48 protein-coding genes (1 of these 48 only partly in view) are annotated in these 56,961 nt (G+C 65.3%); 21 read left to right on the top strand and 27 right to left on the bottom strand.

Annotation, left to right across the window (positions count from 1 at the left end; all coding sequences use genetic code 11):
- From HZR81_RS08810 to HZR81_RS08795, 4 genes are all read right to left on the bottom strand, one after another.
- A protein-coding gene (locus tag HZR81_RS08810) for a formate dehydrogenase subunit gamma (protein ID WP_102839300.1) crosses the window boundary here: on the bottom strand, positions 1-519 show its 5' portion. Its footprint begins 105 nt before the window's first position; the window shows 519 of its 624 coding nt (coding positions 1-519); it begins with the start codon at positions 517-519; its stop codon lies off the left edge, out of view.
- A gap of 57 nt (positions 520-576) precedes the next feature.
- Positions 577-1,515, bottom strand: a complete 939-nt coding sequence (fdxH, locus tag HZR81_RS08805) for a formate dehydrogenase subunit beta (RefSeq protein WP_500127900.1) — start codon at positions 1,513-1,515, stop codon at positions 577-579.
- Positions 1,515-4,589 carry a formate dehydrogenase-N subunit alpha gene (fdnG, locus tag HZR81_RS08800; protein ID WP_500127869.1) on the bottom strand — a complete coding sequence of 1,025 codons (3,075 nt, stop codon included), beginning with the start codon at positions 4,587-4,589 and terminating at the stop codon, positions 1,515-1,517. Before fdnG ends, fdxH begins: the two co-directional genes overlap by 1 nt.
- A 145-nt stretch (positions 4,590-4,734) precedes the next feature.
- A complete protein-coding gene (locus tag HZR81_RS08795) occupies positions 4,735-5,571 on the bottom strand; it encodes an AraC family transcriptional regulator (RefSeq protein ID WP_500127868.1) in 837 nt (278 codons plus the stop codon).
- 119 nt (positions 5,572-5,690) lie between these two features.
- Between HZR81_RS08795 and HZR81_RS08790 the strand changes: the two genes are divergently transcribed.
- Positions 5,691-6,119 carry an organic hydroperoxide resistance protein gene (locus HZR81_RS08790; RefSeq protein ID WP_500127867.1) on the top strand — a complete coding sequence of 143 codons (429 nt, stop codon included), beginning with the start codon at positions 5,691-5,693 and terminating at the stop codon, positions 6,117-6,119.
- A gap of 37 nt (positions 6,120-6,156) precedes the next feature.
- On the top strand, positions 6,157-7,107 hold the full coding sequence (locus HZR81_RS08785) for an alpha/beta fold hydrolase (protein ID WP_500127866.1): 951 nt from the start codon (positions 6,157-6,159) through the stop codon (positions 7,105-7,107).
- A 119-nt stretch (positions 7,108-7,226) separates the two neighbouring features.
- Here the strand turns inward: HZR81_RS08785 and HZR81_RS08780 are convergent, their stop codons facing one another.
- From HZR81_RS08780 to uvrD, 3 genes are all read right to left on the bottom strand, one after another.
- On the bottom strand, positions 7,227-8,069 hold the full coding sequence (locus HZR81_RS08780) for a Tim44 domain-containing protein (protein ID WP_013981370.1): 843 nt from the start codon (positions 8,067-8,069) through the stop codon (positions 7,227-7,229).
- Between the two features lie 185 nt (positions 8,070-8,254).
- Positions 8,255-9,358 (bottom strand): TRAP transporter substrate-binding protein, encoded by a 1,104-nt coding sequence (locus HZR81_RS08775; RefSeq protein ID WP_500127865.1) that lies wholly within the window; start codon positions 9,356-9,358, stop codon positions 8,255-8,257.
- A gap of 73 nt (positions 9,359-9,431) precedes the next feature.
- Complete coding sequence (uvrD, locus tag HZR81_RS08770) at positions 9,432-11,621, bottom strand: DNA helicase II (protein ID WP_500127864.1); 2,190 nt, start codon at positions 11,619-11,621, stop codon at positions 9,432-9,434.
- A gap of 249 nt (positions 11,622-11,870) precedes the next feature.
- On the opposite strand from uvrD, the gene HZR81_RS08765 reads away from it, so the two are divergent.
- A complete protein-coding gene (locus HZR81_RS08765) occupies positions 11,871-14,723 on the top strand; it encodes a putative bifunctional diguanylate cyclase/phosphodiesterase (RefSeq protein ID WP_500127863.1) in 2,853 nt (950 codons plus the stop codon).
- Between the two features lie 34 nt (positions 14,724-14,757).
- On the opposite strand, the gene trhP is transcribed toward HZR81_RS08765, so the two are convergent.
- The 8 genes from trhP to zwf form a co-directional block, all read right to left on the bottom strand.
- Positions 14,758-16,128, bottom strand: coding sequence for a prephenate-dependent tRNA uridine(34) hydroxylase TrhP (trhP, locus tag HZR81_RS08760; protein WP_500127861.1), 1,371 nt, complete (start codon positions 16,126-16,128; stop codon positions 14,758-14,760).
- A gap of 120 nt (positions 16,129-16,248) precedes the next feature.
- Positions 16,249-16,467, bottom strand: a complete 219-nt coding sequence (locus HZR81_RS08755; RefSeq protein WP_095461209.1) for an HP1242/YdcH family protein — start codon at positions 16,465-16,467, stop codon at positions 16,249-16,251.
- 166 nt (positions 16,468-16,633) lie between these two features.
- Positions 16,634-18,064: an aspartate kinase gene (locus tag HZR81_RS08750; RefSeq protein WP_110778447.1), complete on the bottom strand. Its 1,431-nt coding sequence runs from the start codon at positions 18,062-18,064 to the stop codon at positions 16,634-16,636.
- A gap of 154 nt (positions 18,065-18,218) precedes the next feature.
- Positions 18,219-19,127, bottom strand: a complete 909-nt coding sequence (gene thpD, locus HZR81_RS08745) for an ectoine hydroxylase (protein ID WP_063541231.1) — start codon at positions 19,125-19,127, stop codon at positions 18,219-18,221.
- Positions 19,128-19,196: 69 nt separating this feature from the next.
- A complete protein-coding gene (locus tag HZR81_RS08740) occupies positions 19,197-19,598 on the bottom strand; it encodes an ectoine synthase (protein ID WP_063541230.1) in 402 nt (133 codons plus the stop codon).
- Positions 19,599-19,611: 13 nt separating this feature from the next.
- A complete protein-coding gene (ectB, locus tag HZR81_RS08735) occupies positions 19,612-20,889 on the bottom strand; it encodes a diaminobutyrate--2-oxoglutarate transaminase (protein WP_063541229.1) in 1,278 nt (425 codons plus the stop codon).
- The gene (gene ectA / locus HZR81_RS08730; protein WP_500127899.1) at positions 20,886-21,398 is read right to left on the bottom strand and encodes a diaminobutyrate acetyltransferase; all 513 of its coding nucleotides are present in this window, start codon (positions 21,396-21,398) and stop codon (positions 20,886-20,888) included. Before ectA ends, ectB begins: the two co-directional genes overlap by 4 nt.
- Before the next feature lie 627 nt (positions 21,399-22,025).
- On the bottom strand, positions 22,026-23,468 hold the full coding sequence (gene zwf / locus HZR81_RS08725; protein ID WP_500127860.1) for a glucose-6-phosphate dehydrogenase: 1,443 nt from the start codon (positions 23,466-23,468) through the stop codon (positions 22,026-22,028).
- A 141-nt stretch (positions 23,469-23,609) separates the two neighbouring features.
- Between zwf and hexR the strand changes: the two genes are divergently transcribed.
- Positions 23,610-24,476 carry a transcriptional regulator HexR gene (gene hexR / locus HZR81_RS08720; protein WP_270054461.1) on the top strand — a complete coding sequence of 289 codons (867 nt, stop codon included), beginning with the start codon at positions 23,610-23,612 and terminating at the stop codon, positions 24,474-24,476.
- A gap of 91 nt (positions 24,477-24,567) precedes the next feature.
- Positions 24,568-24,780, top strand: coding sequence for a PA3496 family putative envelope integrity protein (locus tag HZR81_RS08715; protein ID WP_003296781.1), 213 nt, complete (start codon positions 24,568-24,570; stop codon positions 24,778-24,780).
- Here the strand turns inward: HZR81_RS08715 and HZR81_RS08710 are convergent.
- Positions 24,725-25,669 (bottom strand): LysR family transcriptional regulator, encoded by a 945-nt coding sequence (locus HZR81_RS08710; protein WP_500127898.1) that lies wholly within the window; start codon positions 25,667-25,669, stop codon positions 24,725-24,727. The two genes, HZR81_RS08715 and HZR81_RS08710, sit on opposite strands and share 56 nt — an antisense overlap.
- Before the next feature lie 253 nt (positions 25,670-25,922).
- On the opposite strand from HZR81_RS08710, the gene HZR81_RS08705 reads away from it, so the two are divergent.
- The 6 genes from HZR81_RS08705 (at position 25,923) to HZR81_RS08680 (ending at position 32,312) form a co-directional block, all read left to right on the top strand.
- Positions 25,923-27,338: an acetyl-CoA carboxylase biotin carboxylase subunit gene (locus tag HZR81_RS08705; RefSeq protein ID WP_500127859.1), complete on the top strand. Its 1,416-nt coding sequence runs from the start codon at positions 25,923-25,925 to the stop codon at positions 27,336-27,338.
- Positions 27,339-27,348: 10 nt separating this feature from the next.
- A complete protein-coding gene (gene oadA, locus HZR81_RS08700) occupies positions 27,349-29,163 on the top strand; it encodes a sodium-extruding oxaloacetate decarboxylase subunit alpha (RefSeq protein ID WP_500127858.1) in 1,815 nt (604 codons plus the stop codon).
- Between the two features lie 190 nt (positions 29,164-29,353).
- Entirely contained in the window at positions 29,354-30,295 is a 942-nt protein-coding gene (locus HZR81_RS08695) for a sodium-dependent bicarbonate transport family permease (RefSeq protein WP_011911434.1), read from the top strand.
- A gap of 1 nt (position 30,296) precedes the next feature.
- The gene (locus tag HZR81_RS08690; protein ID WP_011911435.1) at positions 30,297-30,599 is read left to right on the top strand and encodes a P-II family nitrogen regulator; all 303 of its coding nucleotides are present in this window, start codon (positions 30,297-30,299) and stop codon (positions 30,597-30,599) included.
- A gap of 64 nt (positions 30,600-30,663) precedes the next feature.
- A complete protein-coding gene (gene glsB, locus HZR81_RS08685; protein ID WP_063541246.1) occupies positions 30,664-31,572 on the top strand; it encodes a glutaminase B in 909 nt (302 codons plus the stop codon).
- Between the two features lie 41 nt (positions 31,573-31,613).
- The gene (locus HZR81_RS08680) at positions 31,614-32,312 is read left to right on the top strand and encodes a carbonic anhydrase (protein WP_102839317.1); all 699 of its coding nucleotides are present in this window, start codon (positions 31,614-31,616) and stop codon (positions 32,310-32,312) included.
- 3 nt (positions 32,313-32,315) lie between these two features.
- On the opposite strand, the gene HZR81_RS08675 is transcribed toward HZR81_RS08680, so the two are convergent.
- From HZR81_RS08675 to HZR81_RS08665, 3 genes are all read right to left on the bottom strand, one after another.
- Complete coding sequence (locus HZR81_RS08675) at positions 32,316-33,125, bottom strand: substrate-binding periplasmic protein (RefSeq protein WP_152480665.1); 810 nt, start codon at positions 33,123-33,125, stop codon at positions 32,316-32,318.
- Positions 33,126-33,244: 119 nt separating this feature from the next.
- Positions 33,245-34,228, bottom strand: a complete 984-nt coding sequence (locus HZR81_RS08670; protein ID WP_500127857.1) for an asparaginase — start codon at positions 34,226-34,228, stop codon at positions 33,245-33,247.
- 110 nt (positions 34,229-34,338) lie between these two features.
- Entirely contained in the window at positions 34,339-35,760 is a 1,422-nt protein-coding gene (locus tag HZR81_RS08665) for an alanine/glycine:cation symporter family protein (RefSeq protein WP_110779051.1), read from the bottom strand.
- 171 nt (positions 35,761-35,931) lie between these two features.
- Between HZR81_RS08665 and HZR81_RS08660 the strand changes: the two genes are divergently transcribed.
- A complete protein-coding gene (locus tag HZR81_RS08660) occupies positions 35,932-36,750 on the top strand; it encodes a helix-turn-helix domain-containing protein (protein WP_500127856.1) in 819 nt (272 codons plus the stop codon).
- 11 nt (positions 36,751-36,761) lie between these two features.
- Here HZR81_RS08660 and HZR81_RS08655 read toward each other — a convergent pair whose 3' ends face one another.
- Complete coding sequence (locus HZR81_RS08655; protein ID WP_500127855.1) at positions 36,762-38,021, bottom strand: dicarboxylate/amino acid:cation symporter; 1,260 nt, start codon at positions 38,019-38,021, stop codon at positions 36,762-36,764.
- A gap of 90 nt (positions 38,022-38,111) precedes the next feature.
- Positions 38,112-39,536, bottom strand: coding sequence for an aspartate ammonia-lyase (locus HZR81_RS08650; RefSeq protein ID WP_500127854.1), 1,425 nt, complete (start codon positions 39,534-39,536; stop codon positions 38,112-38,114).
- Between the two features lie 162 nt (positions 39,537-39,698).
- Here HZR81_RS08650 and HZR81_RS08645 point away from each other — a divergent pair, with 162 nt between their 5' ends.
- From HZR81_RS08645 to HZR81_RS08605, 9 genes are all read left to right on the top strand, one after another.
- Positions 39,699-40,631: a LysR substrate-binding domain-containing protein gene (locus tag HZR81_RS08645; protein ID WP_482739260.1), complete on the top strand. Its 933-nt coding sequence runs from the start codon at positions 39,699-39,701 to the stop codon at positions 40,629-40,631.
- Positions 40,632-40,779: 148 nt separating this feature from the next.
- Entirely contained in the window at positions 40,780-43,515 is a 2,736-nt protein-coding gene (locus HZR81_RS08640) for an AMP-binding protein (RefSeq protein ID WP_500127853.1), read from the top strand.
- 67 nt (positions 43,516-43,582) lie between these two features.
- Positions 43,583-45,508, top strand: a complete 1,926-nt coding sequence (locus tag HZR81_RS08635) for a bifunctional sugar phosphate isomerase/epimerase/4-hydroxyphenylpyruvate dioxygenase family protein (RefSeq protein ID WP_200596531.1) — start codon at positions 43,583-43,585, stop codon at positions 45,506-45,508.
- Positions 45,509-45,625: 117 nt separating this feature from the next.
- On the top strand, positions 45,626-48,118 hold the full coding sequence (locus HZR81_RS08630; protein WP_500127852.1) for an ATP-binding protein: 2,493 nt from the start codon (positions 45,626-45,628) through the stop codon (positions 48,116-48,118).
- A gap of 161 nt (positions 48,119-48,279) precedes the next feature.
- Positions 48,280-48,768: a 5-(carboxyamino)imidazole ribonucleotide mutase gene (gene purE, locus HZR81_RS08625; protein WP_013981400.1), complete on the top strand. Its 489-nt coding sequence runs from the start codon at positions 48,280-48,282 to the stop codon at positions 48,766-48,768.
- 73 nt (positions 48,769-48,841) lie between these two features.
- Positions 48,842-49,927 (top strand): 5-(carboxyamino)imidazole ribonucleotide synthase, encoded by a 1,086-nt coding sequence (locus HZR81_RS08620; protein WP_500127851.1) that lies wholly within the window; start codon positions 48,842-48,844, stop codon positions 49,925-49,927.
- Positions 49,928-50,011: 84 nt separating this feature from the next.
- Positions 50,012-50,263, top strand: a complete 252-nt coding sequence (locus HZR81_RS08615) for a GlsB/YeaQ/YmgE family stress response membrane protein (RefSeq protein WP_003297756.1) — start codon at positions 50,012-50,014, stop codon at positions 50,261-50,263.
- A gap of 53 nt (positions 50,264-50,316) precedes the next feature.
- Entirely contained in the window at positions 50,317-50,853 is a 537-nt protein-coding gene (locus HZR81_RS08610) for a DUF3299 domain-containing protein (protein WP_500127850.1), read from the top strand.
- Positions 50,854-50,863: 10 nt separating this feature from the next.
- Complete coding sequence (locus HZR81_RS08605) at positions 50,864-51,541, top strand: uracil-DNA glycosylase family protein (RefSeq protein ID WP_125868609.1); 678 nt, start codon at positions 50,864-50,866, stop codon at positions 51,539-51,541.
- On the opposite strand, the gene HZR81_RS08600 is transcribed toward HZR81_RS08605, so the two are convergent.
- The 6 genes from HZR81_RS08600 to HZR81_RS08575 all read right to left on the bottom strand — a co-directional run.
- Complete coding sequence (locus HZR81_RS08600) at positions 51,531-52,520, bottom strand: 2-hydroxyacid dehydrogenase (protein WP_500127849.1); 990 nt, start codon at positions 52,518-52,520, stop codon at positions 51,531-51,533. The genes HZR81_RS08605 and HZR81_RS08600 overlap by 11 nt on opposite strands.
- Before the next feature lie 96 nt (positions 52,521-52,616).
- Entirely contained in the window at positions 52,617-53,603 is a 987-nt protein-coding gene (locus HZR81_RS08595; protein WP_200600754.1) for a sulfate/molybdate ABC transporter ATP-binding protein, read from the bottom strand.
- The gene (cysW, locus tag HZR81_RS08590; protein ID WP_045633779.1) at positions 53,600-54,475 is read right to left on the bottom strand and encodes a sulfate ABC transporter permease subunit CysW; all 876 of its coding nucleotides are present in this window, start codon (positions 54,473-54,475) and stop codon (positions 53,600-53,602) included. The genes HZR81_RS08595 and cysW overlap by 4 nt, the downstream gene beginning before the upstream one ends.
- A gap of 10 nt (positions 54,476-54,485) precedes the next feature.
- On the bottom strand, positions 54,486-55,304 hold the full coding sequence (cysT, locus tag HZR81_RS08585; protein WP_500127848.1) for a sulfate ABC transporter permease subunit CysT: 819 nt from the start codon (positions 55,302-55,304) through the stop codon (positions 54,486-54,488).
- A gap of 302 nt (positions 55,305-55,606) precedes the next feature.
- Positions 55,607-56,605 (bottom strand): sulfate ABC transporter substrate-binding protein, encoded by a 999-nt coding sequence (locus HZR81_RS08580; protein ID WP_500127847.1) that lies wholly within the window; start codon positions 56,603-56,605, stop codon positions 55,607-55,609.
- A gap of 271 nt (positions 56,606-56,876) precedes the next feature.
- The coding region (locus tag HZR81_RS08575) for a DUF2292 domain-containing protein (RefSeq protein WP_500127897.1) at positions 56,877-56,961 on the bottom strand (85 nt) is incomplete at its 5' end.

The raw sequence follows: 56,961 nt of genomic DNA, 5'->3' as shown, positions 1-56,961 counted from the left end.
GATGGCGGCGTAGATGTGCACGATGATGCTGACGATCAGCACGAAGGCGGCGGCCGCATGCAGCAGGCTGGCCCAGCGCAGCGAGACGATGCCGAAGAAGCTGCTGAAGTATTCGCGCCAGATGACGATGCCGCTGAGCAGCAGGACCAGCATGCTGAGGATCAACACCCAGAACAGCACCTTCTGCCCTGCGTTGTAACGGCCGACTTCCGGCAGCTTTTCCTCGCGGTTGTGCACCACGTCGTTGATCTGCCTGAGCCACTGACGGTCCCGTGCCTCGATGCGGTTGTGCCCGGCGAAACGGATCGCCAGCCAGAGGAAGAAGACGAACATCGCGACCCCGATGAAGGGGTGCAGGATGCGCGTCCAGGTGCCGCCGCCGAACAGCCCGGAGAGGCCGAACAGCGCCGGATGGAACAGTGCCAGGCCGGACAGCGCGGCGAGCACGAAGAGAATCGCGACGATCCAGTGGTTGGTCCGTTGCGAGGGGTTGTAGCGTTCGATCTCGTTGTTGTTCATCGTTGACTCCTTGAGCGAGCGGACACCGAAGGCAGCCCCGCGAACGGGGCCACGCCGTCAGGGTCGCGGCTCCTTGGGATCGACCACATGCACCGAAGGATCGACCTGATGCACTACGGGCTCGCTGAGCTCGGCCTTGTCGTCTTCTTCCTCGACGCGGATCGGGCCGACCCGCGTGTAGTGGAAGAAGCCGGCCAGCACCGCCGCGCCCATGCCCAGCAGCGCGAGGGGCTTGGTCACGCCCTTCCACAGTCCAACCAGCGGGCTGATGGTGGGCTCGTCCGGCAGGTTGTTGTACAACGAGGGCTGATCGGCATGGTGCAGCACGTACATCACGTGCGTACCGCCGACACCATCGGGGTCGTACAGGCCGGCCTGGTCGAAACCGCGCTCCTTGAGGTCGGCGATGCGCCCGGCGGCGTGATCCTTCATGTCCTCCTTGCTGCCGAAGACGATGGCGCCGGTGGGGCAGGTTTTTACGCAGGCGGGCTCCAGCCCGACCGACACGCGGTCGGAACAGAGCGTGCACTTGTAGGCCTTCTTGTCCTTCTCGGAGATGCGCGGGATATCGAACGGGCAGCCGGTGATGCAGTAGCCGCAGCCGATGCAGTGGTCCTGGTTGAAGTCGACGATGCCGTTGGCGTACTTCACGATCGCCCCCGGTGCCGGGCAGGCCTTGAGGCAGCCCGGGTCGGCGCAGTGCATGCAGCCGTCCTTGCGGATCAGCCATTCGAGGTTGCCGCTGCCAGGGTTCTCGTACTCGGCAAACTTCATCACCGTCCAGGATTCGGCGGTGAGGTCGATCGGGTTGTCGTAGGTCCCGTGGCTGGTGCCGACTTCGTCGCGCAGCTCGTTCCATTCCGAACAGGCGACCTGGCAGGCCTTGCAGCCGATGCACTTGGAGGTGTCGATCAGTTTCGCCACTTCGCCGACCTCGCGGATCGACGGCCGCTCGGTGGTCGTGGCGGAGCGGGCAAACACGTCTTGAGTAGCCATCATGCCTTCTCCACGTTGACCAGGAACGACTTGAACTCCGGCGTCTGGGTGTTGGCGTCACCGACGAACGGCGTCAGCGTGTTGGTCAGGTAACCGTTGCGCGCCACGCCAGCGAAGCCCCAGTGCAGCGGGATGCCGATCTGGTGCACGGTCTTGCCATCCACCGTCAGCGGCTTGATGCGCTTGGTCACCACCGCCACCGCCTTGATATAGCCGCGGTTGGACGACACCTTGACCCGCTCGCCGGCGGCGATGCCGAGCTCCTTGGCCAGCACCTCGCCGATCTCGACGAACTGCTCGGGCTGGGTGATCGCGTTGAGCCGGCAGTGCTTGGTCCAGAAGTGGAAGTGCTCGGTGAGCCGGTAGGTGGTCGCCGCATAGGGGAATTCCTCCGCCGTGCCGAACAACTCCATGTCGTTCTTGAACACCCGCGCGGCGGGATTACTGGTCGCCTGGCGGTTCTCCGGATGCAGCGGGTTGCGCCCGATCGGCGTCTCGAACGGCTCGTAGTGCTCGGGGAATGGTCCCTCGTTCATCTTGTCCACGGCGAACAGCCGGGCCACCCCCTCGGGGTTCATGATGAAGGGGTTCATGCCGGCTTCGGGCGGCGAGTCGACCTTGAAGTCCGGCACGTCGGTGCCGCCCCATTTGCTGCCATCCCACCAGACCAGGCGCTTCTTCTGCGGGTCCCACGGGTTGCCCGCAGGATCGGCCGAGGCACGGTTGTAGAGAATTCGCCGGTTGGCCGGCCAGGACCAGGCCCAACCAAGGGTCTGGCCCATGCCGTAGGGATCGGCGTTGTCACGCCGGGCCATCTGGTTGCCGGCCTGGGTCCAGGCGCCGCTGAAGATCCAGCAGCCACACGACGTGCTGCCATCGGCGCGCAGCAGACCGAAGCCGGGCAACTGTTCGCCGGCCTTGGCCAGCAGCGCGCCGCTCTGCGGATCGAGCACATCGCCCAGCGCCTTGCCGTTGTACTCCTGCGCAATTTCTTCAGCGGAGGGCTCCTCGGGCTGGCGGTAGGACCAGTCGATGTTCAGCAGTGGCTCGGCGTAGGCGCCGCCTTCCTTGCGATACAGCTCACGCAGCCGGTGGAACAGTCCGCCCATGATCACCACGTCGGTCTTCGCCTGGCCTGGCGGCTCGGCGGCCTTCCAGTGCCACTGCAGCCAGCGCCCGCTGTTCACCAGCGAGCCATCCTCCTCGGCGAAGCAGGTGGTCGGCAGGCGGAACACCGTGGTCTGGATGCTGGCGGTGTCGACGTCGTTGTATTCGCCGGCGTTGCGCCAGAACTCCGAGGTCTCGGTGGCCAGCGGGTCCATGACCACCAGGTACTTGAGCTTGGCCAGCGCCGCGCTGACCTTGGCCTTGTTGGGGAACGAGGCGATGGGGTTGAAGCCCTGGCAGAAATAGCCGTTGACCTGCCCCTGGTACATCATGTCGAACACCTTGAGCACGTCGTAGCCAGGAATATCCAGCTTCGGCAGCCAGTCGTAGCCCCAGTTGTTCTCCGCCGTGGCGCTCTTGCCATACCAGGCTTTCATCAGGCTGACGTGGAACTTCTCGTAGTGCTGCCAGTAGGACAGCTGTCCCGGGCGCAGCGGCTTGGCGGTGCGTTTGGCGATGTACGCGGTGTAGTCCTGCTCGGCCTCCAGCGGCAGGGTCAGATAGCCAGGCAACAGGTTGGACAGCAGGCCCAGGTCGGTCAGGCCCTGGATGTTGGAATGCCCACGCAGGGCGTTCATGCCGCCACCAGGCATGCCGATGTTGCCGAGCAGCAGTTGCACCATGGCGCCCGTACGGATCATCTGCGAGCCGACCGAGTGCTGGGTCCAGCCCAGGGCGTACATGATCGTCATGGCCTTGCCCGGTGCGGATGTCTCGGCGATGGTTTCCCAGACCTGGAGCATCCTGTCCTGCGGTGTACCACAGATGTTGCTGACCACCTCCGGGGTGTAGCGGCTGTAGTGCTGCTTGAGCAGGTTGTAGACACAGCGCGGGTGAGTGAGGCTCTTGTCGACGCGGGCGAAGCCGTCCTCATCCAGCTCGTAGCTCCAGGTGGATTTGTCCGGGTAGCTGCGCTTCTCGGCGTCATAGCCGTTGAACAGGCCGTCCTCGAAGCCGAAGCCTTCCTTCACGATGAACGCGACATCGGTGTAGTTGACCACGTACTCGTGCTGGATCTTGTCGTTCTCCAGCAGGTAGTTGATCAGCCCGCCGAGGAAGGCGATGTCGGTACCGGTACGGATCGGCGCATACAGGTCTGCGACCGAGGCCGAACGGGTGAAGCGTGGATCGACCACCACCAGCCGCGCCTTGTTGCGCGCCTTGGCCTCGGTGACCCATTTGAAGCCGCACGGGTGCGCTTCGGCGGCGTTACCGCCCATGATCAGGACCAGATCGGCGTTCTGGATATCGCTCCAGTGATTGGTCATGGCTCCACGGCCAAACGTCGGGGCAAGACTTGCCACCGTCGGGCCGTGTCAGACACGTGCCTGGTTATCGAATCCCAGCATGCCGAGCGAGCGCACCACCTTGTGGGTGATGTAGCCGGCCTCGTTGGATGATGCCGAGGCGGCGAGGAAACCGGTAGTCAGCCAGCGGTTGACCGTCTGGCCCTTGTCGTTGCGCTCGATGAAGTTGGCGTCGCGGTCGTCCTTCATCAGTCGGGCGATACGGTCGAGGGCTTCGCTCCACTCGATGCGCTTCCACTCGTTGCTGCCGGCTTCGCGGACTTCCGGATGGGTCAGGCGGTTGGGGCTGTGAACGAAGTCCAGCAGGCCGGCGCCCTTCGGGCAGAGCGTGCCGCGGTTGACCGGGTGATCGGAGTCGCCTTCGATGTGGATGATGTTCTGTGCGACGTTCTTGCCGCCGCTGCCCTGGCTGTAGAGGATCAGCCCGCAGCCGACGGAGCAGTAGGGGCAGGTGTTGCGGGTTTCACGGGTGTTGGTCAGTTTGAAATGCCGAATCGACTCGGCATACGCCGTCGGCGGGGCCATGCCCAATGCCGCCATGCTCGACGCCCCAAGGCCCACACCGCAGACCTTGAAGAACTGTCGACGGTTCATGTCCATCGGAGGTTCTCCTTCTTATCAGGCTGAAACGCCGATGCTTTGCCGGCGTCTGCTAAAGCAGCTTAGTCAAGCTTTCGGAAAGTGAAGGATTAATTCCGGGTGCCGCCGCTGCCCTTGCAGCCAGCCGATCGGTCACATGGCGGCTTCAGGCGCCGGTCGAGGCGGCAAGCTGGTTTTTCCATTCTCGCGGCGATTGTCCGGCTTGGGCCTTGAATGCGCGCGAAAGCGCTGCTTCGCTGCCGTAGCCGACCTCGGTGGCGATTACCTTCAGCGGCCGCCCGCGCTGCAGCGCCTTTTGCGCCAGGCGGACGCGCCAGCCCTGCAGATACTGGCCGGGCGTCTGCCCGAGCGTTTCGCGGAAGCTGGTGGCGAAGGCGCTACGCGACATCCCGGCGACGCGGGCGAGCTCTTCGAGCGTCCAGTCCTGCGCCGGCGCTTCGTGCATCGCCACCAGCGCGTTGCGCAAACGCGGATGGGCGAGGCCTGAGAGCAGTCCGCCGCTGACCTCGTCGCTTTCCATCAGCTGACGCAGGATCTGGATCATCACCACCTCCACCAGGCGCTCGATCAGCGCCATGCGCCCGCAGCGCTGTTTGAAGGCCTCCTCGAACAGCAGCGAGAGCACCGGCTCGGCACCCATGACACCATCCAGCGGCAGGCAGACCAGATCGGCCAGCGCCGAGGCGATCGGGTTGGCCCTGCCCCCCTCGAACGTCAGGTTCGCGCAGACCATGTCCACCTCGCAGTCCGGCGCGGTGATGAAGCGATGCGTCAGCGGTCGCGGGAACAGCAGCAGGCTCGGCTGCGTGACGTGCAGTGTCTCCCGGCCGTAGCGGACCTCCACCGCACCGCGGCGAATCAGGTGCAGTTGCCCGTGCACGCCATCGCTCTGCAACGTGTTGATGCCGCACAGCGGCCCGGTGTTGAACACCTGGGCGTGCATCGGGAAGTGCGTCATCAACGCAGCGAGGCGATCGGACATGTAAGTACTCCTGATCAAGTTTCCCGGACTTTACGTCACCAACATTTTTTTCTGGTGAGCAGAATAGCGCTTACCGGACAACACCGCTCCGGCAACTTCAGAAAACAGGAGTCACCGCCATGTCCATCGAGAAGATCCTCTACACCGCTACTGCTACCGCCACTGGCGGCCGCGAAGGTCGCGCCACATCGTCCGACCAGGCGCTCGACGTGCAGCTGTCCACGCCGCGTGAGCTGGGCGGCGCCGGTGGTGCCGGGACCAACCCCGAGCAGCTGTTCGCTGCCGGATATTCGGCCTGCTTTCTCGGGGCGCTGAAGTTCGTCGCCGGCAAGCAGAAGGTCACTCTGCCGGTGGATACGCGCATCACTGGGAAGGTCGGCATCGGCCAGATCCCCACCGGCTTCGGCATCGAGGCCGAGCTGACCATCAGTGCCCCCGGCGTTGCCCGCGACCTGCTGCAGAACCTGGTCGAGCAGGCCCACATCGTCTGCCCCTATTCCAACGCTACCCGCGGAAACATCGACGTCACGCTGGTCATCGCCGACTGAGCCGGACCGCCACCCTTTCGAACAGGAGACCCATGCCATGAACCCGATCACCCGTATCCTCGCCCTGCCGCTGCTGGCCATCGCGCTGCAGCCCGCCTTCGCCGCCCAGGCCGCACAACCGGCGAAGCCCGGCAGCGCCGCTGTTGCCGCACATACAGCCAGCACCATCACTACCGCCGATGGCGTGCAGCTCTACTACAAGGACTGGGGCCCGAAGGACGGCCCGGTGGTGACCTTCAGCCACGGCTGGCCGCTGAGTTCCGACAGCTGGGAATCGCAGATGCTGTTTCTCGCATCCGAGGGCTATCGCGTGGTCGCCCATGACCGCCGCGGCCATGGCCGGTCCAGCCAGCCCTGGGAAGGCAACGACATGGATCATTACGCCGACGACCTGGCGGCGGTGATCGACGCGCTCGACCTGCAGGACGTGACCCTGGTGGGTTTCTCCACCGGTGGTGGTGAGGTGGCGCGCTACATCGGTCGCCACGGCACCGGGCGGGTGAAAAAGGCTGTGCTGGTCAGCGCCGTGCCGCCGATGATGCTGAAGACCGCGGATAACCCGGGTGGTCTGCCGCTGGAAGTGTTCGACGGCATCCGCAAGGCTTCGCTGGAAGACCGCGCGCAGCTGTATCTGGACCTGGCTTCCGGCCCGTTCTACGGCTTCAACCGCCCGGGCGCCAAGGTATCCCAGGGATTGATCGACAACTGGCGGGCCCAGGGCATGCAGGCCGGGCACAAGAACACCTACGACTCCATCGCCGCCTTCTCGGCCACCGATTTCCGCGAGGACCTGAAGAAGTTCGATGTGCCGACGCTGGTGATCCACGGTGACGATGATCAGATCGTGCCGCTGGACAGCTCGGGCAAGGCATCCGCCGCGCTGATCGAGGACGCGCAGCTGATCGTCTACCCCGGTGCGCCGCATGGCCTGACCGACACCCACAAGGAGCGCTTCAACAACGATCTGCTGGCCTTCCTCAAGGAGTGATGCGAGCGGCTGCGCCGAGCGTGCGGTGCTTGCACCCGCAGAAACGACAAACCCCGCCAGATGGCGGGGTTTGTCTGTGGACTGCGCTAAGGCAGACCGGGGTTTCTACGCGACACCGATCAGGCGTTCTGACGGATACCGGCGACCAGCCAGGGCTGGTTCTCGCCCTGCACACGCTCCATGCGCCAGCTCTCGCTGAAGGGTTCGCCCTGGTCGAAGCGCGAGGTCTTGGCCACGCCGCTGAAGGTCAGCGTTGCGGTGGTCTTCTCGGCGTTGTCGTCGACGCCGTCGAGCTGGATCTGCAGATCGTCGATGTAGGTCGACTGATAGGCATCACCGATCTCGGCGCGCTCCTGCTTGAGGAAACCCAGCAGCTGCGGGGTAACGAACTCGGCGATCTTGTCCATCTCGTTGGCGTCCCAGTGCTGCTGCAGCGAGAGGAAGTGCTCGCGCGCGGCCGCAACGAAGTTCTGCTCGTTGAACCAGGCCGGGGCATTGATCACCGGAGCGGCGGCGACCGGGGCGGCGCTGCCACCGAAGATGGAGGTCGCGGGTTGCTGCGGCATCTCACGCTGCATTGGCGCGTGACCGGCCATGGCTGGTTGCTGCTGGCGGCGACGGGCGGCGAGGAAGCGGAACAGCAGGAAGGCGATCAGGCCGAAGATCAGTATATCCATGAACTGGATGCCCTCGAAGCCATCGCCCATGAACATCGAGGCGAGCAGGCCGCCGGCGGCCAGACCGGCCAGCGGGCCGAGCCAGCGCGAGGCACCGCTGGCGGCAGCGGGCGTCTGACGGCCAGCCTGATTCGGTGCGGCCTGGGTCTGCTGGGGCGCCTGGCGGGTCTGGTGGCTAGGTGCCGAGCCGAAGCTCTTGCCGCCGCCGAAGCGCTTGGCGTGGGCGTCCAGCGCGAAGGTCAGGCTGATACACAGCGCCATGAAAATGCTAAGCACACGTTGCATTGAGTGTTCCCGCTTGAATTAAGTGGAGGTACGCGCGCCATCCTGCCGAGCCGGGCAAGGGTTGGCGAGGGGCAGTATGTTACGAGCTTTTGCTTGCGACCGTTGGTCGCGTCCGGCCAGGCTGACCAAGAGTCGGCTGGCCCTGATCGGCGCGCGGAGCCCGGCGGCTCCGCGCGCACGGCAGGTCAACGCCAGTTGTACAGTTCCTTCTCGGAGATCTCGTGCATCGGCTTGACCTGCGCCTGGAAGGCTTTCATCGACGCCCAGATGCGCCCGTTCAGCTCGCTCTGCGCAGCCAGCTCGCCGAGCACCAGCTCCGACTGCTCCTCCATGGCGCCGAGCACTTCGTCGGGGAAGCGCTTGAGCTCGACGCCCTGCTGCTTGAGCTGATCCAGCGCCAGGGCGTTGTTGTAGACGTAGTCGTCCATCATGTCGCGGCTGGCCGCGCGGGTCGCTTCGGTGAGGATCGCCTGCAGATCCTCGGGCAGGGTGTCGAGCGCCTTCTGGTTGACCAGCAGTTCGAGCACCGCCTGCGGCTCCTGCCAGCCGGGGTAGTAGTAATACTTCGCGGCCTTGTGCAAGCCGAAGGCCAGGTCGTTGTACGGGCTGACCCAGTCGGTGGCGTCGATGGCGCCGGTCTGCAGCGCGGTGAACACCTCGCCGCCAGGCAGGTTGACGGTGGTCGCACCGAGACGTGTCAGCACTTCGCCGCCGAGGCCCGGCATGCGGATCTTCAGCCCCTTGAGGTCGTCCAGCGAATTGATTTCCTTGTTGTACCAGCCGCCCATCTGCATGCCGGTGTTGCCGACCACCATCGGCTTCACGCCGAACGGGGCATAGGCCTCGTCCCAGAACTTCTGGCCTTCGCCCTTGCTCAGCCAGGCGTTCATCTCGATGGCCGACAGGCCGAACGGCACGGAGGTGAAGAACTGCGCCGTGGGCACCTTGCCTTTCCAGTAGTAGGCAGCTCCATGGCCCAGTTCGGCGGTGCCGCGGGAGACGGCATCGAACACTTCCAGCGCCGGTACTAGTTCGCCGGCGGCGTAGACCTTGATGGTCAGGCGGCCGTCGCTCATCACCTTGACGCGCTCGGCCAGGCGTTCAGCGGCGGTGCCCAGGCCCGGGTAGTTCTTCGGCCAGGCGGTAACCATCTTCCAGGTGTAGGTCTTGGCGGGTTCGCTGGCGGCCTGCTGGCCGGTGGGTTCGACTTTCTTGTCATCGTTGCAACCGGCGAGGCCGAGGGTAGCAAGCAAGGCAGCGGCAGCACCGAACAGATGGCGGCGTTTCATGGGTCGGTATCCTTGGAAGATTCTTCTTATAGGAATGGCTGGTTGGTATGACGGGTTGACGTTAGCGTCAACCTCACAGAGCTTCAAGTTTCGCGTAGCTGAGCATCAGCCATTTGCTGCCCTCGTCCTCGAAATTCACCTGCACCCGTGCCTGGGCGCCGGAGCCTTCGAAGTTGAGGATGGTGCCTTCGCCGAACAGCGAATGGCGCACGCGCTGGCCGAGGTTGAACGGTGTTTCCGGCACGCCGGCGCCGTCGAACAGCGAGGAGCCGCTCATGCTCTTGCCGCTGAACGAGCGCGTCACCGTGTTGCTCAGCCGCACTTCCTGCACCAGCGCCGGCGGAATCTCGCGGACGAAGCGCGAGACCTTGTTGTAGGTCTCGCTGCCGTACAGCCGGCGGGTCTCGGCATAGGTGATCACCAGCTGCTGCATGGCGCGGGTGATGCCGACGTAGGCCAGGCGGCGTTCCTCTTCCAGACGGCCGGACTCCTCCAGGCTCATCTTGTGCGGGAACAGGCCTTCTTCCATGCCGACCAGGAACACCAGCGGGAACTCCAGACCCTTGGCGCTGTGCAGGGTCATCAGCTGCACGCTGTCCTCGTGATCGCCGGCCTGCTGCTCGCCGGCCTCCAGCGAGGCGTGGTCGAGGAAGGCGGCTAGGGGCGACTGGATGTCGTCGTCCTCTTCGCTGTAGTTGTCGAAGGCGCGGGCGGCGGATACCAGTTCCTCGAGGTTTTCCACCCGCGCCTGGGCCTTCTCGCCCTTTTCGTCGCGGTGGTAGGCGAGTAGCCCGGATTCCTCGATGACCAGCTGCGCCATGCTGTGCAGCGGCAGTTTCTCGACCTTCAGCGCCAGGGTGTCGACCAGCTCGACGAAGCCGTTCAGCGCGCTGGCAGCGCGGCCGGAAACCGCCTTGGTACCGACCGCCTGATGCAGCGCCGCCCACATCGACAGGCCCTGATCACGCGCCAGCTGGCGCAGTGCTTCGACGGTCTTCTCGCCGATGCCGCGCGCCGGCACGTTGATCACCCGTTCCAGCGCCGCGTCGTTGTCGCGGGTCTGGATCAGGCGCAGGTAGGCCATGGCGTTCTTGATCTCGGCGCGCTCGAAGAAGCGCTGGCCGCCGTAGATGCGGTAGGGAATCTTCTCGCGCAGCAGCGCCTCTTCCAGCACCCGCGACTGGGCGTTGGAGCGGTAGAGGATGGCGATCTCGCTGCGGCTCATGCCGTCGCGGATGGCCTTCTCGATGCTCTCGACCACGTAGCGCGCTTCGTCGTGCTCGTTGAACGCGGCGTACAGGCTGATCGGCTCGCCCTCGCAACCGGAAGTCCAGAGTTCCTTGCCGAGACGGCCCTGGTTGTTGGCGATCAGCGCGTTGGCGGCCTTGAGGATGCAGGCGGTGGAGCGGTAGTTCTGCTCCAGGCGGATGGTTTCGGCATCCGGGAAATCCTGGCTGAACTGGTGCAGGTTCTCGATCCGCGCGCCACGCCAGCCGTAGATCGACTGGTCGTCGTCGCCGACCACCATCAGGCTCTCGCCGCCCTTGGCCAGCAGCCGCAACCAGGCGTACTGCACGGCATTGGTGTCCTGGAACTCGTCGACCAGCACGTGGCGGAAGCGGCGCTGATAGTGATCGAGCAGGCCTGGATGGTCGCGCCACAGGTCCAGGGCGCGCAGCAGCAGCTCGGAGAAGTCGATCACCCCGGCGCGGGCGCAGGCCTCTTCATAGGCTTCGTAGATCTTCAGCTGGGTGGCGAGGAACAGATCACCGCCGGGCTGAATGTTGCGTGGGCGCAGCCCTTCGTCCTTCTGCGCATTGATCCACCACTGTGCCTGGCGCGCCGGCCAGCGCTGCTCGTCGAGGCCGAGCTCGCGGATCACCCGCTTGACCAGGCGCTGCTGGTCGTCGGAATCGAGAATCTGGAAATTCTCCGCCAGCTTCGCCTCGCGCCAGTGCGCACGCAGCAGGCGATGGGCCAGGCCGTGGAAGGTGCCGACCCACATGCCCTGCGGGTTGACATGCAGCAGTTGCTCGATGCGCTGGCGCATCTCGGCGGCAGCCTTGTTGGTAAAGGTCACCGAAAGGATCGAGTGCAATGATGCGCGCTCGACCTGGTGCAACCAGGCGATGCGATGCACCAGAACGCGGGTCTTGCCCGAGCCTGCGCCGGCCAGCACCAATTGCCGGCCCAGCGGCGCGGCCACGGCCTGGCGCTGAGCATCGTTGAGGGAATTCAGGAGAAGGGAGAGATCGTCATGCATCGCGGCATTCTATTGGAAATGCCTGCGCTGCGCTCGCCCTGTGGTCCGTTTGGCCGAGCGCCATGCATCGCGGCGGGAGCCTGCTTCGCCTTATGGGTTATGCCGGAACTCCGTTGGTCGGTGAGCATGGCCCACAGACCAATTTCCGACGCAGCATGTATGACGCGAGACTAGCAACGTGCCATTATCGGCCGTGTTTTGGTTCCGAGAGAGCCTGATTCGGGTGCAGTTATTACTAGAACAACAGACATGACCGATTCCATTCGAACCGCCTTCCCGGGGGCTGCGACCGCTGTTGCAGACGGGATGGCGCCCTCCGACCACATTGCCGAACGCACGCGTTTGCTCTATCTGGGGTCGCGTGTCCCGGCGCTGTTGCTGTTGCTCTCGACGCTGATCTGCGGCGTGGTGCTATGGGAGGACAACGGCGGCATCGAACTCGGTGGCTGGATCGGCTGGATGCTCGCGCTGGGCCTGCTGTGGCTGCAGCAGGTCATGGCGTTCGGCAAGGCTAGCCCCGAGGGGCAGGCCGATGCGCACTGGCGCTGGCGGTTCTTTCTCGGCAGCAGCATATGTGCGGTCAGCCTGAGCTATGCAATGGTCGCGCTGATACCCGCTGATGCTTTCGCCACGCAGGCGCTGCTGTACGGTTTGATCGGTTCGGTCGTCGTCGCCGCCAGCGTCGCCTATGGCGTCTGCCTTCCTGCTTTCTTCTGTTTCGCCGTGCCCAGCCTGCTGCCGACCGGTTTGCTGTTGATGACCAGCGGCCATCCGTTGCAGCAGGGTTGGGGGTTGCTGGCGATGATCGTGCTGGCGACCTTGAGCCTGACCGCCTGGCAGATCAGTCGATTGATCACCGACAGTATCGAACAACGCCTGCACCGGCAGCGCCTGATCGACCGGTTGGAGAGGGCCGGTCGCGAGGCCGAGCTGCTCAATCACCGGCTAGGGTCGGAGATTGAACAGCGTTGCCATGCCGAGCAGCAGCTGCGCAGCGCTTACGATGGCCTCGAGTTGCGTGTGGCCGAACGTACGGTGGAGCTTGCCCGGGCCGCGGAAGAACTCGGTGAAAGCGAAGCACGGCTCAATCTGGCGCTCGATGCCAGCGGCCTCGGTCTGTGGGATTGGGACCTGGCGAACAACCGGGTCCACCACTCCCGGCTGGAAGTGGTCTTCGGTGTCGGCTTGCCCGATCGTCGCGATGAGCATGGCTCGCCGCTGCCGGACATCCATCCCGACGATCTGGAAGCCGTCCGTGCGACACTGATCGCGCATCTGAAGGGTGAAACCGAATTCTTTACCGTGGAGTATCGGGCGCTGCGCGCTGATGGCAGCGAACTCTGGCTCGAAGACCGCGGCCGGGTGATCCAGCGCGATGCCGGTGGGCGAGCGTTGCGCATGATCGGTACCCGCCGTGACATCAGCGAGCTGCGCAGCCAGGCCGAGCAGCAGCGCCTGGCGGCCACGGTGTTCGAAGCCGCCAGCGAAGGCATGGTGATCATGAACGCCCGCTACCGCGTGTTGGCGGTGAATGATGCCTGCTGCGCGCTGTGCGGCTACGACCGCGAGGAGCTGATCGGTCACAGCGTGGCGCGAATCGCCGGCTCGCAGGAGAGCCAGCGGCAGTACCAGACCATGCGTGAAGCGCTGGAACTGCACGGTCACTGGCAGGGCGAGCTGATCGAGACCCGCAAGAGCGGTGAGGTCTACCCGCAGTGGGTGCAGTTGCGCGAGGTACGCGATGCCAACGACAGCGTCACCCATGTGGTTGCCTTCATCTCCGACCTCAGCGTGCGGCGCAAGATCGAGGAGCGCCTGCGCTACCTGACTCATTACGATGACCTCACCGGGCTGGCCAACCGCGGCCTGCTCAAGGAGCGTCTGCACGAGGCCTGCCAACGGGTGCGCCGCAATGGCCGCAACATGGCGGTGCTCTACATCGATCTGGACCGCTTCAAGCTGCTCAACGAAAGCCTGGGCCATGAGGCTGCCGACGCGCTGCTGCGCGAGATGTCGCGACGGATCACCCAGACCCTGAGCGAGGCCGACACCATCGCGCGGCTGTCCGGCGACGAGTTCGTCGTGCTGATCGACGCCTACGGCAGTCTCAGCAGCCTCGCGCATCTGGGCAGCCGGTTGCTGCAGCGCATCCGCAAACCAGTGATCATCGATGAGCAGGAGCTGGTCATCAGCGCCTCGATCGGCGTCAGCCTGATGCCGGACAACAGCCGTGATGCGGAAGTGCTGCTGCGCCAGGCGAACATGGCCATGCAGCAGGCCAAGCACCTGGGCGGCAACACGCTGCAGTTCTTCACCGACCGTCCGCAGGCGTCGAGCATGCAGTACCTGCAGCTGGAGAATCAGCTGCGCAAGGCGCTGGATTCCGGCCAGCTGGAAGTGTTCTATCAGCCTCGTCTGACGCTGGCCAACGATGCCCTGGATGCTGCCGAAGCGCTGGTGCGCTGGCGTCACCCCGAGCGCGGACTGGTCGCGCCGGCGCACTTCATTCCGCTGGCGGAAGAGACCGGTTTGATCATTCCGCTCGGTGAGTTCGTCTTGCGCGAGGCCTGCCGCCAGGCGCGCCAGTGGCAGCAGCAGGGGCTGGCCGAGATCCGCGTCTCGGTGAACCTCTCGGTCAAGCAGTTGCGCCAGGGCAACTTCGTCAGCCTGGTGCGCCAGGTGCAGGAGGAAACCGGCCTGCCGGCGACCATGCTGGAGCTGGAACTGACCGAAAGCCAGTTGCTGGACGACATCGATAACGCCATCAGCATCAGCGAGCAGCTGCGCGCGCTGGGCGTGCGACTGGCGATCGACGATTTTGGCACCGGCTTCTCGTCGCTGAGTTACCTCAAGCGCTTCCCGGTGGATTACGTGAAGATCGACCGCTCGTTCATCAGTGAGCTGGAGCATTCCAGCCAGGATGCGGCGATTACCCGGGCGATCATCGCCATGGTCCACAGCCTGGAGCGCAAGGTGGTAGCCGAGGGCGTGGAAACCCAGGCGCAGATGGATTTCCTCAAGGCCAACCAGTGCGACGAAATCCAGGGTTACCTGCTCAGTCCGCCGGTGCCGGCCGAGCAGTTCGCCGAACTGCTGCGCTAGGCTGCGGCGTCGCGATGCGACGCCAGCTCCGCGCTCAACCGCGCGTGGTGCTGCCGCCCAGTTCGCGCATCAGCAGGGCGTAGCGCAGATCGACGTCTTCCGGCACCGGCAGGTACACCGTATGACCGTCGCCCGGCGCCACCTCGATGGCTTCGCCGCGCTTGTCCTCCAGCCGCTCAAGACGCAGATTGAGATTGCCCTGCGGCGTCATCAGCTCCAGCCGGTCGCCCACCGCGAAGCGATTCTTCACCTTCACCTCGGCCAGCCCGTTGCGCCGCTCGCCGGTCAGTTCGCCGACGAACTGCTGGCGCTCGGAGAGCGAGAAGCCGCGTTCGTAGTTCTGGTATTCGTCATGCACGTGACGGCGCAGGAAACCTTCGGTGTAGCCGCGGTGCGCCAGCGATTCGAGGGTGTCCATCAACGACTTGTCGAACGGCCGGCCGGCGAGGGCGTCGTCGATGGCCTTGCGGTAGACCTGCGCGGTGCGCGCCACGTAGTAGTGGCTCTTGGTACGGCCTTCGATCTTCAGCGAATGCACGCCCATCTGCACCAGGCGCTCGACATGCTGCACGGCGCGCAGGTCCTTGGAATTCATGATGTAGGTGCCGTGCTCGTCCTCGGTGGCCTCCATAAACTCGCCAGGACGCGAGACGTCCTCGAGCAGGAATACCTTGTCGGTGGGGGCCCCGACGCCCAGGGTCGGGTCGTCCTGCGCCGCGACCTGCTGTACGGCGATGGGCTCGTAGAGATGAACCGAGTTGCCCAGTTCGTCCTCCTTCGCCTCGTGGGTCTTGTATTCCCAGCGGCAGGCGTTGGTGCAGGTGCCCTGATTGGGGTCGCGCTTGTTGATGTAGCCGGACAGCAGGCAGCGGCCGGAATAGGCCATGCACAGCGCGCCGTGGACGAACACCTCCAGCTCCATGCCCGGCACCTGTTCGCGGATCTCGCCGATCTCCTCCAGCGATAGTTCGCGGGACAGGATCACGCGGCTGACGCCCTGGCTTTCCCAGAACTTCACCGTCGCCCAGTTCACCGCGTTGGCCTGCACCGAGAGGTGGATGGTCTGCTGCGGGAAGTGCTGGCGCACCAGCATGATCAGACCGGGATCGGACATGATCAGCGCATCCGGTCCCATCGCCACCACCGGCTCCAGATCCTTGATGAAGGTCTTCAGCTTGGCGTTGTGCGGGGCGATGTTGACCACCACGTAGAACTGCTTGCCCAGCGCGTGCGCTTCGTCGATGCCGAGCTTGAGGTTGGCGTGGTCGAACTCGTTGTTGCGCACGCGCAGGCTGTAGCGCGGCTGCCCGGCATACACCGCATCGGCGCCGTAGGCGAAGGCGTAGCGCATGGATTTCAGCGTGCCGGCAGGCGACAGCAGCTCGGTGCGGTTGGGGGTGCTCATGGCGCGGAACTCGCAGGGGTATCGAAAGCGCGGCATTTTACTGCGCTTGCCCGGCGATTGCGCGTCGTCTTCGATGGTTGCAGAGCGTGACGGCGCCCCGCGGGGCAGGGCGCCGGGCCGTCAGGCCGCGGATGCTTCCTTGAGCATCTCGTAGAGACGGTCCTTGAGCTGCAGCTTCTGCTTCTTCAGATTCTCCACCTCGCTGTCGGTACCCGGCACGATGTGCGCTTCGATGTTCTTTACGTGCTGGTCGAGGTCGTTGTGCTCGTCGAACAGACGGGCAAAGGTCTTGTTTTCCGCCTTGAGACGAGTGATCAGGTCGCGGTACTCGGGAAACATGGCAACTCCTGCGTTGTGGATGAGCGGGCGAGCAGGTCAGGCGTAAGCCGTGACCGGCCTCTTGTCTCCATAGTCATCCTGCGCGGTGCCGGCGGTATTGATCGGTGTCATGCGTCCAGACAGCAAAACGCCGGGACGAGCCCGGCGTTTCGGTCCTGCACCTGGATCAGGCCGCGGCAATCACGTCGCCGTGATTCTCCGGCTCGATCAGCGCGCGGTGCAGCGCGGCGATGGCGGCGTCGTAGTCTTCCTCGTTGACCACGCACTGCATCTCCACCTGGCGGATCGACTGGTGGATCGCCTGGATGCTGATACCTGCCTCGGCCAGCGCGGCCACGGTCTTGGCCAGGATGCCCTTGACCTTGAGGTCCGAACCGATAGCCGAGACGATCGCCAGGTTATGTACGGTGACCTCGGCGGCCGGATACTTTTCCTCGATCAGGCGAGCGGCGCGGGTGATCAGCTTGCGCGAGCCGGAGGTGTAGTAGGTGATGCTGTTGGCGTCGGAATCCTTGTTCACCACATAGAGCTTGAGCTGCTTGAGCAGCTTGCTGATTTCCATGTCGTGGCTGATGTCGCCGAGCATGTCCTGGTCGAACACCTCGATGCCGAAGACGTCCTTGCGTCCGGCGATGATCTCCACGCAGGGCTTTTCGGACTTGTAGTCCTGGCTGATCAGCGTACCGCCGTGCTCGGGCTCGAAGGCGTTCTTGATGCGCAGCTCGACGCCGGCGCGACGCAAGGTCTTGGCCGCGCGCGGATGGATCGCCTCCATGCCGAGGTTCGACAGCTGGTCGGCGACGTCGTAGTTGGTGCGCCCGATGGTCACCACCTTGTCGGCACCGACCAGGTTCGGGTCGGCGGAGGAGAGGTGGAATTCCTTGTGGATGATCGCCTCGTGGGCACCGGTGGCGGCGGCGATTTGGGCGAAGGTGATCTCGCTGTAGCCGCGGTCGTAGGTGTTCATCAGGCCTTCGGCGCAATGCGTATAGCCGGTGGCGACCACCAATTCACGGTTGAGGTCGAAGCCGGCGAAGTGGCTGGCGATCATCTCCTCGAACGGCAGCGGCGCTTCCTGCTGCCAGCCGGTGAGGTCGGCCAGGCGCGCGTTGACGCCGCGCTGCTTGAGCGCCAGCACCGAGTTGAAGGCACTGTGTGCTTCACCGAGGGAGGCGAGCATCTCGCGCACCTTCATCAGGTGCTCGGAGAGCTGGAAGTGCCCGTAGGCACAGAGCTTCTGCAGGCTGTGCATGCACTCGCTGGCATCGTCGATGCGCGAGTTGATGAACTGGTTGGCGGCGTGCAGCTCGTACTCGGAGCTGAACAGTTCGGCGTTCTTGGCCAGCATGCGCTGGCGCACGTGCTCCAGCGCCTCGCGCCAGGCGCCCTCGCTCTGGGCGTCGGCGAAGCGCTGATAGACGCCGGGTTCGCCGGTTTTCTTGTGTTCCAGCAGCAGGTTGGTCATGCCGCTGTAGGCCGAGACGACGAAGATGCGCTGGTACAGCGCTGCGCCTTCCCGGCGGCCGATGAAGATATTGTCGAGGACTTCCTCGAAGCGGCTCATCGACGTGCCGCCGATCTTTTCTACGGTATGCATCTTTTTATTGCGTCCGAATCTGGCAGGCCGTTGACGGGCCCGGCGCGGCTGGCACACCTGTCGATCAACGAGCTGGAAGTGAGTTCATCCCTGGGCCAATAAGCGATCGGCCGAGCCGGGGGATCGGGCCCGTCATCAGACGCGCCCGATCGCCTCAGAGATACTGTTGCGGCTGAATGTCCAGCGGCTTGAAGTTCTCACGCTCGGCGACGAAGGCCGGGCGGGGTTTCTGCTCGCAGAACGGCGGCTGCACGGCATTATCCACGTGGTTGTAGACGTAGAACAGATTGCTCCGCGCGCTGGGTGTGATGTTGCCGTTGGAGCCGTGCATGGTGTTGCAGTCGAAGAACACCACACTGCCGGCCGGGCCGGTGGCGCAGTCGATGCCGAAGCGGCTGGCCAGCTCGCTCAGGCTGTTCTGGTCGGGCACGCCGAATTCCTGCTTGCGCAGGGATTTCTCGTAGTGGTTCTCCGGCGTGGCGCCGACGCAGCGCACGTAGTGCTTGTGCGAGCCGGGCATCAGCATCAGCGGGCCGTTGTGCGGCTCGTTGTCGGTCAAGAGGATCGAGCAGGACAGGCAACGCATGCGCGGCATGCCGTCCTCTACGTGCCAGGTCTCGAAGTCCGAGTGCCAGTAGAACTCCTTGCCGGTGAAGCCGGGCTTGAAGTTCATCCGCGATTGGTGCACGTACAGATCACCGCCGAGGATGAAGCGGGCGATGCCGGCAGTTCGTTCGTCGGCTGCCACACGGGCGAACAGGTGGTTGTCGCTGTGAATGTCGAACACCGAGCGGACCGCGCCGCTGTCGGGTTCCTTGATGGTCTTGCCGGAGCCGGCGACGGCCGGGTCCTGGCGCATGCGCTCGAGTTCGGCACGGAATACCGCGACTTCATCGGCGCTGAACAGATTGGGGATGACCAGGTAGCCGTCGCGTTCGAAACGTTCGATCAGCTCCGCCGCTATCGGCGCATTCTCCAGGTCGCTGCGGTAGACGACCGGATCCAGGCGTTCTTGCCAGCTGGGCTGGTCTTCCTGGCGCGAGGGATACAGGTCGGCTTGCATAGGGTTCACGCTTACCTCCTTTTCTGGTGATGGTTGGGGCGGCGCGGTGGCCGCCCCGGTAAACCGGTATCAGACGGTTTCGGCCTCCAGCGGATAGACGCCGCTCTCGTCATGCACTTCCTTGCCGTTGAGCGGCGGGTTGAAGACGCAGGCCATCTTCATGTCCTCGCTGCCGCCACGCAGCAGGTGCTCGTCGTGCTTGTCGAGGATGTACAGCGTGCCGGGTTCGATCTTGTAGATCTTGCCGTCGGCGATGGTCTCGACCTCACCGTTGCCGCTCATGCAGTACACCGACTCCAGGTGGTTCTGGTAGTGGATGTGCGTCTCGGTGCCGGCGTAGATGGTGGTGATATGGAACGAGAAGCCCATGTTGTCGTCCTTGAGCAGCATGCGTGTGCTGTCCCAGGTACCGGTCTTGCTGTGGACCTTGCGGTCGGTCTGCTCGCAGTCGGCGAGTTTTCTCACGATCATCTGCGGGTCCTCCTCAGGAAGCCTGGTTGGCGGTCTGCTCACCCATCACGGCGGCAAACGCCTTGTCGAGAATGGAAAGCGCACGGTCGATCTGCTCTTCGCTGATGATCAGCGGGCAGAGACACTTGACCACTTCGCTGTGGGCGCCGCTGGTCTCGACCACCAGGCCATTGTCGAAGGCGTGACGGCAGACGGCCGAAGCGATGTCGCCATCCGGGCAGCTGATGCCGAGCATCATTCCGCGGCCCTTGAGGAACAGTGAATCCGGGCCGTGACGGCGGATGATGCGCTGCATGCCGTCGGCGATGCGCTTGCCCTTGGCCTTCACGCTGTTGGCGAACTCGTCGTTCTGCCAGAAGTGCTCGACGGCCGCGGCGGCGGTGACGAAGGCGTGGTTGTTGCCGCGGAAGGTGCCGTTGTGTTCGCCCGGCTTCCACTGGTCCAGCTCCTGGCGCAGCAGCACCATGGCGAACGGCAGGCCGTAGCCGGACAGCGACTTGGACAGCGTGACGATATCCGGCTGGATGCCCATCTCCTCGAAGCTGAAGAAGGTGCCGGTGCGGCCGCAGCCGGCCTGGATGTCGTCGACGATCAGCAGCATCTCGTGCTTGCGGCAGAGCTTCTCGAGCTTGCGCATCCACTCGGCCGATGCGGTGTTCAGACCGCCTTCGCCCTGGACCACCTCGACGATCACCGCGGCCGGTTTGTCGATACCGCTGGACGGGTCGGAGAGCAGCTTGTCCATCATGCCGATGGTGTTGGTCTTGTCGCCAAAGTAGTTGGCGTAAGGCATGCGGCTGACGTCGGTGAGGCTGATGCCGGAGCCGCCGCGGTGATGCTGGTTGCCGGTGGCGGCCAGCGCGCCGATGCTGCAGCCGTGGAAGCCGTTGGTGAAGCTGATGATGTTGTTGCGCCCGGTAACCTTGCGCGCCAGCTTCATCGCCGCCTCGACCGCGTTGGTGCCGGTCGGGCCGGTGAACTGCATGCGGTAGTCACCCATGCCACGCGGCTCGAGGATCAGGCGATTGAAGGTTTCGAGGAAGCGCTCCTTGGCCGCGGTGTACATGTCCAGGCCGTGGGTGATGCCGTCGCTCTCGATGTAGTCGAGCAGCGCCTGCTTGAGCACCGGGTGGTTGTGCCCGTAGTTGAGCGTGCCGGCACCGGCGAGGAAGTCGATGTAGCGCTTGCCGTCCTGAGTGACCAGTTCGGCGCCCTGGGCCTGATTGAAGACCACGGGGAAGGAACGGCAGTAGCTGCGAACCTTGGATTCGTTCAGTTCGAAAGTTTTCATGCGTGCTCCTTGAGCTCTTCTTCTAGATGGGAAACGGTGAACGGGCCGGCGCGGTAGAGCACCTCGTCCTCGTGCTGTCCGGCGAAATGCTCGGCGCGCGAGAACAGCGTGCGCGTGGTGCAGTCGGCACCCAGCTTGTCGAAGGCCCGCTTGAACAGCGCCTGGGACGCCGCGTTGTCCGGGGAGATGGTGGTTTCCATGTAGCGCACGCCGTCACGGGCGACCCGTTCGGTCAGCGCCAGCAGCATGCGCAGGGCCAGCCCCTGGCCGCGCATCGAACTGTCGACGGCGACCTGCCAGACGAACAATGTGTCCGGCCGCGAAGGAGGGCGATAACCCGAAATGAAACCGACCAGCTCGCCTTGGGCGTTCTCTGCGGCGATGGCGGTGTCAGCGAAGTCGGAACACTGCAGCAGGTTGCAGTAGACCGAATTGGTATCGAGGGGCTGGCAGCGCGCCACCAGCTGATGCAGGTTGTAACCGTCGCCGTCGGTTGGGCGACGGAGCATTACGGTGGGGAAACTCAAAACAATGCCTTTGGGGTTGTTGATTGAATTCCTTTTTAGGGTAGGCATATCTTGGAAAGTTTCTCAACCCATGTTTCCTGATATGCGAAGTGTGGCGACGCCTATATACCGCCAGAGCCCGCGTTGTTCCTGCGCCGACGCCGCGGATGTTTCAGTCTGTTTCGGTCTCGATAACTGTCGAGCGAAAGGCGAACTGCGTGGAAGTTTGCGGAGTGGCTCGGGAAGTTGGACGTAGGCCTGCCGCAGAAGTTCGCCTGAATCCTCATTCTGTCGGCTGCAGGCCTTGCAGTTGCTGGCTTTTGCTGTGATCTACGGTGTCCGGATTTGGCGCAGGCGGCGAAAGGCCGATTGATCTGCGCCGGTCGCGGAGTGTGTCCTGTGGATGCGCTGGTTGAACTAGCCGAGAAGGCCCTAGATATAAGGGGCGGCTCGCTGATTATATGTCGCTGATATGACCGGAATATGTAGGAGAATCATGGCCTGCTCTGGGTTAGTTGATTGCACTAGTTCAGCTGGCCATGTTCGGCGATTGTGAAAAGTCCGCCGATCCGCTCTATCACGCGTTATTCGGCGGCTGCGGCGAAGTTCGGATTAGTTCTTCTGGGTGCCTCATTGCCACCAGCGATGGCCCTGGCGCTCGATGAACTGGTGCGCCTGCTCCGGGCCATCCTCGCCGGCGGCGTAAGGCCGTGGTTTGCGGTAGTAGCTGCTCCAGCCGCGCAGGATCGGGTCGACCCAGTTCCAGGCGGCTTCAACCTCGTCACGGCGCATGAACAGCGTTGAATCGCCTTCGATGACATCCAGCAGCAGACGCTCGTAGGCCTCCCAGCGGCGGGTGCTGCTGAAGGCATGGGCCAGGTTGAGGTCCAGTTCCACCGGTTCCAGCTGCATGCCCTTGCCGGGTGCCTTGGCCATCAGCTGCAGGCTGATGCTTTCTTCCGGCTGCAGGCTGATCACCAGGCGGTTCACTTCACCCTTGCTGAACAGCAGATGCGGCACCTGTTTGAAGGTGATGATGATCTCCGAGCGCTTGCGTGCCATGCGCTTGCCGGTGCGCAGGTAGAAGGGCACGCCGGCCCAGCGCCAGTTGTCGATCTCGGCTTTCACCGCGACGAAGGTTTCGGTGTCGCTGTCGTTGTCGATGTTCGGCTCGAAGTAGTAGGCCGGCACGTCGTGGCCGCCGATGCGCCCGGCGCCGTATTGGCCGCGTACGGTCCTGTCCAGCACGTCGTTGCCGGTGATCGGCTTGAGCGCCTCGAGCACCTTCACCTTTTCGCCGCGGATGTGCTTGGCGTCGAAACGCACCGGCGCCTCCATCGCCACCAGGCAGAGCAGCTGCAGGAGGTGGTTCTGCAGCATGTCGCGCATGGCGCCGGCATTGTCGTAGTAGCCGCCGCGGTTCTCCACGCCGAGGGTTTCGGCCACGGTGATCTGCACGTGGTCGATATGCCCGGCGCGCCAGATCGGTTCGAACAGCGCGTTGGCGAAGCGCAGCGCCATGAGGTTCTGCACCGTTTCCTTGCCCAGATAATGGTCGATCCGGTAGATGCGCGCTTCGGGGAATACCGAGCCGATCGCCTCGTTGATTTCCAGTGCCGAATCCAGCGAATGGCCGATGGGTTTTTCCAGCACGATGCGCGCGTCGTCACCGGCCAGCCCGGCGCTTTCCAGGTTGGCGGCGATGGGCTCGAACAGATCCGGCGCGGTGGCCAGGTAGTAGACCCGCACGCGGCCATCGGCCCGGCCAAGATGCTGGGCCAGACGCGCGTATTCGCTGCGCTGGGAGGCGTCCATTGCGAAATAGTCGAGGCGCTGGGCGAAGGCTTGCCAGGTCTCGGGGTTGAAGTCGCTGCGCGCGACCTGGGCGCGGCAATGGCGCTCGGCGAGGGTCAGATAGCCGTCGCGGTCGAGCTTCTTGCGCGCCAGGGCGAGAATGCGCACGTCGGCATGCAGGCGGCCGTCGCGATGCAGGTGATAGAGCGCCGGCAGCAGCTTGTGCAGCGTCAGGTCACCGGTCCCGCCGAACACGAGCATGTCACAGGAAATCGACATCGAATCTCTCCCAGGGGCAAAAAATGGGCGTCATGGCGAGGCTTGTAGTATAACTACCGCCCCACTACAACCCGCTGATGGCCGAGCGGTGCCTGTCGCGCCCGAACGAGTCCTCAGTCGTGAGCATAGCGAGCCCGCCACGTGAATCTGCTGCAACACATCGCCCAGTCGAGAAGTCTGCTACGGAAGTCGGAGTTGAAGGTGGCCGACCATGTCCTGCTCGATCCGGCCTCGGTGATGCACAGTTCCATGGCCGATCTGGCGCACACCGTCGGCGTCAGCGAGCCGACCATCGTGCGTTTCTGCCGGGCCATCGGCTGCCTCGGCTTCCAGGACCTCAAGCTCAAGCTGGCGCAGAGCCTGGCTGCCGGCGCCAGCTTCGGCCAGTTCGCCATCAGCGAGAACGATTCGGTGGCTGACTTCGCGCTGAAGATCTTCGACACCACGCTGCACACCCTGATGGAGGTGCGTGAGCGGCTCGACCCGGATGCCTTGCAGCGCGCCATCACCGCCATGGCCAAGGCCGAGCGGGTGGAGTTCTACGGTTTCGGCGCCTCTGGCGCGGTGGCCACCGATGCCCAGCACAAGTTCTTCCGCCTGCTGCTTTCGGCCGCGGCCTATTCCGATCCGCACATGCAGGCGATGTCGGCGGTGACGCTCAAGTCGACCGACGTGGCGATCTGCATTTCCCAGTCCGGTCGCTCCAAGGATCTGCTGATCACCGCCAACGTCGTGCGTGAATCCGGCGCGACGCTGATCACCCTGTGCCCGAGCCAGACACCCCTGGCCGAGCTGGCCACCATCAATCTGGCGATCGACGTGCAGGAAGACACCGAGATCTACACTCCGCTGACCTCGCGTATCGCTCACCTCGTCGTGATCGATGTGTTGGCCATGGGTGTGGCCATGGCCCGTGGGCCGAGCCTGGTCAACCATCTCAAGAGTGTGAAACGCAGCCTGCGCAGCCTTCGACTGTCGCCGAAGACGGTCAAGGCCCACGAGGACTGAGCGTCTTCATCGCCGCGTCATCACGCTGACTTCATCCTGTCACTCACAGCACCGATGCTGGTCTCCCGTTACCTGTTCTGGGAGACCGCTCATGCTCCGGCAAACCGACGTCAGCACCCCACTCGACAGCAAGGCCCGTCGCAAGCAGCAGGACGAGCGCCGCATGCGCTTTCGTCGTGCCATCGAAAGCTACACCGAGCAGCGTCAGCTGCATGCCGAACTGAACGACTATGCCGATGCGTTGGTGCTCAGCTCGCTGCTGGAATCATCGGCGAGCCGGCGAAGCGCTCCGCCAGCGCACTGATCTGCGCACGCTCTTCACGGAGGAAGGCAAAGAACGCCTGGGCCACCGGGCTCAGGCGCTTACCGCGCGGGTGAACCACGCACCAGCTGCGTTGCAGCGGCAGTTCCTGCACTGGCAGCTCACGCAGCAGTCCGCAGGCCAGCTCCAGATGCACCGCATGGCGCGGCAGCAGCGCCAGCCCCAGGCCGGCCACCACGCATTCACGCAGCGCATCCAGCGAGGCGACCTGGATGGTCTGGGTGAAGTGGGCGCGTTTCTGTCGCAGGTAATCTTCTGCGGCCCTGCGTGTGCCGGAGCCGGGTTCGCGCGTCAGCAGCGGATAGCTGGTCAGATCCTGCAGCGACAGCGTGGCCGCATGGCACAGCGGATGCTCAGGCGGGGCCACGGCAATGATCGGGTTGTTGAGGAACGGCATGAACTCCAGGTCCATGTCGGTGGGCACCTGAGACATGATCAGCAGGTCGTCGCGGCTGACCGACAGGCGTTTCACCGCCTGGGCGTGATTGACCACCACCAGCTGCAGGCTGACCTCCGGATGTAGCCGCTTGAAGGCGGCGAACAGGTGCGGGGTGATGTACTTGGCGCTGGATTCCACGGCCAGGTTCAGCTGCCCCTGTAGTGAGCCCAGCAGATCGGACAGCTGCATGTCGAGGCTGTCGAGCCGGCCGAAGATATCGGTGCTGGCGCGCTGCAGCGCTTCGGCGGCGTCGGTCAGGTAGAGCTTCTTGCCGACGTACTCGAACAGCGGTTGGCCGACCAATTCTTCCAGCTGGCGGATCTGCAGGCTCACTGCTGGCTGGGTCAGCGCCATTTCCTCAGCGGCACGGCTGTAGGAAAGCGTCTCACAGACCGCGCGAAATACCTGAAGCTGGCGCAATGTCATGCGCATCAATGATTTTCGCATCGTTTTCCCGTTGTTTCGATCATCTTATGGTCGGCGAGTCAGTGCGCGAATTTCCTGCCTGTTCGGTCAGAAAGCAGGCGCACAGCAGGTGTATATAAGTAAATACTTATCCTCAGGAAAACAATTATTCATTTTCAGTAATCGCCCTCACGGGCGTAGGGTGAAATGACTCGTTGCAAATGCGAGTGATCATGACCCGCTCGCGGGTCGCCTGCTCAACGATCCGAGGGAAGACAGCGTGATCAAGAAGCTGCTGATCGCCAACCGCGGGGAAATCGCGGTGCGCATCGTCCGCGCCTGTGCCGAAATGGGCGTCCGCTCGGTGGCGGTATTCTCCGAAGCCGACCGCCACGCGCTGCACGTCAAGCGTGCCGACGAGGCGCATTTCATTGGCGAAGACCCGCTGGCCGGCTACCTGAACCCGCGCAAGCTGGTGAATCTGGCGGTGGAAACCGGCTGCGATGCCCTGCATCCGGGCTATGGTTTCCTCTCCGAAAATGCGGAACTGGCGGATATCTGCGCCGAACGTGGGATCAAGTTCGTCGGCCCCAGCGCCGAAGTGATTCGTCGCATGGGCGACAAGACCGAAGCCCGGCGCAGCATGATCAAGGCCGGCGTGCCGGTCACGCCGGGCACCGAAGGCAACGTCAAGGACCTCGCCGAGGCGCTGGACGAAGCCGAGCGCATCGGTTACCCGGTGATGCTCAAGGCCACCTCCGGCGGTGGCGGCCGCGGCATTCGCCGCTGCAATTCGCGGGCAGAGCTGGAATCGGCCTATCCACGGGTGATCTCCGAGGCGACCAAGGCCTTCGGCAGCGCCGAGGTGTTCCTGGAAAAGTGCATCGTCGAACCCAAGCACATCGAGGCGCAGGTGCTGGCCGACAGCTTCGGCAACACCGTGCACCTGTTCGAGCGCGACTGCTCGATCCAGCGGCGCAACCAGAAGCTCATCGAGATTGCGCCGAGCCCGCAGCTCACCCCCGAGCAGCGCGCCTATATCGGCGACCTGGCCGTGCGCGCGGCCAAGGCGGTGGGCTACGAGAACGCCGGTACCGTGGAGTTTCTGCTCGCCGATGGCGAGGTGTACTTCATGGAGATGAACACCCGGGTGCAGGTGGAGCACACCATCACCGAGGAAATCACCGGTATCGATATCGTTCGCGAGCAGATCCGCATCGCTTCGGGCCAGCCGCTATCGGTCAAGCAGGAGGACATCCAGCATCGCGGCTTCTCCCTGCAGTTCCGCATCAACGCCGAAGACCCGCGCAACAACTTTCTGCCCTGCTTCGGCAAGATCACCCGCTACTACGCGCCCGGTGGCCCCGGCGTGCGCACCGACACGGCGATCTACACCGGTTACACCATCCCACCGTATTACGACTCCATGTGCCTGAAGCTGGTGGTCTGGGCGCTGACCTGGGAAGAGGCGCTGGCCCGGGGGTCGCGTGCACTGGACGACATGCGCGTGCAGGGCGTGAAGACCACCGCCACCTACTACCAGCAGATTCTCGCCAACCCGGATTTCCGCAGCGGCCAGTTCAACACCAGCTTCGTCGACAACCATCCGGAACTGCTGAACTACTCGATCAAACGCAAGCCGGGCGAACTGGCCCTGGCCATCGCCGCCGCCATCGCCGCCCACGCAGGCCTGTGAGGAACGCACCATGACCGTCCAGAAGAAAATCTCCGTCACCGACACCATCCTGCGTGACGCCCATCAGTCGCTGCTGGCCACCCGCATGCGCACCGAAGACATGCTGCCGATCTGCGACAAGCTCGACCGCGTCGGCTACTGGTCGCTGGAAGTCTGGGGCGGCGCCACCTTCGATGCCTGCGTGCGCTTCCTCAAGGAAGATCCCTGGGAGCGCCTGCGTCAGCTCAAGGCGGCGCTGCCCAATACCCGCCTGCAGATGCTGCTGCGGGGGCAGAACCTGCTCGGCTACCGCCACTACAGCGACGATGTGGTCGAGGCATTCGTTGCCAAGGCGGCAGAGAACGGCATCGACGTGTTCCGCATCTTCGACGCGATGAACGATGTACGGAACCTGGAAACCGCCATCCGTGCGGTGAAGAAGAGCGGCAAGCACGCCCAGGGCACCATCGCTTACACCTCCAGTCCGGTGCACACCACCGAGGCGTTCGTCGAGCAGGCGCGGCAGATGGCGGCCATGGGCGTCGACTCCATCGCCATCAAGGACATGGCCGGCCTGCTGACCCCTTATGCCACGGGCGAACTGGTCAAGGCGCTGAAGGCCGCACTGCCCGAGCTGGATGTGGTGATCCACTCCCACGACACCGCTGGCGTCGCCAGTATGTGCCAGCTCAAGGCCGTGGAGAATGGCGCCGATCGCATCGACACCGCCATCTCCAGCATGGCCTGGGGCACCAGCCATCCGGGCACCGAGTCCATGGTCGCCGCGCTGCGCGGCACGCCATACGACACCGGCCTCGATCTGGAGCTGCTGCAGGAGATCGGTCTGTACTTCTACGCCGTGCGCAAGAAGTACCACCAGTTCGAAAGCGAGTTCACCGGCGTCGACACCCGCGTGCAGGTGAACCAGGTGCCCGGCGGGATGATTTCCAACCTCGCCAACCAGCTCAAGGAGCAGGGTGCGCTGCACCGCATGGACGAAGTGCTGGCGGAGATTCCCAAGGTGCGCAAGGACCTCGGCTACCCGCCGCTGGTGACCCCAACCTCGCAGATCGTCGGCACCCAGGCGTTCTTCAACGTGCTCGCCGGTGAGCGCTACAAGACCATCACCACCGAGGTGAAGTACTACCTGCAAGGCCGTTACGGCAAGGCGCCGGCGCCGGTCTGCGAGCACTTGCGCTTCCAGGCCATCGGCAGCGAGGAGGTCATCGAGTGCCGCCCGGCCGACCTGCTGGCGCCGGAACTGGACAAGCTGCGCAAGGACATCGGCGAGCTGGCCAAGAGCGAGGAAGACGTGCTGACCTTTGCCATGTTCCCGGACATCGGCCGCAAGTTCCTCGAGGAGCGCGAGGCCGGCACGCTGCAGCCCGAGGTGCTGTTGCCGATCCCCGACGGCAAGGCCGCGGCCGCCAGCGTCGAGGGCACGCCGACCGAGTTCGTCATCGATGTGCACGGCGAGACCTACCGCGTCGACATCACCGGCGTCGGCGTCAAGGGCGAGGGCAAGAGGCACTTCTATCTCTCCATCGACGGCATGCCCGAGGAAGTGGTGTTCGAACCGCTGAACGCGTTTGTCGGCGGTGGCGGCAGCCAGCGCAAGCAGGCCAGCGCGCCGGGCGACGTCAGCACCACCATGCCGGGCAACGTGGTCGACGTGCTGGTCGCCGTCGGCGATGCGGTGAAGGCCGGTCAGACGGTGCTGGTCAGCGAGGCGATGAAGATGGAGACCGAGATCCAGGCACCGATCGCCGGCACCGTGAAGGCCGTTCACGTCGCCAAAGGTGACCGGGTGAACCCGGGAGAAGTCTTGATAGAGATCGAGGGCTGAGTGAAGGGTGGCGTGGCGAGCCGATCGCGCCACGCCAGCGTCGTTTCGATCCGCCTGCCCGCGCGCTGTAGCGGGCGGCGGAACGTAGCACGCTGGCAATGTGTCCCCTTTGGGAGCCCCAGCGGCTCCTTTTTTTCGAGCCTGTGGATGCCAGGGAGCGGTTTCAATTTCCGAGCTGTGGAGAATCTAGATGGGTATCGACCCGGTAGTGCTGTTCTTCGTCTTCGGCCTGTTCGCCGGGCTGGTGAAGAGCGAGTTGAAGTTGCCACCAGCGCTCTACGAGACGCTGTCGATCGTGCTCTTGCTGGCGATCGGTCTGCATGGCGGGGTGGAGCTGGCCGAGCAGGCCAGTGCCGCGTTGCTTGGCCAGTCGCTGCTGGTGCTGGCGCTGGGTGTGCTGCTGCCGATCCTGGCGTTCGGCCTGCTGCGCGGCCTGCGCTTCGATAGGGTCAACGCCGCGGCGGTGGCGGCGCACTACGGTTCGGTGAGTGCCGGTACCTTCGCCGTGGTGGTGGCGTACCTGGCGGCGCGCGAGGTGTTCTTCGAAAGCTACATGCCGCTGTTCGTGGCGATCCTCGAGATCCCGGCGATCCTGGTGGGCATCCTGCTGGCCAAGGGGGTGTCGAAGGACACCGACTGGAAGGAGCTGGGCCGCGAGATCTTCCTCGGCAAGAGCATCATGCTGCTGCTCGGCGGCCTGCTGATCGGTGCGATCGCCGGCAAGGAGGCGATCAAACCCCTCGAACCCTTGTACACCAGCATGTTCAAACCGGTACTGGCGTTCTTCCTGCTCGAGATGGGTCTGATCGCCTCCGGACAACTCGGCTCGCTCAAACGCTACGGTGCCAAGCTGGCTGCCTTCGCGCTGGTCATGCCGTTGATCGGTGCGCTGATCGGTGCACTGCTGGCGCGTTTCATGGGGCTTTCGCTGGGCGGTACGGCGATGCTCGCCACGCTGGCGGCGAGTGCGTCCTACATCGCGGTGCCGGCGGCGATGCGTCTGGCGGTGCCGGAGGCCAATCCGTCGCTGTCGCTGACCGCGTCGCTGGGCATCACCTTTCCGTTCAACATCCTGATCGGTATTCCGCTCTACCTGGCCCTGGCCGAGCGGCTGATCGCCTGGGGGTTCTGAGATGAACGCGCACAACCGAACACTGCTGACCGTGATCTGCGAAGCGGCACTGGAACACAAGCTGGAGGCCGACCTGAAAACCCTCGGCGCTCCGGGCTGGACGCTGTCCGATGCCCGCGGCAGCGGCAGTCGCGGCGTCCGCAGCGCCGGCTGGGAAACCGACGGCAACATCCGCCTGGAAGTGATCTGCAGTCGCGACGTCGCCGAGCGCATCGCCGAGCACCTGCAGGCGCGCTACTACGCGAATTTCGCCATGGTCTGCTATCTCAGCGAGGTGGAAGTGCTGCGCCCGGAGAAGTTCTGATCCGCGCTGTGATGCCGCCTGGCCGGCGGGCGTCCATCCTCGACCAGGACCGATGGAGCTGACGATGCACGCGCTGTTGCAGGAGATTCTCGACGAGGTGCGCCCGCTGCTCGGGCGCGGCCGTGTGGCCGACTACATTCCGGCGCTGGCCGACGTGCCAGCCGACCAGCTGGGGATTGCCGTGTGCAGCGCCGAGGGCGAATTGTTCGAGGCCGGTGATGCGCGGACGCCGTTTTCGATCCAGAGCATCTCCAAGGTGTTCAGCCTGGTGCAGGCCATCGGCCATCGGGGCGAGTCGCTGTGGGAGCGCCTCGGTCACGAGCCGTCCGGGCAGCCGTTCAATTCGCTGGTGCAGCTGGAATTCGAGCGCGGCCGCCCGCGCAACCCGTTCATCAACGCCGGCGCGCTGGTGATCTGCGATGTCAACCAGTCGCGCTTCGCCACTCCGGAGCTGTCGATGCGCGACTTCGTCCGGCACCTGTCGGGCAACCCGCTGATCGTCTCGGACACCAAGGTCGCCGAGTCCGAATACCAGCATCGCGCACGCAACGCCGCCATGGCCTACCTGATGCAGGCATTCGGCAACTTCCATAACGACGTCGAGGCGGTGCTGCGCAGCTATTTCCATCATTGCGCACTGCGTATGACCTGCGTCGACCTGGCCCGAGCGTTCGGCTTCCTCGCCCGCGACGGCATCTGTCCGCAGGGCGGCGAGGCCGTGCTCTCGCCGCGCCAGACCAAGCAGGTCAACGCGATCATGGCCACCAGTGGCCTCTACGACGAGGCCGGCAACTTCGCCTACCGGGTCGGTCTGCCCGGCAAGAGCGGCGTCGGCGGCGGCATCGTCGCGGTGGTGCCCGGGCGCTTCAGCGTCTGCGTCTGGTCCCCGGAACTCAACGCCGCCGGCAATTCGCTGATCGGCATGGCCGCACTCGAGGCGCTCTCGCAGCGCATCGGCTGGTCCGTCTTCTGACGGCAGCGGCCCATCACCTACAACCATTGGAGAGAAGCGACATGAGTGACGACAGGAGAAGTGAAACCGCGGAGGAGGCCCTCGAACAGATCGTCACCGGCGTGCGGCGCTTTCGCGAAGAGGTGTATCCCGAGCAGCGCGAGCTGTTCAAGAAGCTGGCCCATGAGCAGACGCCAAGGGCCATGTTCATCACCTGCGCCGATTCCCGGATCATTCCCGAGCTGATCACCCAGAGCTCACCGGGCGATCTGTTCGTCACGCGTAACGTCGGCAACGTGGTACCGCCCTACGGGCAGATGAACGGTGGTGTCTCGACCGCCATCGAATTCGCCGTCATGGCGCTCGGCGTGCAGCACATCATCGTCTGTGGGCATTCCGACTGCGGGGCGATGAAGGCGGTGCTCAATCCAGCCGAGCTGAAACGCATGCCCACGGTGAAGGGCTGGCTGCGCCATGCCGAGGTGGCGAAGATCGTCGTCGAGCAGAACTGCGGCTGCGCCGACCACAACACCCTCGGCATCCTCACCCAGGAGAACGTCGTGGCGCAGCTCGACCACCTGCGCACGCACCCGTCGGTTGCCGCACGGCTGGCCAGTGGCGAGCTGTTCATCCATGGCTGGCTGTACGACATCGAAACCAGCGAGATCCGCGCATACGATGCCGAGCGCGGCGAGTGGCGGGTGATCGGCGACGGACCGCTGCCGATGGCGACGCCGCGGCCGCGCTACCGCGCGAGCTGAGGCTCAGCGGTTGCCGGCCAGTGCCTTGCCGCGGTGCTGGATCAGGTAGCACAGGTCCGGTGTCTTGCTGCAACCGGCATAGCCCTCGGCGATCACCTCGTCCAGGGCCTTCTGCAGGCGGCTTATGACCTCGTCCGCGGTGTCGGGGCTCAGCGCCAGGTACAGCGGTTCGCTGCGATAGCTCAGCACGACCTGCAGCTGGCTCTCGTCGATGCCCTGCTGTCGGGCGTGATAGCGCCACACCGGATCGGCCGCCGCCCACAGGTCGATCCGCCCGGTCATCAATTTGCGCAGGTTCTCGGCATCGTTGAGGCTGTTGCTGATGTCCAGGTTCTGGCTCTCCAGATACAGGCTGACGCTACCGGCGCTATGTGCGCCGACCCGATAGCCTCGGGCCTGGGCAAGACTGTCGAGCCTCAGGCCATTGCCGGCGGGCGCCAGCAGCACGCTGTCGTGGTGCGCCAGGGGCCCGACCCACTTGAACTGACCGGCGTTCTGCGGCGTGCGCGCCACCGAGAACAGACCATGGGCGGGCTGCTGCTGGGTCTGCTCGTAGAGTCGGCTCCAGGGGCCGCGCAGGGTCAGGTTGTAGGCGATGCCGGCGCGGCGGAAGATGTCGCGCACCGTATCGGTGCCGATCCCTTCGATGTTGTCACCGCGGGCGAAGGTCTTGCTGTTGGGGCCCATGTTGAAGGGCGGGAAGCTGTCGGTTTGCAGGGTGATTTCGTAATTGGCGGGCAGTTCGGCCTGGGCGGCGAATGCTGCACCGATGAGCAGGGTGAACAGCGCCCCGGCGGTACCGGATCTGGCCATGGCATCGGCTCCTTGACGCTTTTCTTGTTGTTGTCGGCGTAAGCAGGGTTAGTGGTGCGGCGGGCACACTGCCAGCCAGCTGCGCCTGCCGTGCGGGGCAGCGCGCATTTTCTGGCTGTTCAGCCGGCCATTTCGCCGCACAGATCGCGGCCGAACCAGTGTTCCACCTGGGTCTGATCGAGGCCGGCGGCGAGCAGGGCGAACAGCTTGCCCAGCGCCGCTTCGCGGGTCATGCCGCCGCCGGAGATCAGCCCGGCATCACGCAGCGCGCTGCCGGCGGCATAGACGCCGAAATCCACATGGCCGCCCGGGCACTGGCTGATCGCCGCCAGCACCACACCCTGGCGGTGCGCCTGGCGCAGCGCCGCGATGAAATCGACGTCGTCGGCCGGCCCGGTGCCGCTGCCGTAGCATTCCAGCAGCAGCGCCTGGGCACCGCTGGCCACCAGCGCCTGGACCTGGGCCGCGCCGACACCGGGATACAGCGGCAGCACCATGACCTGCGCCGAGCGCTGCGGCAGCAATGCCGGCGCTCGCTCGGCGCTGGCGTTCGCCAGGCGCTGGCGCGGCGCTTCGGCGAAGGCATCGAAGGCGTCGCTGCGCAGCTTGCTGACCCGCGCACCGTGCAGCAGCGCACCGTTGAAGTACAGCTGCACGCCTTGCACCTGCCCGGCCTGCAGGGCGCGCATGGCACCGAACAGGTTGGGCCAGGCGTCACTGCCCTCGCTGCCGGCCGGCAGCATGGCACCGGTGAGCAGCACCGGAACCGGCAGGTCGAGCAGCAGGAAGGACAGCGCGGCGGCGCTGTAGGCCAGGGTATCGGTGCCATGCAGCAGCAGGACCGCGTCGCAGCCGTCCACCGTCACCGCGCTGCGGATGCTTTCGGCCATCTGCAGCCAGTGGCGCGGCTGCATGTTGGCGCTGTCCAGCAGCGGCTGCAGTTCGTGGAAGGTCCAGTCTGGCAGCGGCCCGGCCTCGTGCGCCTGCTGTTCGCGCATGCGGGCTTCGAAGCCGGAGGCCGGCAGCAGTCCGGCGGCGCTTTGCTGCATGCCGATGGTGCCGCCGGTGTAGAGCACCAGCAGACGTTGAATAGATGGGTTCACGCGCGCTCCTCGCTCGTCGGCGCAGCCGTCGAAAAAATAAGGCGGGTAGGGCTGGCACCCGCCGCCGCATGTTAACGGAGCGGCGGGTGTCCGGCTGTCGCGTCGCGCTGTCAGTGGCGCGAGGAGGCATCCGTCGTGGCTGGCGCGTTGGCCTGCCAAACGGCCGGGTCGAGGTCCAGGTCGGCGAAGTCCTTCGGATCGAGCACCGGTTGCTCGATGCCGGCGCGGACCTGTCGGTCATAGTCGCGCATCAGGCGCAGGCCGACCTTGAACAGCAGGGCCACGGCGATCAGGTTGGCGATGGCCAGCAGGCCCATGGTGACGTCGGCGAAGGCGAACACGGTGCCCAGGTCCTGCACCGACCCCCAGAGCACGAGGATGATCACCAGCACGCGGTAGATCACCACCGGGGTGCGCTTCTCGGTGAAGAAGCCCAGCGCATTTTCGCCCAGGTAGTAGTTGTAGATCAGCGTGGTGAACACGAACAGCAGCAGTGCGACGCTGACAAACACCCGGCCCCACTCGCCAACGACGGCAGCGACGGCGGTCTGGGTCAGCACCACGCCGGCCTGGTCCATGCCCGGCTCGTAGACGCCGGAGAGCAGAATGATCAGCGCGGTGCAGCTGCACAGGATGATGGTGTCGATGAACACCGACAGCGACTGCACGATGCCCTGCGCCACCGGGTGCTTGACCTCCGCCACCGCAGCGACGTTCGGCGCACTGCCCAGGCCCGCCTCGTTGGAGAACAGGCCGCGCTTGACACCCATCAGGATCGCCGCGCCGATGCCGCCGGCGAACGCCTGCTCGAGGCCGAAGGCGCTGCGGAAGATCAGGCCGAAGGTCTCGGGCACCGCGCCGATGTTGCTGCCGATGACGAACAGCGCCATGGCCAGATAGGAGAAGGCCATGACCGGCACCAGCACGTCGGCCCATTTGGCGATACGGCGGATGCCGCCGAAGATGATGCCGCCGATCACCAGGGTCAGGGCGATGCCGCTGGCCACGGTCGGTACGCCGAAGGTGTCATGCAGCGAGCTGGCGACGGTGAACGACTGCACGGCGTTGAAACCGAAGCCGAAGGTCATCAGCAGCAGGATCGAGACGACGATGCCCAGCCAGCGCTGGCCAAGACCGTGCTGGATGTAGAAGGCCGGGCCGCCGCGGTAGGTGCCGTCGGGCTCGCGGCGCTTGTACAGCTGGGCCAGTGAACACTCGAAGTAGCTGGTCGCCATGCCCACCAGGGCCACCACCCACATCCAGAAGATCGCGCCCGGGCCGCCGAGCATGATCGCCACCGAGACGCCGGCGATGTTGCCTGCACCGACCCGGCCGGCCACCGAGAGCATCAGCGCCTGGAAGGAAGAGAGCTGCCCCGGCTGCCGCTCGAAGGCGTGGCCGAAGATGCTGAACATGTTGCCGAAATAGCGGAACTGGACGAAGCCGGAACGGATGGTGAAGAGCAAGCCCAAGCCGATCAGCATGACGATCAGCAGTTTGCTCCAGATAAGGTCGTTGAGAAGGTCGAGCATGGCGATGTTCACCTTGTTGTCGTTGTTAGGGTGTCCGGCGCGCGCCGCTGCGCCGTGCAAGCGGGGGATGTTTCAACAGCGTGGCTCGTGGAGCAATTTCGCGGCTGGCCGCGATGTGGCGCGAGTTGATGCTAGACTTGCGACACTCGCGTCAGAATGGGGCCAACTCCTGTGACCTCTCACCTCGCTGAAAATCTCAAGTTGCTGTGCAGCCATTACCGTTCCATCGCCGAGGTGTGTCGCAAGCTCGCCATCAACCGCGCCCAGTTCAACAAGTACCTGGGTGGGCAGAGCCGGCCGACGCCGTTCAATCTCAAGCGCATTGGCGACTTCTTCGGCGTCGAGGGCTACGAGCTGGAAATGCCGCCCGAACAGTTCGCCCGGCTGGTCGGCGCCCGCCATCCGGAAGCCCAGGCGCTGCCGCGGACCGATCCGTTGTTGGCCCTGCTGCAGCCGTTGCGCGACCAGACCACCAGCCTGTCGCGTTATTGCGGCTACTACTTCGAATACGCCAACTGCATGTCGGTGCCGGGCAGCGTGCTGATCTCCCTGGTGCATCTGCGCGAGGAAAACGGCCTGTACCTGTTCGAGCGCCAGGAGCGCCAGGAACGCGCCAGCCCCACCCTCGGCCAGGCCGAGGACTGGGTGCGCTGTCGTTATCTGGGCGCCGCCTTCGGCCTGCAGGACCGGCTGTTCCTGATCGATTACGAATCGCTGACGCTCAACGAGATGAGCCAGACCATCCTCATCCCCAGTTTCAAGAGCCGCATCACCCGCCTCAACGGCCTGAAGACCGGCGTCTCCTCCGGCGACCGTCGCACCCCGGCCTGTACCTCGGTGGTCTGGGAGTACCTGGGGCGCGAGATCAACCGGGTCAGCGCCTATCGCCAGGTGATGCTCTACAGTCCGGACGACCCGCGCATCGATCCGGAGATTCGCGAGCGCCTGGCGACGCCGCGCGTGGAGAACGGGCTGTTCGGCATCGAGTGAGTCGTGCGCCTTCACTCCTTGTTGCTGCTGTCGTAGATCGCGCGGTCGAGTTCCTGCTCGCTGCGACCGACCAGGGTGGTGGTCATCAGGTCGCCAGCGACGTTCACCGTGGTGCGGGCCATGTCGAGGATGCGGTCGATGCCGGCAATCAGCGCCACGCCTTCCAGCGGCAGGCCGGCGGCGGTGAGTACCAGGCCGAGCATGATCAGTCCGGCACCGGGAATGCCGGCGGTGCCGATGGAGGCCAGCGTCGCGGTGAGGATGATCATCGCGTACTGCCCGGCGCTGAGGTCGATGCCGAAGGCCTGGGCGATGAACAGCGCGAGCACGCCCTGGTAGATCGCCGTGCCGTCCATGTTGATGGTCGCGCCCACCGGCAGCACGAAGCCCGCCACACCCTCGGACACGCCGAGGTTCTTGCGCGCGCATTCGATGGAGACCGGCAGGGTGCCGGAGCTGCTTGACGTACTGAAGGCCACCGCCAGCGCCGGGGCGATGCCCTGGAAGAAGCGCAGCGGATTGAGCCGCGCCAGCAGGCCGAGCAGGCCGCCATAGACCAGCAGTACATGGGCGATGCTGGCCAGGTAGATCACGCCGATCACACCGGCCAGCGGCAGCAGTACTTCGGCACCGTGGCTGCCGACCACGCCGGCGGTCAGGGCGAAGACACCGATCGGTGCGACGCGCATCACCAGATCGGTGAGCTTGTAGAAAGTTTCGGCCAGCGCATCGAACAGACGCACCGCCGGCGCGCCGCGCTCGCCGATCAGGTTGATGCTTACGCCCAGGGCGATGGCGAAGACGATGATCTGCAGGATGTTGCCCTCGGCGAAGGCGGTGACCGGGTTGGACGGCACCAGACCGACCAGGATCGACACCAGCGAGGGCGCCTGCTTGGCTTGCGCGCTGCCACTGGCGACCATGTTCATGCCCTCGCCGGGGCTGAACAGCGCGCCGAACAGCAGGCCGATGCTGACCGCGAAGGCGGTGGTCACCAGGTAGATGACGATGGTCTTGAGGCTGATGCGGCCGAGCTTGGCGCTGTCCTGCATCGAGATGATGCCGGCCACCAGCGAAACGAACACCAGCGGCACGATGAGCATCTTGATCGCATTGAGAAACAGCGTGCCGATCGGTGCCAGCAGTTGCGCATCCGCGCCGAAGGCCATGCCGGCGGCGACGCCGAGGGCCAGGCCGATGAGGATCTGCTGCCAGAGCGGCAGGCGGACGAGCAGGCGCAGGGGAGCGGAGAGGGTCGTACTCTGAGTCATGGGTCTTCCTGTTGTTTTTATTGTCGAACGGGCCGGGCTGGCGGCCCGTAAAGCAAGCGCCCGACGTCGGAGTCGGGCGCAGGGGAGCGATCACACCACCAGCGGTGCCAGGCGTGGCGCGATCATGTTTTCCGGGCGCAGGATCTCGGCCAGCATGGCGTCGTCCAGCAGCCGCTCTTCGCGCACCAACTCCAGTACGCTGCGGCCGCCGAGCAGCGCCTCGCGGGCCAGGCGGGTGCTGTTGTCGTAGCCGATGTAGGGGTTCAGCGCGGTGATCAGGCCGATTGAGCTTTCCATCAGCTCGCGGCAGCGATCTTCGTTGGCGGTGATGCCTTCGATGCAGTGCTCGCGCAGCATGTCCATGGCGCGTTGCAGCAGGCGGATCGAATCGAACAGCTTGTAGGCGATCAGCGGTTCCATGACGTTGAGCTGCAGCTGTCCGCCTTCGGCGGCCATGGTCAGCGCCAGGTCGTTGCCGATCACTTCGAAGGCGACCTGGTTGACCGCCTCGGGGATCACCGGGTTGACCTTGCCCGGCATGATCGAGCTGCCCGGCTGGCGCGGCGGCAGGTTGATCTCGTTGAAACCGGTGCGCGGGCCGCTGGAGAGCAGGCGCAGGTCGTTGCAGATCTTCGACAGCTTCACCGCCAGGCGCTTGAGCATGCCGGAGAACAGCACGAACGAACCCATGTCAGAGGTGGCCTCGATCAGGTCGGCGGCCTGGCGCAGCGGCTGGCCGCTGATCTGGGCCAGGCGCTGCACGGCGATGGCCTGGTAGCGCGGGTCGGCATTGATGCCGGTGCCGATGGCGGTGCCGCCGAGGTTCACTTCCAGCAGCAGCTCCGGGGCGAAGCGGCGCAGGTGCTGCAGATCCTCGCCGAGGGTGGTGGCGAAGGCATGGAATTCCTGGCCGAGGGTCATCGGCACGGCATCCTGCAGCTGGGTGCGACCCATCTTCAGCACATGGGCGAAGGCGTGACCCTTGGCGGTCAACGCTTCGCAGAGGCTGTCCAGGCTGGCCAGCAGCGTGTCGTGGCCGAGCAGGAGGCCTAGGCGAATGGCGGTGGGATAGGCGTCGTTGGTCGACTGCGCCATGTTCACATCGTTGTTCGGGTGCAGGTACTGGTATTCACCTTTGGCGTGGCCCATGGCTTCCAGGCCGAGGTTGGCGATCACCTCGTTGGCGTTCATGTTGGTCGAGGTGCCGGCGCCGCCCTGGATCATGTCCACCACGAACTGCTCGTGGAATTCGCCGCGAATCAGTCGTGCGCAGCCCTGGCTGATCGCCACGTGCTTGGCTTCGGGCAAGTAGCCCAGCTCGCGGTTGGCGTCTGCGGCGGCCTGCTTGACCATCGCCAGGGCAACGATCAGTTTGGGGTAATGCGACAACGCCACGCCGGAGAGGCGGAAGTTGTGCAAGGCGCGCAGGGTCTGGATGCCGTAGTAGGCGTCGGAAGGAACGGGGAGGGTGCCAAGCAGGTCTTTTTCGATTCGCGATGATGCAACTTCGGACATGATGGTAACGTGGCTTCGGTAGGCGCAGGCATTGCTGCAGTGCGCCTAAAGTAAGGTCTGCGGCCTGTTCGAGGCCAATGCCGTTGCTGGCTGGCTCATGCCGAAACAGCATAATGTTGGTGTGACTTCCCGCTCGTCGCCATCGTATGAGGGCCCTTTCACATGAATCTGGAAACCAAGTGGCTGGAGGATTTTGTCGCCCTCGCGGCGACTCGCAGCTTCTCCCAGGCGGCGCAGCGCCGCTTCGTCACGCAGCCGGCGTTCAGTCGGCGCATCCGTTCGCTGGAAGAGGCTCTGGGCCTGCAATTGATCAACCGTTCACGCACGCCCATTGAACTGACCGAGGCCGGTCAGCTGTTTCTGGTCAGCGCGCGCAACATGGTTGAACAGCTCGGCGAAGTAGTGCGCCACCTGCACCACGTTGAGGGCCAGCAGGGCGAAGTGCTGCAGATATCCGCGGCGCACTCGCTGGCGCTGGGCTTCTTCCCGGCGTGGATCGCCGGTCTGCGCCACGATGGGCTGAACCTGGCTACCCGACTGATCGCCACCAACGTCGGCGAGGCGGTGCATGTGCTGCGCGAAGGCGGCTGCGACCTGATCCTCGCCTACTACGATCCGGATGCCGCGCTGCAGCTCGACCCGGAGCTGTTCCCTTCGCTGCACCTGGGCCGTACCGAGATGCTGCCGGTCTGTGCAGTCGGCGCCGACGGCGTGCCGCTGTACGACGTCGACAGCGGCCAGACCGTGCCGTTGCTGGCCTATAGCGCCGGTGCCTTTCTCGGCCGTTCGGTGAACGTTTTGCTGCGCCAGCGCGCGCTGCGTTCGACCACCGTCTACGAGACAGCCATGGCCGATAGCCTGAAGAGCATGGCGCTGCAGGGGCTGGGCATCGCCTGGGTGCCGCGGCTGAGCGTGGAGCCGGAGCTCGAGCGCGGCGAGCTGGCGATCTGCGGCGGTGAGCAGTGGCGGGTACCGCTGGAAATCCGCCTGTACCGCTGTTCGCTGATGCGCAAGGGTGCGGTGCGCCTGCTCTGGCGGCGCTTGGAAAACCGCACGGTTGACGCGCAGCGAGCGGCGGACGAAGCCGCCGGTTAGGGCACTTTGCGCAGCCAACTGAGCGCATCAAGCGGTTAACTGCACACATTTTGTTGCGGGGCGCTGGGCAACTTTTTCGTGCAGCACTGTCTTAGCTGAGCAATCCGAGCCATGGCCAGGCCCGGACTCTAGCCAAGGACAGACAGCCGTGAACCACGACTCCGACGCAACCGTCCCCGCTACGGATGCGGACTTCGTTATGCCCGCCCCGGCGACCGCCAGCATCGCGCCCGTCACCCTGCATGCCGCGCTGACCCGCATCGCGCAAGCCTCGCCCGCTGGAGCGGCGGTGCTTTCGACCCGCTTCGCGCCGCTGGACCATCGCGGCCTGCAGCAGATGATCGAGCGGACCCATCGCCAGTTGCGCCTGGCCGGTTTCGGCCGCGACGCGCGGATCGGTGTATTGCTGCCGGAAGCGCCACAGGCGGCGGTCGCGATCATTGCCATCGCCTGTTCCGCGGTTGCCGTACCGCTCGATCCGCGCCTCGGACCGGCCGAGCTGGACCAGTTTCTCCAGCAGCTGCCGCTCGATGCCCTGCTGATCGGCAGCGATGGCGACCAGCAGGGCCGTGCAGCCGCCGAGCGCCACGGACTCATGCTGATCAGTGCCGAAACGGCGGAAGATGGCAGCCCGGCACTGCGCCTTGCGATGCCGGTTGCGGCGCAGCCGGCGCCGGACGAGCTGCCCGAGCCAGATGCCCCGGCGTTCATCCTGCGCAGCTCCGGCACCACCGCGCTGCCCAAGCTGATTCCCTTTACCCATCGCAACATGCTGACCGCTGCACGCAAGTGGCAGCGCTGGTTCGGCCTGGATGCCGGCGATCGTTGCCTGTGCGTGTCGGCGCCCTATTACTCCCACGGATTGAAGGTCACCATCCTCACGCCGCTGCTCACCGGCGGCAGCGTCGCCTTTCCGCTCAGCCCGGCGGTGGTGGACCTGCACGAGTGGTTTGCAAGCCTGCGCCCCAGCTGGTATTCCGCCGGTCCGGCGCTGCACCTGGCGATTCTCGAGGCAGCCCGTGCGCACCCCGAAGGGCTGAGCACACAACGGCTGCGCTTCGCCTCATCCGGCGGCGCCCCGCTGGGGCAGGAGATCATCGACAGCTTCGATCGCACCCTGGGCTTCCCGCTGCTGGAGCACTACGGCTCCAGCGAGGCCGCGCAGATCGCCGCCAACACCCCGGACGCGCGCAAGGCCGGCACGGTCGGGCGACCCTGGCCGGAGACCCTGAGCATCGTCGGCGAGGACGGCCAGCCGGTCGCCCCTGGCGAGCGCGGCGAGATTCGCGTGCGTGGCGCCACGGTGATGCCTGGCTACCTCGGCGACGAGGCGCTCAACCGCGAGGTGCTGCGCGACGGCTGGTTCCACACCGGCGACATCGGCAGCCTCGATGAAGAAGGCTTCCTGCACCTGCACGGGCGTCTGCGCGAGGTGATCAACCGCGGTGGCGAGAAGGTCAGCCTCTCGGAAGTCGATGCCGCGCTGCTGCGCCACCCGGCCGTGGCGGAAGCCGCGGCGTTTGGCGTACCCCATCAGCGCCTCGGCCAGGACGTCGCCGCGGCCGTGGTACTGCGTCCGGCAATGGAGGTGACGGGCGCCGAGCTGCAGCGTTTCCTGCGTGACGAGCTGGTCTACTTCAAGGTGCCGCGACGTGTGCAGATCATCGAGGCCTTGCCGCGCGGGCTGACCGGCAAGGTGCTGCGCCATCGCCTGGCTGACGCCTACGTCCAGCAGCGCAACGAGCGTGCCCGGCTGGCGACCGGCGCGGTCGCGGCTTCGCAGCTGGAACAGGACGTGCTGGCCATCTGGCGGCGCCTGCTGAAGACCGAGGCGGTCGGCCCGGAGGACAACTTTCTCGACAGCGGCGGTGATTCGCTGCTGGCTACCGAAATGCTCACCGAACTGGAGCAGATGCTCGGTCGGGTGATTCCCGAATCACTGCTGATCGAGGCCGAAACCGCCCGCGAGCTGGCGGCGCGACTGGAAAACCTTGCCAACCACGTCATTCCGGTCATCGATTTCAACGCCCAGCCGGGGCGCACGGCGCTGTTCTGGTTCCACGGCGATTTCGCCCACGGCGGCTACTACATCCGGCGCCTGGCTCGGCTGCTCGGCCCGCAGCAGCCGCTGACCGCCATCGCCCCCCATGGCATGGCCAACGAGCCGATACCGGCGTCGGTACAGCAGATGGCGCGTGAGCGTCTGCCGCTGATCCTCGAGCGTCAGGCGCAGGGGCCGTATCGCATAGGCGGCTACTGCAATGGCGCACTGGTGGCCTTCGAGGCCGCCCGCCTGCTGATCGAGGCAGGCCATGAGGTGGAGATCGTGGCGCTGATCGATCCGCCCACCGCCAATGTTCGCCCCTGGTCGCGCGTCATTCTGCGCAGCCTCGACCGCGTGCTGCCGGACATGCACCTGGCCCGCGCCTACGAGGCCCTCAGTCGCTTCGGGGAGACCAGCAAGTGGCCCTATCCCAAGCGCATCGCCAACCTGGTCTGGAAAATCTCGCGGCGCAGCTTGCGCATGGTGCGCCAGCGCCTGGCCGGCCATGTGCCGACGCCACCCACAGCGCGTGATCGCGAGGTGCGAGTGCGCTTTCTGCGCTACTCGCTGGTGATGGCGCGCTACCTGCCCGAGCGCATCGACGCGCCGGTGGTGTACTTCTCCGCCGACTACACCAGCCGGGCTTGGCGCGACATGGGCACCAGCTTCGAGAGTTACGACGTACTCGGCGGCCATCACCGCTGCGTCAAGGACTACACCGCCTCCATCGCCACGCCACTGCGCGCGCTGCTGGAGGATTCGGCTGCGGCGATGCCTGGTCAGAGTGGCTTGATGTTGCCGCTGACCGAGCCGGGTGAGCGCGATGGCCTGGTGCTCTGATCATGCACGTGTCGAACCCGCTGCTGCCGCACAGCTTCCCGCGTCCCTCGGTAACAGGAGTAACCGCATGAAACGCTCGATCGCCACCGTGTCCCTGAGCGGTACCTTGCCGGAGAAACTGGAAGCCGTGGCCGCCGCCGGCTTCGACGGCATCGAACTGTTCGAGAATGACCTGCTCTATCACTCCGGCAGCCCGCAGGACATTCGTCGACGCTGCGAGGACCTGGGGCTCGAGATCACCCTGTTCCAGCCGTTTCGTGACTTCGAGGGCTGTCCGCGCGAGCGTCTGCAGCGCAACCTCGATCGCGCCGAGCGCAAGTTCGACCTGATGCAGGAACTCGGCGCCGAGCTGATGCTGCTGTGCAGCAATGTGCAGGCCGATGCGTTGGGCGACCGTGAGACCTTGCTCGGCGACCTCACCCTCATCGCCGAGCGCGCCGGTGCGCGTGGCCTGCGGGTCGGTTACGAGGCCCTGGCCTGGGGCCGTCACGTGAAGACCTGGCGCGATGTCTGGACGCTGGTGCAGCAGGTCGACCATCCGGCGCTGGGCGTCATCCTCGACAGCTTCCACACCCTCGCCCTGCGCGACGATCCCAACGCGATCGTCGAGATTCCGGGCGAACGAATCTTTTTCGTGCAACTGGCCGATGCGCCGCTGCTGAGCATGGATGTGCTGGAGTGGAGCCGGCATTTCCGCTGCTTCCCCGGCCAGGGCGAATTCGATCTGGCGGGTTTCCTTGCGCCCGTACTGCAGGCCGGCTACGGCGGTCCGCTGTCGCTGGAAGTGTTCAACGATGGCTTCCGCGCCGCGCCGCCGCGTGGTGTGGCTGCCGATGGCCTGCGCGCCCTGCTGCACCTGGAGGAACTGACCGGCCAGCGCTTGAACGCTGCCGCCAGGCCCGCGCCGATTGCCCAGGCACTGTTCACACCGCCGCCGGCGCCGCGCTACGAGGGCATCGACTTTCTCGAATTCGCGGTCGACGAGCCGCACGCGGCGCGGCTGGGCGATTGGCTGCAGCGGCTGGGCTTCGCCCACGTCGGCCAGCATCGCTCCAAGGCGGTGCAGCTGTATCGCCAGGGGGAGATAAACATCGTGCTCAATGCCGAGCCGTACTCGTTCGCCCACAACTATTTCGAGGCGCACGGGCCATCGGTCTGTGCCATGGCATTGAAAATCGACGACGAGGCCTCGGCCCTGGCGCGCGCCTGCGCCTTCGGCGGGCAGCCCTACCGCGGGCTGATCGGGCCGAACGAGCGGCAGATTCCGGCCGTGCGTGCGCCGGACGGCAGCCTGATCTATCTGCTCGAGTCCGGCGCGCCGGGGCAGAGCAACTACGACATCGACTTCCGCCTGCACGCCGTCGCGTCAGCGGGCACTGGCCTGCAGCGCATCGATCACATGGCCACCGCACTGCCGGCCGAGAGTTTGGCCAGCTGGGTGCTGTTCTACCGCAGTCTGTTCGACTTCGAGGCCGACGACGAGCTGCTGCTGCCCGATCCCTACGGCCTGATGAAGTGCCGCGCCATGCGCAGTCCCTGCGGGCGGGTGCGGCTGCCGCTGAACACCTCGCAGGACCGCCACACCGTGATCGGTCAAACGCTGTCCAGCTACCGCGGCGCCGGCGTGCACCATGTGGCATTCGCCTGTGAAGACATCTTCGCCGAGGTCGCGCGGGCGCAGGCGGCCGGGGTGCCGCTGCTGAAGATTCCGCGCAATTACTACGATGATCTGGCCGCGCGCTTCGATTTCGACGACGCTTTGCTCGCCGAGCTCGCCCGCTACAACGTGCTGTACGACCGCGATGCCGACGGCGGCGAACTGTTCCACGTCTACACCGAGCCGTTCGAGGGGCGTTTCTTCTTCGAGATCCTGCAGCGCTGCAACGACTACGCCGGTTACGGAACGGCCAACGTGGCGGTACGCCTGGCCGCCATGGCCAAGCAATGCCGCCGCGCTGCCCCGGCCACGCGTGTCATGGCCAGCACTGGCTGATGGTTCATTGCGGATTAGCCAAAGGCCCTAGCTTGTGGCCGCGGCAGCGATGCTATGATCGCGAGCGGCCCGCCCCCTTGCGGATTGCCTGTTTCGTGCGGCCGCTGGAGCCCTGTCGTGCCCACCCCAAAACCAATCGGCCTGCGTCAATGGATCTGGCGGGCTTTCGTTCGCAGTGCGCTGATTCCACTGGTGTTGGTGGAGGCGGGGCTGATTGCCATCTACCTGCTGACCAACAGCGCGATCCGCGACGCCCAGATCGAGCACCTGCGCGAGACTGCGCTGAACGACCTGCAGGCGTCGGCCAGCCTCGAGTCGCGGCTGATCAGCGAGCAGCTGGAACAAGTCGCCTCGCTCACCGAGCTGTATCGCAACCTCACCGCACAGGCCCTGCTGGGCGACGCGCCGGTCGCGCCGCCGGAGCTGGCGCTGAGTGGCGACGGGGTCCGCTACAGCCCTGAGAACAACGGTGGCGCCGCGGTCTTCTACTCCAACGCCACGCCGGCCGAGCGCCACGATCTGGAGAAGATCGCGCGCTTGCGGCAGCTGGAACCGCTGATGAAGGAGATCGAGGCGCGCAACCCGCTGGTCGCCAGCCTCTACTTCAACAGCTGGGACAGCTTCAACCACATCTATCCGTGGTTCTTCACCCTCGACCAGTACCCGGCGGATATGGACATCCCCCAGTACAACTTCTATTACCTGGCCGACGCCGAGCACAACCCGGGGCGCGGCGTGGTCTGGACCGACGTCTACCTCGATCCGGCCGGCCATGGCTGGATGATGTCGGCGATCGCGCCGGTCTATCGCGATGATTTCCTCGAAGGTGTGGTCGGCATCGACATCACCGTCAGCGGCATCCTCGAACAGATCGGCCAGTTGCAGGTGCCCTGGGGCGGCTACGCCATGCTGGTCAGCGACGACCTGTCGATCATGGCGCTGCCGGAGCCCGGCGAAGAGGATTTCGGCCTGGCCGAGCTGACCGAGCACTCGTACCTGGATGCGATCCGCAGCGAGATGTTCAAGCCCGAGGACTTCCGCCTCGATCGCCGCCGCGAAACCGCCGAGCTGGCTGCGGCGATATCTGGCTCCGACCGTGGCGTACAGCAGGTGATGCTCGGCGGCAGGCCGCAGCTGGTGGCCTGGACTACCGTGGCGCAGACCGGCTGGCACCTGCTGACGGTGGTGGACGAGGCCGCGGTGTTTCGCCAGACCAATGCGCTGGCCAGCCGCTACCAGCAGATCGGCTATCTGCTGATCGCCGGGCTGCTGCTGTTCTACATCGGCTTCTACGCGGTGATGTGGCTGCGCGCGCGCCAGCTCAGCCAGGCATTGCGCGATCCCATCGCCGGTATCTCGCAGATGATGAAGGAGATCGGCCGCGGCCGCTGGCGACCGGCTGCGGTGCACGCCGATATCCGCGAACTTGACGATATGTCGCGCCAGACGCTGGAGCTCGGCACTCGCCTGGCAACCAGCGAGGTTCAACGCGGCGACACCCAGCGACGTCTGGAACTGGTGCTGGAAAGCGCCACCGAGAGCCTCTGGGAATACGACATGGTCAACCAATCGCTGCGCGTGCGCGGCAACCTGGTGGCGAGCTTCGGGCTGCCGGCCGCGCAGCTGTCGGACAGCCAGTTCCGCCAGCGTATCCATCCTGACGACCTGCAGCAGGCGCTGGCCCAGATCGAGCGCATCAAGCTGGGTCTGCAATCGCGCTACGAGGCCAAGTACCGCTTCGCCGACGCGCTTGGCGAATATCACTGGCTGCTCAGCCGCGGGCGGGTTCTCGAGCACGACCCGGATACTGGTGCGCCGCGGGTGCTGGCCGGTACCCACGTCGACATCGATGCGCTCAAGCGGGTCGAGGAGGAGCTGCGCGCCGCCACTGTGCAGGCCCAGGCCGCGAGCGAAGCCAAGGGCCGGCTGCTGTCGGGCATCAGCCACGAACTGCGCACGCCGCTCAACGCCATCCTCGGTTTCGCCCAGTTGATGCGGATGGACTGCGATGACGAAAGCCAGGCCGAAGCGGCCGAATACCTCGACGAGATCCTGCTGGCCAGCCGCCATCTCAACCAGCTGCTGGGCGAGATTCTCGAATGGTCGAGCCTGCAGCAGGAAGCGCCTCAACTGGAACTGCAGGCCGTCGATGTCTGCGGCCTGATGCGCGAATGCGCCGAACTGGTTTCGCTGGAGGTGCAGCAGCGGGGCCTGCGGCTCGAGCTGTCGCTGCCCGACGAGGACCTGCAGGTGCTGGCCGAGCCGCGGCGCCTGCGTCAGGTGGTGCTCAACCTGCTGTCCAACGCGATGAAATACAACATCCCCGAGGGCCGCATCGCCTTGCGCGCGGAAACCACCCCGACGCTGGTTCGTCTGCTGGTCGAGGACACCGGGCTGGGTATCGACCCGGCGCAGCAGGGGCAGGTGTTCGAGCCTTTCCAGCGGCTCGGGCGGGAGAACAGCATGATCCAGGGCACCGGTATCGGCCTGTCGCTGTGTCTGGAGTTCGCCCGCCTGATGAACGGCCAGATGGGCCTGCACAGCGAGCCGGGTGTGGGCAGCCGCTTCTGGATCGAGCTGCCGCGGCTCGTGCCGCACCCAGCGCGGTAACCGGTCGACCGTCCGGGGTACTGGCCAGTCATGCCTTGCGCTATACTGCGCGGCTTTCGCGCGCGGGCGGTTCTGGCCGGTTCGCGCCCATCCAGGCCACGCTCTTTTGCGTGGTTTGTTGTTATTGACGCGCCCGCGGGCGCCCGACGAGAGGCACGACGATGAGCGCACTGGTAGGCGTGATCATGGGCTCCAAGTCCGACTGGTCCACCCTGAGCCACACCGCCGACATGCTGGAAAAGCTGGGCATTCCCCATGAAGTGACGGTGGTGTCCGCCCACCGCACCCCGGATCTGCTCTTCCAGTACGCCGAACAGGCCGAAGCGCGCGGTCTGCGCGTGATCATCGCCGGTGCCGGCGGTGCCGCCCACCTGCCGGGCATGTGCGCCGCCAAGACCCATCTGCCGGTGCTCGGCGTGCCGGTGCAGTCGTCGATGCTCTCCGGAGTCGATTCGTTGCTGTCCATCGTGCAGATGCCGGCCGGCGTGCCGGTCGCCACCCTGGCTATCGGCAAGGCTGGCGCGATCAACGCCGCGCTGCTCTCGGCGAGCATCCTCGGCCACGAATTCCCCGAGTATCACCAGGCGCTGAAGAAATTCCGTGACGAGCAGACCCAGACCGTGCTCGACAATCCGGACCCGCGCGGTTGAGCCGGGACTAAACTCTGCTTCCCAGCGACGCGCGCGTCGCGCGCTGAATCTGCCGCCTAGAAGGGCCGTTGATATGAAAATTGGTGTGATCGGTGGCGGCCAGCTGGGCCGCATGCTGGCCCTGGCGGGCACTCCGCTGGGCATGAGTTTCGCCTTCCTCGACCCCGCGCCGGACGCCTGCGCCCAGGCCCTCGGCGAGCACATCCGCGCCGACTACGACGACAAGGACCACCTGCGTCGGCTGGCCGACGAGGTGGACCTGGTGACCTTCGAGTTCGAGAGCGTGCCGGCCGAGACGGTGGCCTTTCTCTCGCAGTTCGTGCCGGTCTACCCGAGCGCCGAATCGCTGCGCATCGCTCGCGATCGCTGGTTCGAGAAATCCATGTTCAAGGAGCTCGGCATTCCCACCCCGGAGTTCGCCGACATCCAGTCCCAGGCCGATCTCGACGCCGCGGTAGCCGGCATCGGCCTGCCCGCCGTGCTCAAGACCCGTACCCTGGGCTATGACGGCAAAGGCCAGAAGCTGCTGCGCAAGCCTGCCGATGTTGCCGGTGCGTTCGCCGAGCTGGGCAGCGTGCCGTGCATCCTCGAAGGTTTCGTGCCGTTCACCGGCGAAGTCTCGCTGATCGCCGTGCGTGGCCGTGACGGCGAAACCTGCTTCTACCCGCTGGTGCACAACAGCCACGAGAGCGGCATCCTGCGGCTGTCGGTGGCCAGCAGCAACCATCCGCTGCAGGCGCTGGCCGAGGACTATGTCGGTCGCGTGCTCGCGAAGCTCGACTACGTCGGCGTGCTGGCCTTCGAATTCTTCGAGGTCGACGGCGGCCTGAAGGCCAACGAGATCGCCCCGCGTGTGCACAACTCCGGCCACTGGACCATCGAAGGTGCCGAGTGCAGCCAGTTCGAGAACCACCTGCGTGCCGTCGCCGGCCTGCCGCTGGGCTCGACCGCCAAGCTGGGCGAGAGCGCCATGCTCAACTTCATCGGCGAAGTGCCGCCGGTGGACAAGGTGATCGCCATCGAGGATTGCCACCTGCACCACTACGGCAAGGCCTTCAAGGCCGGACGCAAGGTCGGCCATGCGACGCTGCGTTGCCCTGATCGCGCCACGCTGAACCGCCAGATCACCGCAGTAGAGACGCTGATCCCGCACTCTTGACGCCCGGCCGTCCGGCGACGGCGAACGGCGGTAGCCCCCTCGGGTCCATTGGTTACCCACCTTTCGGACCTGAGGAGCACAACCATGGGCATCATCGGCACCATCATCATCGGCCTGATCGTCGGCCTCATCGCGCGCTTCCTGAAACCTGGCGACGACAGCATGGGCTGGATCATGACCATCCTGCTGGGTATCGGCGGCTCGCTGCTGGCGACCTACGGCGGCCAGGCGCTCGGCCTGTACCAGGCGGGCGAGGGCGCAGGCTTTATCGGCGCCGTGGTCGGTGCGATCATCCTGCTGGTGATCTACGGCATGGTCACCAGCCGCAAGCATTGACCCGCCGCGGGGCCGCGCCCTGCGGCCCCGTTCCCTTCTCACGTAGTGACCTCATGCGTTCATTTCTCGCCTCGCTGTTCTGCTGTCTCGCCCTCGTTGCCACCGTTCATGCCGCGCCATCGGAACTCGACTGGCTCGAATTGATGCCGCCCGAGGATCGCCAGGCGCTGGAGGAGATGCCGGAGATCGACCACGCGACGCCCGAGGACCTGGGCTTCAGCGACCAGGGCGGGCTCAAGCAGGAGGCCGGGCTGCCGCCGGTGATGTACTCGGCCAAGACGGTCGCCGAGCTGAACGGCCGCGAGATCCGCCTCGGCGGTTACCCGGTGCCGCTGGAAAGCGACGCCCGCGGACGCAGCACCGAGTTTTTCCTCGTCCCTTATCCCGGTGCCTGCATCCACGTGCCGCCGCCGCCGCCGAACCAGATCGTGCTGGTGCGTTACCCCAAGGGCATCACCCTGGAGGACATCTACGCCCCGCTGTGGGTCGACGGTCGCCTGCAGATCGAGCCGGTCAGCAACGACCTGGCCGATGCCGCCTATGTGCTGGAAGCGGCGGCGGTCGAGCTGGTCGACGAAAGCGACCTCTGAGCCGCAGGTCATGGCGCTGCCCACCGAACTCCGCCAGGCGCTACGTGAGCTGGCGGCGCACACCGAAGGCATCGATCTGCCGGTCTACCAGGCATTCGAACGTGATCCGCTGGAACCCATCATCGGGCTTGGCGACGCTGACGCACCGCTCTGCTTCTTCGGCCGCGATCCGGGGCGCGAGGAAGTGCGTCACGGCGAACCCTTCATTGGGTCCGGCGGGCAGATCGTCCGGCGCGTGCTCTACCGCCACCTGCATGGCGCTGAGATGCCGGACTTCGAGGCGGGACGGGCGCTGGGGCGGCACTACTTCTGGATCAACACCGTGCCGTACAAGCCCATCGGCAACAAGGCCTGGTCCATGGCGGTGAAGCGCCGCTTCCAGCCGCTGATGCGCCAGTTGCTGATCGACAGCTGGCATGGCCGGCACATCGTCACCCTCGGTCGCGAGGCCTTTCTCTGGTTCGCCATCGGCCAGCCGCGCGAGGCGCGCCAGCGCCTGGAGGCGTTCTGGCAGCGTGAGGATCGCTTTACGGCCAACCTCGATATCGACATGCAGGACGCGCAAGGCCATGCACGAACCTTCATCCTGCACCCACTGCCGCACCCCTCACCGCTGAACCAGACCTGGTTCAAACGCTTCCCCGCGTTGCTGGAAGCGCGCCTGCGCCAGCTCGACGCTAGTCGCTGACCTGATTGGCGAGCTGCCCGGCCTGCCAGGCAGCGACGTTGCCCAGGGTGGTGCCGGCGATGGCTGCCAGCGCCTCCTCGGTGAGGAAGGCCTGGTGGGCGGTGACGATCACGTTGGGGAACGACAGCAGCCGCGCCAGCACATCGTCCTGCAGCGGCAGGCCGGAGTGATCCTCGAAGAACAGCCCGGCTTCTTCCTCGTAGACATCCAGCCCCAGATAGCCGAGCTGGCCGCTCTTCAGCGCGCCGATCAGCGCCGGCGTGTCGATCAGCGCGCCGCGGCCGGTGTTGATCAGCATGGCGTGCGGTTTCATGGTCGCCAGGCTCTGCTGGTTGATCAGGTGACGGGTCTCTTCGGTGAGCGGGCAGTGCAGGCTGACGATATCGCTGCCGGCCAGTAGCTCGTCGATCGCCACGTAACGCATGCCGAGGCGTTCCAGCTCCGGGTTGGGGTAGGGGTCATAGAGCTGCACCTCGCAGCCGAAGCCCTGCATGATCCGCGCGAACACCGCGCCGATCTGCCCACTGCCGACCACACCGACGCGCTTGCCGACCAGATCGAAGCCGGTCAGCCCCTGCAGCGAGAAGTTGCCTTCGCGGGTGCGGTTGTAGGCACGCGGCAGACGGCGGTTGAGCGCCAGGATCAGTGCCACGGTGTGCTCGGCCACGGCATGCGGCGAGTAGGCCGGCACCCGCACCACCGGCAGACCGAGACACCTGGCGCAGGGCAGATCGACGTGGTTGTAACCGGCCGAGCGCAGTGCGATCAGCCGCGTGCCGCCGGCCGCGAGCTGCTCCAGCACGGGGGCGGAGAGCACGTCATTGACGAACGGGCAGACCACTTCGGCGCCCGTCGCCAGGGCCGCGGTGTCAGGGTCCAGGCGGGTCTCGAGAAAGTGCAGCTCGAAGCCGTGGGCGCGGTTGGCGGCCTGGAAGCTGTCACGGTCATAGGGCTTGCTGCTGAACAGGGTGATGCGCATGGGAGCCTCGCGATAAGGGGCGACTGCCGACAGGGTGCGACAGTTGCCCGCCGCGGCCAAGTCGCTTCTGTCGCCCGATATGACCGGCGGCACGCATCAGCCTGCACGCAGTGCCTGCCCCTTGGGCTGGAAGTACAGCGTGCTGCCGCGTTGCACGCCCACCAGGCTGGCGTGGTCGTTGCCGACCTCCGCTTCGATCGGCTCGGCTTGCCCTGCGACTTTCAACGTGACGCGGGTCAGCGCGCCGAGCGGGCGGATGTCGCGCACCTCGCCGGCCAGGTGCTCGGCCAGCGCTTCACGGCTCAGAAAAACCTCATGCGGGCGGAACAGCACGCTGCGCTGTTCGTCCAGCTGCAGCCGATTGGCGTCGCCGAGGAAGTGGTAGACGAACTCGCTGGCGGGGTTGGCGTACACCTCCGCCGGTGTGCCGATCTGCTCGATCACCCCCTTGTTCATCACCACGATGCGATCGGCGACCTCCATCGCCTCCTCCTGGTCGTGGGTGACGAATACGGAGGTCAGGTGCACGTCCTCGTGCAGCCGCGCCAGCCAGCGGCGCAGTTCCTTGCGCACCTTGGCGTCCAGCGCGCCGAACGGCTCGTCGAGCAGCAACACCTTGGGCTCCACTGCCAGCGCGCGGGCCAGGGCAATGCGCTGGCGCTGGCCACCGGAGAGCTGTTCGGGGTAACGGTCCGCGAGCCAGTCCAACTGCACCAGATTCAGTAACTCGTGCACCTTGGCGGCGATCACCGCTTCGCTCGGGCGCAGCTTCTTCGGCTTCATGCGCAGGCCGAAGGCCACGTTGTCGAACACGGTCATGTGGCGGAACAGTGCGTAATGCTGGAAGACGAAGCCGACGTTGCGGTCGCGCACATCGCGGCTGGAGACATCCTCGCCATGGAACACGATGCTGCCGCTGTCCGGCGTTTCCAGCCCGGCGATGATGCGCAGCAGGCTGGTCTTGCCGCAGCCGGACGGGCCGAGCAGGGCGACCAGTTCGCCGCTCTGGATGTGCAGGTCGATCGCCTGCAGCGCCTGGAACTGGCCGAAGCGCTTGTTGACGTCACGGACTTCGATACTCATGGCTGTGCTCCGGTTTTCAGGCGCGCGATGCGCGATTCGCTCCACTGCTTGAGCAGCAGGATCACCAGCGCCAGGGCCAGCAGCAGGCTGGCCACGCTGAACGCGGCGACGTGGTTGTATTCGTTGTAGAGAATCTCGACGTGCAGCGGCAGGGTGTTGGTCAGCCCGCGGATATGCCCTGAGACCACCGACACCGCGCCGAACTCGCCCATCGCCCGCGCGGTGCAGAGCACCACGCCGTAGATCAGGCCCCATTTGATGTTCGGCAGGGTGATGTGCCAGAACATCTGCCAGCCGCTGGCGCCGAGCAGCCGCGCGGCTTCCTCTTCGGTACTGCCCTGCTCCTGCATCAGCGGGATCAGCTCGCGGGCGACGAAGGGCACGGTGACGAACAGCGTCGCCAGGACGATGCCCGGCACGGCGAAGACGATCTGGATATCGCGATCACTCAGCCACTCGCCGAAATAGCCCTGGGCGCCGAACAAGAGCACGTAGATCAGGCCGGCGATGACCGGGGAGACCGAGAACGGCAGGTCTATCAGGGTCACCAGCAGGCTCTTGCCGCGGAACTCGTACTTGCTCACGCACCAGGCGGCGGCGACGCCGAACACCAGATTGAGCGGCACCGAGATGCCCACGGCAAGCAGGGTGAGCTTGAGCGCGGCCAGGGCATCGGGCTCGAGGATCGCCGTGAAGAAAGTGCCGACCCCTTGCTTGAAGGCTTCGCCGAGGACGATCAACAGCGGCAGCAGAAGGAACAGCGCGAAGGTCAACCAGGCCGCGCCGATCAACAGGCGGCGGGCCGTTTGCTTGCCGCGACGGGTAGTGGTGGCGCGGGCATTCGCCGACACGGGCAGGGAAGCGGTAGTCATGCTGGCCTCCTCAGCCGTGGGCAATGCGGCGCTGCAGCAGGTTGATCGCCAGCAGCAGGATGAAAGACACCACCAGCATCAGCACGCCGATGGCCGTGGCGCCGGCGTAGTCGTACTGGTCCAGCTTGACCATGATCAGCAGCGGCAGGATCTCGGTCTTCATCGGCATGTTGCCGGCGATGAAGATCACCGAGCCGTACTCGCCGACGCCGCGGGCAAAGGCCAGGGCGAAGCCAGTCAGCCAGGCGGGCAGCAGCGCTGGCAGCAGCACATGGCGAACCACCTGCAGCGGACGCGCGCCAAGGCAGGCTGCGGCTTCTTCCACTTCACGCGGGATATCGGCGAGCACCGGCTGGAGGGTGCGCACCACGAAGGGCAGGGTCACGAAGGTCAGTGCCAGGGTGATGCCCAGCGGACTGTAGGCGATCTTGAAGCCCAGCTCGGTAGCGAACTGGCCGATCGGTCCGTTCGGCGCGTACAGCGCGGTGAGGGAAATGCCTGCCACCGCGGTCGGCAGGGCGAAGGGCAGGTCGATCATCGCCTCGATGATCTTGCGGCCGGGGAAGCGATAGCGCACCAGCACCCAGGCCAGCAGCGTGCCGATCACGCCATTGAGCACGGCGGCCACGAAGGCGGTGCCGAAGCTCAGCTTGAGCGCCGCCAGCACGCGCGGCGCGCTGACGATGGCGATGAACTGCGCCCACGAGAGTTCGGTGGTCTTGAGAAACAGCGCACCCAGGGGAATAAGCACCAACAGGCTGAGGTACACCCGGGTGTAGCCCAGCGTCAGCCCGAAGCCGGGTATGACGGAGGTAGATCGGCTGGACATGTTCGAGGCTCGGACGGTTTGGCGTAATGGCCAAAAAAAAAAAATTGGAAGACCGTAGGGTGGAAAACGCGCGAAGCGATTTTCCACGCGCATCACGCTGAGCCTGCCGTATGCGGGCCAGCGCCTCGGACGCGTGGATGGCTTCGGCCATCCACCCTACGAACTGGCGTGCAATGTGTCGGCTGAAGCGTCACGAGCGCAGCTCAGACAAGGCGAAGACCGGCGAGGGCCGCGGAGTTTACGGGCTGTAAATGAGCAGGCCCGAGCCGGTCTTCAACGAAGTATGAGCAAGCGCAGTAGCTTCATTCGGCCTGATAGATCTGGTCGAAAACGCCGCCATCATTGAAGAACTTCGGTTGTGCGGTCTTCCAGCCACCAAAGTCCCCGTCGATGGTGACCAGCTTCAGCGCCGGGAACTGATCCTTGAATTCGGCCGCCACGGCCTCGTTGCGTGGCCGGTAGAAGTTCTTCGCCGCGATGCGCTGGCCTTCCTCGCTGTACAGGTAGTTCAGATAGGCTTCGGCTAGCGCCCGCGTGCCCTTGCGCTCGACGTTCTTGTCCACCACTGCCACCGGTGGCTCGGCAAGGATCGACAGCGAAGGCGCGATGATCTCGAAATCTTCACCGCCCTGTTCCTTCAGGGCCAGGAAGGCCTCGTTCTCCCAGGCCAGCAGCACGTCGCCGATGCCGTTGTTGACGAAGGTGACGGTCGAGCCGCGGGCGCCGGTGTCCAGTACCGGCACGTTCTTGTACAGCGTCCCGACGAATTCCTGTGCCTTCTCATCCGTGCCGAATTTCTGCTGGGCGTAGGCCCAGGCCGCGAGGAAGTTCCAGCGCGCACCACCGGAGGTTTTCGGGTTTGGCGTGATCACCTCGACGCCCGGCTTGACCAGATCGTCCCAGTCCTTGATGCCTTTCGGGTTGCCCTTGCGCACCAGGAAAACAATGGTCGAGGTGTAGGGGGTGCTGGCGTCCGGCAAACGGGTCTGCCAATCCTCGGGGATCAGCTTGCCGAGGCGATGCAGCTCATCGATATCGCCAGCCAGGGCCAGGGTCACCACATCGGCACGCAGACCATCGATGACGGCACGGGCCTGCTTACCGGAGCCGCCATGGGACTGCTGGACCTTGATCGGCTCATGGCCCTGGGCCTGCCAGTGCTTGTTGAAGGCGTTGTTGAATTCCACATAGAGCTCGCGCGTCGGATCGTAGGACGCGTTGAGCAGGGTATCGGCGGCCAGTGCGGGGCCGGCGAACAGCGCGCTCGCCAGGGCGGCGAGGGCGAAGCGACGAATGGACATGGTGCAGCTCCTGAAAAAACTAATTTGTATGTGTTGGCGTATCAGGGGCGGTCGCTGAAATCACGCTGGAAGACAGGCAGGGCGAGGCAGAAGCAGCCTGGCGGGTTGCAACCTGGTCTAGCGGTGTCAGGTGGTTTTCAGTGACTCGATTAATTAGCTCCGCATTCGCGGGCGACAGCTGCAGTACCGGTGCGTGTTCATGGTCTCGGCTCGTTTCATGGTCACGCCCTCCGGTGGTCCAGTCGGGCTGATGGTTGGGGTAGTCCGGGGGTCAGGCGTTCTTGCCGGTCGGCTGCAGGCGGAACTTCTCCTTGCGCTCGATCTGCACGGCCTGGCCGTTGTGCACGGTGATTTCA

Origin of the sequence: Pseudomonas sp. LM13 (assembly GCF_041381355.1) — a bacterium.
Classification (GTDB): domain Bacteria; phylum Pseudomonadota; class Gammaproteobacteria; order Pseudomonadales; family Pseudomonadaceae; genus Stutzerimonas; species Stutzerimonas frequens.
The sequence above is the reverse complement of the archived record's forward strand: the minus strand, read 5'-3'. Positions and strand labels throughout refer to the sequence as shown.

What these genes read in the sequence shown, in the direction of transcription:
- zwf (WP_500127860.1), bottom strand. Translation starts at nt 23,468, where the DNA reads ATGTCGATTTCCTGTGACATGCTCGTGTTCGGCGGGACCGGTGACCTG.
- HZR81_RS08695 (WP_011911434.1), top strand. Translation starts at nt 29,354, where the DNA reads ATGGGTATCGACCCGGTAGTGCTGTTCTTCGTCTTCGGCCTGTTCGCC.
- oadA (WP_500127858.1), top strand. Translation starts at nt 27,349, where the DNA reads ATGACCGTCCAGAAGAAAATCTCCGTCACCGACACCATCCTGCGTGAC.
- trhP (WP_500127861.1), bottom strand. Translation starts at nt 16,128, where the DNA reads ATGAGCACCCCCAACCGCACCGAGCTGCTGTCGCCTGCCGGCACGCTG.
- HZR81_RS08755 (WP_095461209.1), bottom strand. Translation starts at nt 16,467, where the DNA reads ATGTTTCCCGAGTACCGCGACCTGATCACTCGTCTCAAGGCGGAAAAC.
- HZR81_RS08635 (WP_200596531.1), top strand. Translation starts at nt 43,583, where the DNA reads ATGAAACGCTCGATCGCCACCGTGTCCCTGAGCGGTACCTTGCCGGAG.
- HZR81_RS08580 (WP_500127847.1), bottom strand. Translation starts at nt 56,605, where the DNA reads ATGTCCATTCGTCGCTTCGCCCTCGCCGCCCTGGCGAGCGCGCTGTTC.
- HZR81_RS08715 (WP_003296781.1), top strand. Translation starts at nt 24,568, where the DNA reads ATGCTCCGGCAAACCGACGTCAGCACCCCACTCGACAGCAAGGCCCGT.
- HZR81_RS08650 (WP_500127854.1), bottom strand. Translation starts at nt 39,536, where the DNA reads ATGTCCGAAGTTGCATCATCGCGAATCGAAAAAGACCTGCTTGGCACC.
- cysW (WP_045633779.1), bottom strand. Translation starts at nt 54,475, where the DNA reads ATGACTACCGCTTCCCTGCCCGTGTCGGCGAATGCCCGCGCCACCACT.
- glsB (WP_063541246.1), top strand. Translation starts at nt 30,664, where the DNA reads ATGCACGCGCTGTTGCAGGAGATTCTCGACGAGGTGCGCCCGCTGCTC.
- HZR81_RS08615 (WP_003297756.1), top strand. Translation starts at nt 50,012, where the DNA reads ATGGGCATCATCGGCACCATCATCATCGGCCTGATCGTCGGCCTCATC.
- HZR81_RS08595 (WP_200600754.1), bottom strand. Translation starts at nt 53,603, where the DNA reads ATGAGTATCGAAGTCCGTGACGTCAACAAGCGCTTCGGCCAGTTCCAG.
- uvrD (WP_500127864.1), bottom strand. Translation starts at nt 11,621, where the DNA reads ATGCATGACGATCTCTCCCTTCTCCTGAATTCCCTCAACGATGCTCAG.
- HZR81_RS08620 (WP_500127851.1), top strand. Translation starts at nt 48,842, where the DNA reads ATGAAAATTGGTGTGATCGGTGGCGGCCAGCTGGGCCGCATGCTGGCC.
- fdxH (WP_500127900.1), bottom strand. Translation starts at nt 1,515, where the DNA reads ATGGCTACTCAAGACGTGTTTGCCCGCTCCGCCACGACCACCGAGCGG.
- HZR81_RS08790 (WP_500127867.1), top strand. Translation starts at nt 5,691, where the DNA reads ATGTCCATCGAGAAGATCCTCTACACCGCTACTGCTACCGCCACTGGC.
- HZR81_RS08645 (WP_482739260.1), top strand. Translation starts at nt 39,699, where the DNA reads ATGAATCTGGAAACCAAGTGGCTGGAGGATTTTGTCGCCCTCGCGGCG.
- HZR81_RS08600 (WP_500127849.1), bottom strand. Translation starts at nt 52,520, where the DNA reads ATGCGCATCACCCTGTTCAGCAGCAAGCCCTATGACCGTGACAGCTTC.
- HZR81_RS08710 (WP_500127898.1), bottom strand. Translation starts at nt 25,669, where the DNA reads ATGCGCATGACATTGCGCCAGCTTCAGGTATTTCGCGCGGTCTGTGAG.
- HZR81_RS08765 (WP_500127863.1), top strand. Translation starts at nt 11,871, where the DNA reads ATGACCGATTCCATTCGAACCGCCTTCCCGGGGGCTGCGACCGCTGTT.
- HZR81_RS08780 (WP_013981370.1), bottom strand. Translation starts at nt 8,069, where the DNA reads ATGCAACGTGTGCTTAGCATTTTCATGGCGCTGTGTATCAGCCTGACC.
- HZR81_RS08740 (WP_063541230.1), bottom strand. Translation starts at nt 19,598, where the DNA reads ATGATCGTGAGAAAACTCGCCGACTGCGAGCAGACCGACCGCAAGGTC.
- HZR81_RS08610 (WP_500127850.1), top strand. Translation starts at nt 50,317, where the DNA reads ATGCGTTCATTTCTCGCCTCGCTGTTCTGCTGTCTCGCCCTCGTTGCC.
- cysT (WP_500127848.1), bottom strand. Translation starts at nt 55,304, where the DNA reads ATGTCCAGCCGATCTACCTCCGTCATACCCGGCTTCGGGCTGACGCTG.
- ectB (WP_063541229.1), bottom strand. Translation starts at nt 20,889, where the DNA reads ATGAAAACTTTCGAACTGAACGAATCCAAGGTTCGCAGCTACTGCCGT.
- HZR81_RS08785 (WP_500127866.1), top strand. Translation starts at nt 6,157, where the DNA reads ATGAACCCGATCACCCGTATCCTCGCCCTGCCGCTGCTGGCCATCGCG.
- HZR81_RS08750 (WP_110778447.1), bottom strand. Translation starts at nt 18,064, where the DNA reads ATGCATACCGTAGAAAAGATCGGCGGCACGTCGATGAGCCGCTTCGAG.
- purE (WP_013981400.1), top strand. Translation starts at nt 48,280, where the DNA reads ATGAGCGCACTGGTAGGCGTGATCATGGGCTCCAAGTCCGACTGGTCC.
- HZR81_RS08665 (WP_110779051.1), bottom strand. Translation starts at nt 35,760, where the DNA reads ATGCTCGACCTTCTCAACGACCTTATCTGGAGCAAACTGCTGATCGTC.
- HZR81_RS08775 (WP_500127865.1), bottom strand. Translation starts at nt 9,358, where the DNA reads ATGAAACGCCGCCATCTGTTCGGTGCTGCCGCTGCCTTGCTTGCTACC.
- HZR81_RS08675 (WP_152480665.1), bottom strand. Translation starts at nt 33,125, where the DNA reads ATGGCCAGATCCGGTACCGCCGGGGCGCTGTTCACCCTGCTCATCGGT.
- HZR81_RS08690 (WP_011911435.1), top strand. Translation starts at nt 30,297, where the DNA reads ATGAACGCGCACAACCGAACACTGCTGACCGTGATCTGCGAAGCGGCA.
- thpD (WP_063541231.1), bottom strand. Translation starts at nt 19,127, where the DNA reads ATGCAAGCCGACCTGTATCCCTCGCGCCAGGAAGACCAGCCCAGCTGG.
- HZR81_RS08605 (WP_125868609.1), top strand. Translation starts at nt 50,864, where the DNA reads ATGGCGCTGCCCACCGAACTCCGCCAGGCGCTACGTGAGCTGGCGGCG.
- HZR81_RS08655 (WP_500127855.1), bottom strand. Translation starts at nt 38,021, where the DNA reads ATGACTCAGAGTACGACCCTCTCCGCTCCCCTGCGCCTGCTCGTCCGC.
- HZR81_RS08795 (WP_500127868.1), bottom strand. Translation starts at nt 5,571, where the DNA reads ATGTCCGATCGCCTCGCTGCGTTGATGACGCACTTCCCGATGCACGCC.
- ectA (WP_500127899.1), bottom strand. Translation starts at nt 21,398, where the DNA reads ATGCTCCGTCGCCCAACCGACGGCGACGGTTACAACCTGCATCAGCTG.
- HZR81_RS08680 (WP_102839317.1), top strand. Translation starts at nt 31,614, where the DNA reads ATGAGTGACGACAGGAGAAGTGAAACCGCGGAGGAGGCCCTCGAACAG.